This window comes from Caulobacter sp. UNC358MFTsu5.1 (assembly GCF_000712075.1).
In the GTDB taxonomy this organism is placed as follows: Bacteria; Pseudomonadota; Alphaproteobacteria; order Caulobacterales; family Caulobacteraceae; genus Caulobacter.
Map to the genome: position 1 here is coordinate 60,657 of NZ_JONW01000005.1, position 54,911 is coordinate 115,567.

58 protein-coding genes and 1 pseudogene (2 of these 59 cut by a window edge) are annotated in these 54,911 nt (G+C 68.8%); 18 read left to right on the top strand and 41 right to left on the bottom strand.

Annotated features, from left to right (window positions below; all coding sequences use genetic code 11):
- The 4 genes from BR39_RS0102365 to BR39_RS0102380 all read right to left on the bottom strand — a co-directional run.
- Positions 1-134, bottom strand: partial view of a carboxylesterase/lipase family protein gene (locus BR39_RS0102365; RefSeq protein ID WP_029907416.1) — the 5' end (the start) only. It extends 1,519 nt beyond the left edge of the window; 134 of the gene's 1,653 nt are visible here — the first part of the coding sequence; its start codon is at positions 132-134; the stop codon falls past the left edge of the window.
- The gene (locus BR39_RS0102370; RefSeq protein WP_369795604.1) at positions 131-1,468 is read right to left on the bottom strand and encodes a spinster family MFS transporter; all 1,338 of its coding nucleotides are present in this window, start codon (positions 1,466-1,468) and stop codon (positions 131-133) included. Before BR39_RS0102370 ends, BR39_RS0102365 begins: the two co-directional genes overlap by 4 nt.
- A gap of 87 nt (positions 1,469-1,555) precedes the next feature.
- Positions 1,556-2,812, bottom strand: a complete 1,257-nt coding sequence (locus BR39_RS0102375) for a serine hydrolase (protein WP_029907418.1) — start codon at positions 2,810-2,812, stop codon at positions 1,556-1,558.
- Positions 2,813-2,928: 116 nt separating this feature from the next.
- The gene (locus BR39_RS0102380) at positions 2,929-5,562 is read right to left on the bottom strand and encodes a TonB-dependent siderophore receptor (protein WP_029907419.1); all 2,634 of its coding nucleotides are present in this window, start codon (positions 5,560-5,562) and stop codon (positions 2,929-2,931) included.
- Positions 5,563-5,820: 258 nt separating this feature from the next.
- Between BR39_RS0102380 and BR39_RS0102385 the strand changes: the two genes are divergently transcribed.
- On the top strand, positions 5,821-6,453 hold the full coding sequence (locus tag BR39_RS0102385) for a TetR/AcrR family transcriptional regulator (RefSeq protein WP_369795605.1): 633 nt from the start codon (positions 5,821-5,823) through the stop codon (positions 6,451-6,453).
- A gap of 15 nt (positions 6,454-6,468) precedes the next feature.
- Here BR39_RS0102385 and BR39_RS0102390 read toward each other — a convergent pair whose 3' ends face one another.
- The 6 genes and pseudogenes from BR39_RS0102390 to BR39_RS27405 all read right to left on the bottom strand — a co-directional run.
- Entirely contained in the window at positions 6,469-7,929 is a 1,461-nt protein-coding gene (locus BR39_RS0102390) for an AMP-binding protein (RefSeq protein WP_029907421.1), read from the bottom strand.
- 130 nt (positions 7,930-8,059) lie between these two features.
- The gene (locus BR39_RS0102395) at positions 8,060-8,503 is read right to left on the bottom strand and encodes a hypothetical protein (RefSeq protein WP_051695087.1); all 444 of its coding nucleotides are present in this window, start codon (positions 8,501-8,503) and stop codon (positions 8,060-8,062) included.
- A 66-nt stretch (positions 8,504-8,569) separates the two neighbouring features.
- A complete protein-coding gene (locus BR39_RS0102400) occupies positions 8,570-8,914 on the bottom strand; it encodes a hypothetical protein (RefSeq protein WP_029907423.1) in 345 nt (114 codons plus the stop codon).
- Positions 8,915-9,014: 100 nt separating this feature from the next.
- Entirely contained in the window at positions 9,015-9,137 is a 123-nt protein-coding gene (locus tag BR39_RS27210) for a hypothetical protein (RefSeq protein ID WP_255347282.1), read from the bottom strand.
- Entirely contained in the window at positions 9,134-9,511 is a 378-nt protein-coding gene (locus BR39_RS0102410; protein ID WP_051695089.1) for a hypothetical protein, read from the bottom strand. Before BR39_RS0102410 ends, BR39_RS27210 begins: the two co-directional genes overlap by 4 nt.
- Before the next feature lie 133 nt (positions 9,512-9,644).
- Positions 9,645-9,824, bottom strand: a pseudogene (locus BR39_RS27405) (LuxR C-terminal-related transcriptional regulator); the annotation flags it as partial.
- A gap of 117 nt (positions 9,825-9,941) precedes the next feature.
- Here BR39_RS27405 and BR39_RS0102415 point away from each other — a divergent pair.
- Positions 9,942-10,331: a helix-turn-helix domain-containing protein gene (locus BR39_RS0102415; protein WP_029907425.1), complete on the top strand. Its 390-nt coding sequence runs from the start codon at positions 9,942-9,944 to the stop codon at positions 10,329-10,331.
- A 136-nt stretch (positions 10,332-10,467) separates the two neighbouring features.
- On the opposite strand, the gene BR39_RS0102420 is transcribed toward BR39_RS0102415, so the two are convergent.
- Positions 10,468-11,235 (bottom strand): competence/damage-inducible protein A, encoded by a 768-nt coding sequence (locus BR39_RS0102420; RefSeq protein ID WP_029907426.1) that lies wholly within the window; start codon positions 11,233-11,235, stop codon positions 10,468-10,470.
- 51 nt (positions 11,236-11,286) lie between these two features.
- On the opposite strand from BR39_RS0102420, the gene sfsA reads away from it, so the two are divergent.
- Complete coding sequence (gene sfsA / locus BR39_RS0102425; protein WP_029907427.1) at positions 11,287-12,012, top strand: DNA/RNA nuclease SfsA; 726 nt, start codon at positions 11,287-11,289, stop codon at positions 12,010-12,012.
- Here the strand turns inward: sfsA and BR39_RS0102430 are convergent.
- Positions 12,009-13,076 carry a DUF2939 domain-containing protein gene (locus tag BR39_RS0102430; protein ID WP_029907428.1) on the bottom strand — a complete coding sequence of 356 codons (1,068 nt, stop codon included), beginning with the start codon at positions 13,074-13,076 and terminating at the stop codon, positions 12,009-12,011. The two genes, sfsA and BR39_RS0102430, sit on opposite strands and share 4 nt — an antisense overlap.
- A gap of 170 nt (positions 13,077-13,246) precedes the next feature.
- On the opposite strand from BR39_RS0102430, the gene map reads away from it, so the two are divergent.
- The 5 genes from map to BR39_RS0102455 all read left to right on the top strand — a co-directional run bounded on the left by map (position 13,247) and on the right by BR39_RS0102455 (position 17,011).
- Positions 13,247-14,077, top strand: a complete 831-nt coding sequence (map, locus tag BR39_RS0102435) for a type I methionyl aminopeptidase (RefSeq protein WP_029907429.1) — start codon at positions 13,247-13,249, stop codon at positions 14,075-14,077.
- Positions 14,078-14,178: 101 nt separating this feature from the next.
- Positions 14,179-14,802 carry a RadC family protein gene (locus BR39_RS0102440; protein ID WP_029907430.1) on the top strand — a complete coding sequence of 208 codons (624 nt, stop codon included), beginning with the start codon at positions 14,179-14,181 and terminating at the stop codon, positions 14,800-14,802.
- A gap of 168 nt (positions 14,803-14,970) precedes the next feature.
- Positions 14,971-16,212, top strand: a complete 1,242-nt coding sequence (locus BR39_RS0102445; protein ID WP_029907431.1) for a site-specific integrase — start codon at positions 14,971-14,973, stop codon at positions 16,210-16,212.
- Between the two features lie 125 nt (positions 16,213-16,337).
- Positions 16,338-16,700, top strand: a complete 363-nt coding sequence (locus BR39_RS0102450) for a type II toxin-antitoxin system RelE/ParE family toxin (RefSeq protein ID WP_029907432.1) — start codon at positions 16,338-16,340, stop codon at positions 16,698-16,700.
- Positions 16,697-17,011, top strand: a complete 315-nt coding sequence (locus BR39_RS0102455) for a helix-turn-helix domain-containing protein (protein ID WP_029907433.1) — start codon at positions 16,697-16,699, stop codon at positions 17,009-17,011. Before BR39_RS0102450 ends, BR39_RS0102455 begins: the two co-directional genes overlap by 4 nt.
- A gap of 25 nt (positions 17,012-17,036) precedes the next feature.
- On the opposite strand, the gene BR39_RS0102460 is transcribed toward BR39_RS0102455, so the two are convergent.
- The 13 genes from BR39_RS0102460 to BR39_RS0102520 all read right to left on the bottom strand — a co-directional run bounded on the left by BR39_RS0102460 (position 17,037) and on the right by BR39_RS0102520 (position 29,386).
- Entirely contained in the window at positions 17,037-17,408 is a 372-nt protein-coding gene (locus tag BR39_RS0102460) for a DUF736 family protein (RefSeq protein WP_029907434.1), read from the bottom strand.
- Positions 17,405-17,680 carry a DUF2274 domain-containing protein gene (locus BR39_RS0102465; RefSeq protein ID WP_029907435.1) on the bottom strand — a complete coding sequence of 92 codons (276 nt, stop codon included), beginning with the start codon at positions 17,678-17,680 and terminating at the stop codon, positions 17,405-17,407. Before BR39_RS0102465 ends, BR39_RS0102460 begins: the two co-directional genes overlap by 4 nt.
- A 15-nt stretch (positions 17,681-17,695) precedes the next feature.
- The gene (locus BR39_RS0102470; RefSeq protein WP_231499381.1) at positions 17,696-18,793 is read right to left on the bottom strand and encodes a TrbI/VirB10 family protein; all 1,098 of its coding nucleotides are present in this window, start codon (positions 18,791-18,793) and stop codon (positions 17,696-17,698) included.
- 136 nt (positions 18,794-18,929) lie between these two features.
- Positions 18,930-19,916 carry a P-type conjugative transfer protein TrbG gene (trbG, locus tag BR39_RS0102475; protein ID WP_029907437.1) on the bottom strand — a complete coding sequence of 329 codons (987 nt, stop codon included), beginning with the start codon at positions 19,914-19,916 and terminating at the stop codon, positions 18,930-18,932.
- The gene (trbF, locus tag BR39_RS0102480; protein ID WP_029907438.1) at positions 19,913-20,728 is read right to left on the bottom strand and encodes a conjugal transfer protein TrbF; all 816 of its coding nucleotides are present in this window, start codon (positions 20,726-20,728) and stop codon (positions 19,913-19,915) included. Before trbF ends, trbG begins: the two co-directional genes overlap by 4 nt.
- Before the next feature lie 3 nt (positions 20,729-20,731).
- Entirely contained in the window at positions 20,732-22,087 is a 1,356-nt protein-coding gene (gene trbL / locus BR39_RS0102485; protein WP_029907439.1) for a P-type conjugative transfer protein TrbL, read from the bottom strand.
- Between the two features lie 30 nt (positions 22,088-22,117).
- On the bottom strand, positions 22,118-22,846 hold the full coding sequence (trbJ, locus tag BR39_RS0102490) for a P-type conjugative transfer protein TrbJ (RefSeq protein WP_029907440.1): 729 nt from the start codon (positions 22,844-22,846) through the stop codon (positions 22,118-22,120).
- Positions 22,843-25,284: a conjugal transfer protein TrbE gene (gene trbE / locus BR39_RS0102495; protein WP_029907441.1), complete on the bottom strand. Its 2,442-nt coding sequence runs from the start codon at positions 25,282-25,284 to the stop codon at positions 22,843-22,845. The genes trbJ and trbE overlap by 4 nt, the downstream gene beginning before the upstream one ends.
- On the bottom strand, positions 25,278-25,577 hold the full coding sequence (locus BR39_RS25170; RefSeq protein WP_029907442.1) for a VirB3 family type IV secretion system protein: 300 nt from the start codon (positions 25,575-25,577) through the stop codon (positions 25,278-25,280). Before BR39_RS25170 ends, trbE begins: the two co-directional genes overlap by 7 nt.
- A complete protein-coding gene (locus BR39_RS0102505; RefSeq protein WP_051695094.1) occupies positions 25,574-25,912 on the bottom strand; it encodes a TrbC/VirB2 family protein in 339 nt (112 codons plus the stop codon). Before BR39_RS0102505 ends, BR39_RS25170 begins: the two co-directional genes overlap by 4 nt.
- Positions 25,912-26,916, bottom strand: a complete 1,005-nt coding sequence (gene trbB / locus BR39_RS0102510) for a P-type conjugative transfer ATPase TrbB (RefSeq protein ID WP_029907444.1) — start codon at positions 26,914-26,916, stop codon at positions 25,912-25,914. The genes BR39_RS0102505 and trbB overlap by 1 nt, the downstream gene beginning before the upstream one ends.
- Positions 26,913-27,329, bottom strand: a complete 417-nt coding sequence (locus BR39_RS0102515) for a CopG family transcriptional regulator (protein WP_029907445.1) — start codon at positions 27,327-27,329, stop codon at positions 26,913-26,915. Before BR39_RS0102515 ends, trbB begins: the two co-directional genes overlap by 4 nt.
- Positions 27,330-27,340: 11 nt before the next feature.
- Positions 27,341-29,386 carry a conjugal transfer protein TraG gene (locus BR39_RS0102520; protein ID WP_029907446.1) on the bottom strand — a complete coding sequence of 682 codons (2,046 nt, stop codon included), beginning with the start codon at positions 29,384-29,386 and terminating at the stop codon, positions 27,341-27,343.
- A gap of 187 nt (positions 29,387-29,573) precedes the next feature.
- Between BR39_RS0102520 and BR39_RS0102525 the strand changes: the two genes are divergently transcribed.
- Both BR39_RS0102525 and BR39_RS0102530 read left to right on the top strand, forming a co-directional pair.
- Positions 29,574-29,885, top strand: coding sequence for a hypothetical protein (locus tag BR39_RS0102525; protein WP_029907447.1), 312 nt, complete (start codon positions 29,574-29,576; stop codon positions 29,883-29,885).
- Positions 29,886-30,009: 124 nt separating this feature from the next.
- Positions 30,010-30,321 (top strand): hypothetical protein, encoded by a 312-nt coding sequence (locus BR39_RS0102530; protein ID WP_029907448.1) that lies wholly within the window; start codon positions 30,010-30,012, stop codon positions 30,319-30,321.
- 498 nt (positions 30,322-30,819) lie between these two features.
- Here the strand turns inward: BR39_RS0102530 and rlxS are convergent, their stop codons facing one another.
- The 9 genes from rlxS to BR39_RS0102575 all read right to left on the bottom strand — a co-directional run bounded on the left by rlxS (position 30,820) and on the right by BR39_RS0102575 (position 41,198).
- A complete protein-coding gene (gene rlxS, locus BR39_RS0102535; RefSeq protein WP_029907449.1) occupies positions 30,820-32,811 on the bottom strand; it encodes a relaxase/mobilization nuclease RlxS in 1,992 nt (663 codons plus the stop codon).
- 621 nt (positions 32,812-33,432) lie between these two features.
- A complete protein-coding gene (locus BR39_RS0102540; RefSeq protein WP_029907450.1) occupies positions 33,433-34,479 on the bottom strand; it encodes an IS110 family transposase in 1,047 nt (348 codons plus the stop codon).
- Between the two features lie 161 nt (positions 34,480-34,640).
- Complete coding sequence (locus tag BR39_RS0102545; RefSeq protein ID WP_029907451.1) at positions 34,641-35,252, bottom strand: lytic transglycosylase domain-containing protein; 612 nt, start codon at positions 35,250-35,252, stop codon at positions 34,641-34,643.
- Positions 35,240-35,761 carry a S26 family signal peptidase gene (locus BR39_RS0102550; protein WP_029907452.1) on the bottom strand — a complete coding sequence of 174 codons (522 nt, stop codon included), beginning with the start codon at positions 35,759-35,761 and terminating at the stop codon, positions 35,240-35,242. Before BR39_RS0102550 ends, BR39_RS0102545 begins: the two co-directional genes overlap by 13 nt.
- The gene (locus BR39_RS0102555) at positions 35,754-36,005 is read right to left on the bottom strand and encodes a helix-turn-helix domain-containing protein (RefSeq protein WP_029907453.1); all 252 of its coding nucleotides are present in this window, start codon (positions 36,003-36,005) and stop codon (positions 35,754-35,756) included. Before BR39_RS0102555 ends, BR39_RS0102550 begins: the two co-directional genes overlap by 8 nt.
- Before the next feature lie 191 nt (positions 36,006-36,196).
- Positions 36,197-36,523, bottom strand: a complete 327-nt coding sequence (locus BR39_RS0102560) for a DUF736 family protein (protein ID WP_029907454.1) — start codon at positions 36,521-36,523, stop codon at positions 36,197-36,199.
- 735 nt (positions 36,524-37,258) lie between these two features.
- Positions 37,259-39,085, bottom strand: a complete 1,827-nt coding sequence (locus BR39_RS0102565) for a ParB N-terminal domain-containing protein (protein ID WP_029907455.1) — start codon at positions 39,083-39,085, stop codon at positions 37,259-37,261.
- 137 nt (positions 39,086-39,222) lie between these two features.
- Positions 39,223-40,188, bottom strand: a complete 966-nt coding sequence (locus BR39_RS0102570; protein ID WP_051695095.1) for an ArdC family protein — start codon at positions 40,186-40,188, stop codon at positions 39,223-39,225.
- A 284-nt stretch (positions 40,189-40,472) separates the two neighbouring features.
- Complete coding sequence (locus tag BR39_RS0102575; RefSeq protein WP_029907457.1) at positions 40,473-41,198, bottom strand: hypothetical protein; 726 nt, start codon at positions 41,196-41,198, stop codon at positions 40,473-40,475.
- A gap of 357 nt (positions 41,199-41,555) precedes the next feature.
- Between BR39_RS0102575 and BR39_RS0102580 the strand changes: the two genes are divergently transcribed.
- The 6 genes from BR39_RS0102580 (at position 41,556) to BR39_RS0102610 (ending at position 44,301) form a co-directional block, all read left to right on the top strand.
- Complete coding sequence (locus BR39_RS0102580) at positions 41,556-41,789, top strand: hypothetical protein (protein ID WP_029907458.1); 234 nt, start codon at positions 41,556-41,558, stop codon at positions 41,787-41,789.
- A 407-nt stretch (positions 41,790-42,196) separates the two neighbouring features.
- Entirely contained in the window at positions 42,197-42,592 is a 396-nt protein-coding gene (locus BR39_RS0102590; protein ID WP_035018127.1) for a thermonuclease family protein, read from the top strand.
- 99 nt (positions 42,593-42,691) lie between these two features.
- The gene (locus BR39_RS26315; protein WP_156035554.1) at positions 42,692-43,012 is read left to right on the top strand and encodes a hypothetical protein; all 321 of its coding nucleotides are present in this window, start codon (positions 42,692-42,694) and stop codon (positions 43,010-43,012) included.
- A gap of 3 nt (positions 43,013-43,015) precedes the next feature.
- Positions 43,016-43,309, top strand: a complete 294-nt coding sequence (locus BR39_RS25175; RefSeq protein WP_035018128.1) for a hypothetical protein — start codon at positions 43,016-43,018, stop codon at positions 43,307-43,309.
- Positions 43,302-43,685 carry a hypothetical protein gene (locus tag BR39_RS0102605; protein WP_051695097.1) on the top strand — a complete coding sequence of 128 codons (384 nt, stop codon included), beginning with the start codon at positions 43,302-43,304 and terminating at the stop codon, positions 43,683-43,685. Before BR39_RS25175 ends, BR39_RS0102605 begins: the two co-directional genes overlap by 8 nt.
- Before the next feature lie 10 nt (positions 43,686-43,695).
- A complete protein-coding gene (locus tag BR39_RS0102610) occupies positions 43,696-44,301 on the top strand; it encodes an alpha-ketoglutarate-dependent dioxygenase AlkB (protein WP_029907463.1) in 606 nt (201 codons plus the stop codon).
- A 1-nt stretch (position 44,302) separates the two neighbouring features.
- On the opposite strand, the gene BR39_RS0102615 is transcribed toward BR39_RS0102610, so the two are convergent.
- Both BR39_RS0102615 and BR39_RS0102620 read right to left on the bottom strand, forming a co-directional pair.
- Positions 44,303-44,620: a hypothetical protein gene (locus BR39_RS0102615; protein WP_029907464.1), complete on the bottom strand. Its 318-nt coding sequence runs from the start codon at positions 44,618-44,620 to the stop codon at positions 44,303-44,305.
- Positions 44,621-45,172: 552 nt separating this feature from the next.
- On the bottom strand, positions 45,173-46,069 hold the full coding sequence (locus BR39_RS0102620) for a LysR family transcriptional regulator (protein ID WP_029907465.1): 897 nt from the start codon (positions 46,067-46,069) through the stop codon (positions 45,173-45,175).
- 104 nt (positions 46,070-46,173) lie between these two features.
- On the opposite strand from BR39_RS0102620, the gene BR39_RS0102625 reads away from it, so the two are divergent.
- Positions 46,174-47,052, top strand: coding sequence for an SDR family oxidoreductase (locus tag BR39_RS0102625; protein ID WP_029907466.1), 879 nt, complete (start codon positions 46,174-46,176; stop codon positions 47,050-47,052).
- A 284-nt stretch (positions 47,053-47,336) separates the two neighbouring features.
- The gene (locus tag BR39_RS0102630; protein WP_051695099.1) at positions 47,337-47,756 is read left to right on the top strand and encodes a response regulator; all 420 of its coding nucleotides are present in this window, start codon (positions 47,337-47,339) and stop codon (positions 47,754-47,756) included.
- Positions 47,757-47,854: 98 nt separating this feature from the next.
- Here the strand turns inward: BR39_RS0102630 and BR39_RS0102635 are convergent, their stop codons facing one another.
- From BR39_RS0102635 to BR39_RS0102655, 5 genes are all read right to left on the bottom strand, one after another.
- Entirely contained in the window at positions 47,855-48,964 is a 1,110-nt protein-coding gene (locus BR39_RS0102635; RefSeq protein WP_081916472.1) for a pectinesterase family protein, read from the bottom strand.
- 74 nt (positions 48,965-49,038) lie between these two features.
- A complete protein-coding gene (locus BR39_RS0102640) occupies positions 49,039-52,110 on the bottom strand; it encodes a TonB-dependent receptor (protein WP_156035555.1) in 3,072 nt (1,023 codons plus the stop codon).
- A gap of 102 nt (positions 52,111-52,212) precedes the next feature.
- Complete coding sequence (locus BR39_RS0102645) at positions 52,213-53,172, bottom strand: FecR domain-containing protein (protein ID WP_029907470.1); 960 nt, start codon at positions 53,170-53,172, stop codon at positions 52,213-52,215.
- A complete protein-coding gene (locus BR39_RS0102650; protein WP_029907471.1) occupies positions 53,147-53,728 on the bottom strand; it encodes an RNA polymerase sigma factor in 582 nt (193 codons plus the stop codon). The genes BR39_RS0102645 and BR39_RS0102650 overlap by 26 nt, the downstream gene beginning before the upstream one ends.
- 192 nt (positions 53,729-53,920) lie before the next feature.
- On the bottom strand, positions 53,921-54,911 hold the 3' portion of the coding sequence (locus tag BR39_RS0102655) for a PAS domain-containing hybrid sensor histidine kinase/response regulator (protein WP_035018192.1). Its footprint extends 1,037 nt past the window's final position; 991 of the gene's 2,028 nt are visible here — the last part of the coding sequence; its start codon lies beyond the right edge, outside the window; its stop codon occupies positions 53,921-53,923.

Genomic DNA, 54,911 nt, shown 5'->3' on the forward strand with positions numbered 1-54,911 from the left:
TCGACCACGCCTTCCGCCGTTCCGGCCGGGGCGGCGACCACCGGCCGCGCGGACTCGGCGAAGGCCTGGTCGGGACCCGCCAGCAGGGCGACGGCGCCCGCGAGGCCGAGAAGGGGCTTCAAGAAATTCGTCATTGGACGGCTCCGGTCTTGGGGGCCTTGCCCAGCAGCCGCGCCAGCGCCAGGAACAGGCCGATGGCCAGGGCGTAGAACGGGGCCAGGGTGAAGAGCGCCATCTGCAGCGAGTTGGTCGGGTGGTCGGCGCGGAAGAAGTCGCTGGCCGCGCCCACATAGGTCGGGCCCAGGCCCAGGCCGATGAAGTTCATCACCAGCAGCAGCAGGGCGCCCGACATCACTCTTTGATTGGGCCGGACCTCGGTCTGGACCAGGGCCACCGCGGGCGACAGGTAGAAGTGGTTCAGGCACATCGGGAAGATCAGCAGGCCGATCGCCAGCGGCCAGCTCGGCGCCCAGACGAAGGCCAGGAAGAACGGTACGGCCAGGATCAGGCCGATGGCCGGCGCCAGGCCGTAGGCGCGCTTGGACACCCGCGTGAACCGGTCGATCAACCAGCCCGAGCCGAAGATGCCCACGCTCATGCCGACGCCCACGACCAGCGCGTACCAGAGGGCGACCTCCTGCAGGGTCATGCCCTTCTCGCGCATCAGGAACAGGGTGGCGAAGTTGCCCAGGCCGTAGGTGATGAACTGGGTCGCGCCGCCGCCCAGGGCGGCCAGCATCAGGGCGGGATGGCAGACGAACATGCGCAGGGTCTCGCCGAAGCCCGCCTTGGGCGGAGCCGGCGCGTCGGCCGCCCGGTCCAGTCCGCCGCGCTTGGGCTCGCGGACGATGAAGGTCAGGGCCAGGGCCGCGACCAGGCCGACGCCGCCGGTCACCAGGAAGGCGTCGCGCCAGCTGAACGCCGCCGCCACCGAGGCGCCGAACGCGATGCCCAGGGCTGCCCCCACCGGCGGGCCCAGGTTGTAGAGGCCCAGCGCCCTCCCCCGGCGTCCCGGCGGGAAATAGTCGGTGATGATGGCGTAGGACGGCGGCACGCCGCCCGCCTCGCCGAAGCCCACCGTCATCCGCGCCACGGCGAAGCCGCCATAGGTCTTGGCCACGCCGCAGGCCATGGTCGCCGCGCTCCAGATGCCGCAGGCGATGGCCAGCACCGCCACCCGGTTGGTCCGGTCCGCCAGCCAGCCCACCGGGATGGCGATGAAGCAGTAGAAGGCCGCGAAATAGAGCCCGCCCAGCAGGCCCAACTGGCTGTCGGTGATGTGCAGGGTGTCCTGGATCGGCTTGGCCAGGATCGACAGCAGCTGCCGGTCCAGGAAGTTCAGGACGTAGATGAACCACAGGCAGCCGAGGGCGACCCAGGCCCTGGCGTCGGGCGCGCGGGCCTCGGCGGTCCCGCCTTCGACAAGGGGCGGCGCGGTCGCGACGGGGACGGCTTCGGCGTTGCTCATCATCGTTTCCTCGGACCGCGAGCCTTGGGGCTCGTCTATCGTTCAGGATGGGCGTTCAGGATGGGCGTTCAGGATGGGATAGTCGGTTCACGCGTCCCGCAAGGCGGCATAGACGGCCTGCTGGTAGACGGGCAAGGCGCGGCGGCCGGCCGCCCCCTGCCCCGTGGCGATGGTCGCGCCCGAGCCGGCCGAGACCGGCACCTGGTGCTGGATCAGGTAGATCATGACCAGGTCGTTGGCCGGGTCGGCCTGCCACCAGGTGCCGAAGATGCCCGGCCAGGTCATCGCGCCCGGCGCGCCGCAGGCATAGGGATTGTCGACGACGTCCTCGGCCACCGACAGCCCCAGCCCGAAGCCGGACTTGCGCCACAGCGGCATGCCCGCGAACGGGACCTCGCGCTGGGCCTGCGTCAAGCGGTTGGTCCGCATCAGGGCGACGGTCTCGGGCCGCAGCAGGCGGACGCCGTCGAGCGTCCCCTCGCCCAGGATCATCCGCGCGAACCGGTGATAGTCGCCCGCCGTCGAGATCAGCCCGCCGCCGCCCGGCGTATAGGCCGGCGGTTCGTCGTACATCTCGGGCTCGACCTTCGCGAGGCCGCCCGACGCCTCGTCATAGGCGTAGAGGCTGGCCAGGCGACGGCGCTGGTCGCGCGGCAGCCAGAAGTCGGTGTCGTCCATGCCGAGCGGCGCGAAGATGCGCTCCCGCAGGACCTGGCGCAGCGGCTTGCCCTCGACGCGGCCGACCAGGAAGCCCAGCACGTCGGTCGAGTGGCCGTAGTGGAAGCGCTCGCCCGGCTGGTAGGCCAGGGGCAGGCCGCCCAGAGCCGCCAGCCATTCGTCGACGGAGAGGCGGGTCATGGCCGGGTCGCCCAGCGCCCGCTCGTAGGCCGCCTTCAGCGGGCCCTCCGAGAAGAAGCCGTAGGCGATCCCCGCGCGGTGGGTCAGCAGGTCCTCGACGGTGATCGGACGCCGGGCCGGCGTCACGTCGCGCAGCGGCCCCGCCGCGTCGCGCAGCACCAGCGGGTCGGCCAGTTCCGGGATCCAGCGCGCGATCGGATCGTCCGGGGCGATCCGGCCCTCCTCGACCAGCATCAGGGCCGCCGCCGAGGTGATCGGCTTGGTCATCGAGGCGATGCGGAACAGGGTGTCCGACCGCATCGGCGTGCGGGTTTCCAGGTCGCTCCAGCCGACCGCCTCGCTCTGGACGACCTGGCCGCCTTGGGACGTCAGGGTCACCACGCCCGCCAGCTCGCCGCGATCGACGAAGGCCTGGAGCGCCGGTCTAACCAGGGCCAGCCTGGCGAGGTCGAAGCCTCGAACGGGGCCAAAAACGTCACGGGTCATCAAGAGGGGCGCTCCGGCCTCGTAAGGGTCACTGCCGCGCCGCGGGAGGGGACGGGGGAGGTCGTGCTCCCGCCCGCGGCGCGTTCGGCGACCCCACCCGGTCGCCGCTTGGATCGTCAGAAGGACTTGCGCAGGTTGACGGCCACGAAGCGCCCGATCGGGTTGTAGGCGCCGCCGATGCCGTCCGTCGCGGGGAAGAACGGCGGCGTCTCGTCGAACAGGTCGTTGACCTGCAGGGCCAGCACCGTCCCCTTCGTCCAATCCTTGTCGGGCAAGGTCCAGATCACGCGCAGGTCGACCGTCGTGTAGCCGTCGGCCTCGTACGACCCGACCCCGGTCGGCGTCGTGAAGTTGTTCGTGATCCCGTCCCGATGGTTCACGTAGCCGATGACCGAGACCGGGCCCGCCATGGCGCCCAGGGTCGCCCGCGCGGTCCAGCGCGGCACGCCCAGCTTCAGACTGTCGGAGACCGGCGCCCCCGGCGAGAACTGGGTGTCGAAGTTGAGGATATAGTTGCCGGCCAGGTCGGCGAACACCGAACCGAAGCTCGTGGTCCACCGGTAGTTGGTGTCGAAGTCCAGGCCGTCGGTCTTGCGGACCCCGAAGTTGTTGAGCCGCAGGTCCAGCACGTTGCCGATCGCCGGCAGGGGCGAAGGCAGGTTGACCGGCGTGGCCAGCGCCAGCAGCGCGTTGAGCTGGGTCGGCGTCGGGTTGCGATAGACCTGGCCCGCGAAGGTCGGGTCGGTGAAGACGTAGGGCACCGACGGCGTGCCGATCACGCCGGTGTATTCGATGTTGTAGTAGGTCAGGCTGGCGCGCAGGGCCGGCAGGGCCTTGGGGTTCACGTCCACGCCGAACGAATAGGTCTTCGCCTCCTCGGGCTTCAGGTCGCGATTGCCGCCCAGCAGGTAGACGGTGTTGACCTGGGTCGCGCCCCGGGTCGGGTCGTTGGCGAAGGTGACCGCCTGGGCGGCGCTCAGATAATACGAGCCGACGGTCGCGCCGACCTGGCGCAGGCCCGGCGCCCGGAACGAGGTGCCGTAGGAGCCGCGCAGAGTGACGCCCTCGACCGGCTCCCAGTTGACGCCCACCTTCGGGTTGGTCGTCGACCCGAAGTCGCTGTAGTCGTCGTATCGACCCGACAGCGACGCCGAGAGGCTGCGGAACAGCGGCGCCGAATTGCCCGCGCCGATGATCGGCACGAAGAGCTCGCCATAGATCGATTTGACGTCGCGCTTCAGGTCCTCGGGCACCGAGGTCGCGCCGACGAAGCCCCGCTGCTGGAACGTCTCGCGCCGGACCTCGGCGCCGACCGCGAACCGCAGCGTGCCGCCCGGCAAGTCCATCAGCGGCCCGTCCAGCTTGGCGGCCGCCAGCTTGGTGGTCTGCTTGATGTCGACGTCGGTGGACGAGTTGAGGATGGCGGCGCGCACCGTCGGCGACGTGCCGGTTCCGAACGGGTCCAGGGCGGTGGCCGTGGTGGTCCCGGCGGCGGCGGCCGTGATCGCCGCGGTGTTGATCTGCGGGATGAAGGCGTCGTTCTCGGCCCAGTCGTACGAGCCGTAGACCGTCAGGTTCAGGTCGCGCGGCAGCTTGTAGTCGACCCCGACGGAAGAGTTGCCCGCGCGCCGGTCGTCGGTGTTGGTGAAGTGGTCCGAGCCGATCAGGTTGTCGGGACGGAACAGGACATACTCGCTGGTGGCGCCCGCCGGTCCCTGGAAGAAGGGGTTGGCGCTGGTGATGAACACCGTCTGGGCCGGCGCCGCCGCGCGGATCTCGTCGTGGCGGTCGGAGTACAGCAGCTCGCCCCACAGGGTGGCGCGGTCGCTGAGGTCCTGGCGGCCCGACACGAACAGGCTGTGGGTGCGCGACTTCGGCAGCAGGTCGGCCACCGCGCCGCTGTCGCAATAGTTCACCGTGTTCAGGCCGAACGCCGGGGCCGCCTGGTAGATCGACCAGAGGGTCGTGCTGGCCAGCACGTTGGGCGAAGGACACGAGGTCGCGCGGGTGTCGATGCCGCCCTGGGGGCGGAAGTCCTGGACGCGATAGTCGCGGTCGCCGCCGGTGACGTTGCCGTTCTCGGCGTACTGGTAGGCCGCCAGGATCGAGCCGGAGCCCCAGTCCTTGCCGACCAGGGCGCCCACATAACCGGCGACGTAGTCGTCGGCCGCGCCGTAGCTGGCGTTCAGCTCGACGCCCGAGAAGCGCTTGCGGGTGATGAAGTTCACGACGCCGGCGACGGCGTCCGAGCCGTAGATCGACGAGGCGCCGTCCGCGACGATCTCGACGCGCTCGATCGCCAGGCCGGGGATCAGCGGATAGTCGGGGTTGGTCTCGTTGGCCGCCGCGGCGACCAGGCGGTGGCCGTTCATCAGCGGCAGGGTGGCGCTGGCCGGCAGGCCCCGCATGCCCGGCGCGTAGGACCCCATCCCGCCCAGGCTGGCCTGGGGCGCGGTGTTGAAGCTGTTCAGCTGGGGGACGGTGGCCAGGAGGTCGGGCGTGCTGACCGCGCCGATGGCCTGGATGTCCTCGCGGGTGACGCTGATCAGGTTCGAGCCGACCGGCGGCACGCCCCGGATGCTCGAGCCGGTGACGACCAGCTCTTCCAGCACCGTATCGCTGCTGTCGGCGGCGGCTTTCGGCGCCGCGTCCGACGTCTGCGCCAGCCCGTTTCCGGCCGCCAGCAGCATGGCCGCGAGCGATGCGCCCGACAGCGCGATCCGCCGCGCGGCGTTCCAGGTTCTAGCCATTCAACCCTCCCCAATTGTGTTCTTGCTTGACCAACCGGGTAGCCCAGGGAGGCGGCGTCCGTCAAGTTCATTCATTTAGTGCTAAATGAAATATATGCGCGGCGTCGCTTGACCGGGCGGGAGGGTCACCCCATCGTCCCCCTTCTGAGGGATCGGGTGCGTGGCCCGGGCGACGCACCATCGGGAAGGCTGGAGGGCATGGCGGCAGCGACCAAAGTGGAGGGACGCCGAACGCGGGCGGAGCAGCGCGCCTCCACCGTGAAGACGATCCTCGACACCAGCGAGGACCTGTTCGCCCAGCTCGGTTATTTCGGGGTGACCATCAAGGACGTGGCCGACCGGATGGGCATCCATCCGGCGCTGATCCACTACTATTTCGATGGCAAGAAGGCGCTGTTCGACGCGGTGTTCGAGCGTCGCGTGGAGTACGCCGTCGCCGCGCGGACGGCCGGGCTGGACGCCTACGCCGCCGAGGCCGCGGGCCGCCCCACCGTCGAGGGCGCGCTGCGCTGCTATTACGACAGCGCGTTCGACGTCTACATCAACGGCGACGAGGGCTGGCGCAACTTCGGCCGCATCTTCGCCCAGGTGAACAACGCCCCCGGCTACGGGGCCGAGAAGATGGACACCTATTTCGACCCGCTGGTGCTGCGCCTGATCGACCTGCTGCAGCAGGCCCTGCCCGACGCCCAGGCCGAAGACCTGTTCTGGAGCTTCCAGTTCACCTCGGGAGCCTATTCGCTGATCCTGTCGCGCACCGGCCGTATCGATCGCCTGTCGAACAATCTGTGCAGGTCCGACGACTTCGAGGCGGTGCGCGAGCGGTTCGTGACCTTCATGGCCGGCGGTTTCGACGCGCTCTACAAGCGCCGCAAGGCGGAGGCGGGCTGAGCCCGCCGCCGGTCCTCAGGTCGAAGGCGTCAGCCGCGCCTCCCGCAACGCCGCCCGGCGCACCTTGCCGGCCTCGTCCCGCAGCGGCTCGCTGGTGAACTCCACGCTCTTGGGCAGCTTGAAGCGGGCCAGGCGGTCGGCGACGAAGTCCAGCAGCTCGGCGTCCTCCAGCCCGCTGCCCTCGACCGCCTGGACGATGGCGTGGACGCGCGCGCCCCACTCCTCGTCCGGCAGGCCGATCACGGCGCTGGTCCGCACCGCCGGGTGGGCGTCGATCGCCGCCTCGACCTCGGCCGGATAGATGTTGGCGCCGCCCGAGATGATCAGGTCGTTGCGGCGGTCGGCCAGATAAAGATAGCCCTCCTCGTCGACCCGCCCCAGGTCGCCTGGGGTCTCCCACTCGCCCACGCGGCGCGCCGCGCTGCCCAGATAGTGGTAGGTCGATCCCGCCCCGCCCTGGGGGCGGAAGAAGACCTCGCCCACCTCGCCGACCGGACGCTCGTTCCCCGCCTCGTCGAGGATCTTCAGCGCGTAGCCGTCGCGGACCCGGCCGACCGAGCCGCGATGGGCCAGCCAGTCCGCGCCCGAGATCATCGTCGAGCCCGTGCCCTCGGTCGTGCCGTAGTATTCCCAGACCCGCTCGCTCCCCAGCCAGCCGATCCAGGCCTCCTTCAGCCAGGCGGGGCACGGGGCCGCCATGTGCAGCATCATCCGCAGGCTGGGCAGGTCGAAGCGCGAGAGGACGTCGGGGCCCAGGCGCCAGATGCGGTGCATCATGGTCGGCACCATCGTCACCCAGTTCACCCCGTGCGCCTCGATCAGCTCCAGCGACTTCAGCGCGTCGAACTTGCCCATCTCGATGATCGTGGCGCCGACGAACAGGCCCATGTGGATGCAGTGGAACGGGGCGTTGTGATAGAGCGGACCCGGATTGAGGATCACGTCGCCGGGCCTCTGGCCCAGGAAGCCCTCCTGCGGATTCCATCGCGCCGGCATGGCGTCGACGATCACCTTGGGCCGGCCTGTCGAGCCGCCGCTGGTCATCGCCTTCCAGTGCGGCGACACCGCCTCGGGCAGAGCTTCGGTGGAGTAACCCTCCAGCCCCTCCGGCTGGGCGGCCAAGGCGGGGACGCCGGGGCCGGGCGGCGCGCCGACGAACAGCTTGGGCCGCACGATGTCGAGGATCGCCTCCATCTCCAGACGCGGCAGCTTGGCGGCGACGACGTTGGGGATCGCGCCCAGCTTCCACAGGGCGAAGGTGGTCTCGTAGAACGCCTGGCCGTTGGGCAGGGCCACGGTGACGAAGTCGCCCTGGCCCACGCCCCGCGCGGCCAACATCCGCGCCCGCTGGTTCGAACGCGCGTCCAGCTCGTCGTAGGTGACGGCGACGTCGTCGACGATCAGCGCCGCCCGGGCGGGCGACCGCCGCGCGTGATGGGCGAGGATGGAACCGAGTGCGACACCGTCATGCGACATAACCAAACGCCTCCCTGGCGGCCCTCGACACCTTCTCTGGGGTCAGTCCGAACGGGGCCGCGACCTGCGATGCGCTTTCATTAATTTAGTCGTGAATGAATGAAAAGTCAGATTCGACAGATCGTCGAGATCAGGCCTTCCGGGCCTTCCAACGCCCCCACCCCGCCTGGATCACGCCGACCGCGAAGGCGATCAGCTCGGCGTCGCTCCAGAGGTAGTAGGTGGAGAAGAAGCTCCACTGCATCAGGCTGCGGTCGATCATGAAGGCCACGTGGGTCAGCACGACCAGCAGCTGGAAGGCGGTCATGAACAGGATCCAGACCCGCCGCTCGACCGTGCACAGGCCGACCAGGATCGCCAGGTAGACGAGGTCGACCGCGAAGATCCCCCACTGCACGCCGACGGGATCGGGCGACTGGACGGCGGCCGACAGGACCCAGGCCGCGACGGTGGCCACGGCCAGCCAGCGCTCCAGGCGTCGCCCCACAAGCAGGGCCAGGACGCAGACCGCCAACATGGCCAAGGCCGCGATCTGCGTCGGCAGGATCGAGAAAAGCTCCGAGAAGAAAGACATGCCGCCCCCGCGTCAGGAGCGGCATGTTTCCCCGGAAACGACGCCGCGCCAAGCGCCTCGCGCGGCCTAGGCGCTACGCAGCTCGTGCAGACGGCCGGTCGGCGCGGGAGGGTCGCCGGGCTTGTCGCCGCCGCCCACCAGCGTGACGCGCCGCAGCCCGACCTGGTCCTTGGCCTGCGCCAGGGCCTCGTGGACGGCGATCAGCGAGCGGCGGGCGTGGGCCATGCCCGAGGCGGCCTCCAGCACCCGATCGACGGCCTGCTGCCCCACCCCGGCGCCCAGACCCGCCTCCAGCCGCGCGCGCGGCATGGCGGCGATCAGGTCGCCCATCAGGGCCAGGGTGGAGTCCACGGCCTCCTCGGTGGTGAACAGGCGGCTGGCCAGCTGCTCGGCGACGATGCGACGTTTCATGCGGGGTCTCCCGTTTGCGCCCGCGGGCGCGTTGCTGAACCGATGACGGGCGCCCGGCGCCCGCCACGAGGTCCAGCCCCTCGGGGCGACCTTGGAGGCCTCAGCCGTAGCGCAGGTGTTGGAAGAAGTGGGCCACTTGCCGCGTGCCCAGCAGCGCGCCGATCAGCAGGCTGCACGCGGCGGCGATGGCGAGCACGACCAGCACCCGCACGGCGGGGCTCACGACTGGGCCGTACTCTCCGCCCATTTCTCTTGGAAGGTCTCGTCCAGGACCGTCGCCGCGACGATCAGGACCTCGCGCAGAACCATCTCCGGCGGCTTGGGACCGGACTCCTTGCGGATCGCCGAGACCAGGTCGCGGACCATCGGCGCCAGGTCCTCCGGCGCCAGGCTCAGCAACTGCCGCTCCAATTCCGTCCAGGCGAAGACCGGCATCGGCGGCCGGTTCGGCAAGGACGGCCAGTCCTGCTCGAAGGCTGTCGCGGCCTCGCGGATCTGCAGCACCTTGCGGACCACCTTGCCCAGCCGCGCGCCGCTCAGATGGGTCTCCTGGTTGTCGTTCGTCGCGCCCGGGCTGGGGGTCGTGGTCACGGTCATCGTCCGCCTCGTGGAATGTCGAGACGGCAGCAGACGGCCGCGACGGCGCGGGCGACAGGCCCATTGAGTCGCTGTGGGATCGGGTCCCATAGCCCGAAGCATGCTGTTCATGGGCGGTCAGCACCCGGGCCGCGGCCCGCCGCCCGCTGACGCCCAGCTTGCGGCAGGCGCTCTCGACCAGGGCGTCGGCGCGCGACTTGGACACCCCCATCAAGGGGCCGATTTCCTTGGACAGCCTGTGCTCGGCGACCCAGCGCAGGGCTTCCCGCTCCCGCTGGGTGAGCAGCTCGATATTGGCCGAAGACCTGTCCATCACGCCCGACGCCGATCACGCCCGCGCCCGACGCGCCGCGTACGGTGCAAGAATGCATTGCAGCCGGCCAAGGCCAAGCCGATAGTTCCGCATCCTCATCTCTGTGTGGGACGCGCCTTGAACACGCCGACCAGCCCGGACCCCATCGACGTCGCGGTAGGCACCCGCATCCGGGTCCAGCGGCGGCACATGAAGATCAGCCAGGACGACCTGGCCCAGGTCCTCGGCCTCACCTTCCAGCAGGTCCAGAAGTACGAGCGGGGCACCAATCGGGTCTCGGCCTCGATGCTGGTGCGGATCGCCGCCAAGCTCCAGACCACGGTCGGCAGCCTGGTGGGCGAGGACGTCCTGGCCGAGCAGGACGTGGCCATGCTGACGGCGCTTTCGACGCCCGGCGCGATCGACCTGCTGCGGGCCTACAGCCAGGCCACGCCGAAGGGCCGCAAGACCATCCTGACCGTGGCCAAGACCCTGGTCGAGCCGGACGAGACGGCGGACGTGGCCTAGAAAAGATTCCGATCATCCCGGCGAATGCCGGGACCCAGATCCTAAAGCCGGGAAGCTGATTGGAAGAACTCAGCGCCTTTGGCGTCGGCCACGTCGCCATTCCATCCGGGTCCCGGCATTCGCCGGGATGAGCGGGTTATTGAGCGCCGGCCTCCAGCCGCTCGATGCCCCTCACGCCCGCCTCGGTCAGGGCCGCCACCAGCTCTTCCACCGCCGCGTCGACCTCGGCCGGGTCGCGGCCGCGGATCACCAGGCTGGCGCCGTAGACGTCCGGCGGGGCGAAGAACGGATAGCTGCCGATCGACAGGTCCGGATGGGCCTTGGCCACGGCCTCCAGCGGCGCGGCGATCGTGCCCTCGCCGGTGCCGGTGACCCGCACGGTCTTGCTGATCACCACCGCCCCGGTGCGCAGGCGCGGGCCGACGTCGTCGAGCATGCCGCGCATGATCGCCGGCACACCGGCCAGGACGAAGACGTTCTCCTTCTGGAAGCCGGGCGGGCCCTGGACAGGGTTCTTCACCAGCACGCCGCCTTCCGGCACGTGGGCCATGCGGCGGCGGGCGGCGTTGGGCTCGCCCCAGCGCTCGCGCAGCATGGCCATGATCTCGGGATGTTCGGGCGCCGTGACCCCGAAGGCCTTGGCCACAGAATCGGCGGTGATGTCGTCGTGGGTGGGGCCGATGCCGCCGGTGGTGACCACGTAGTCGTACTTGGTCCGCAGGGCGTTGACCGCGTCGACGATCTCCTGCTCGACGTCGGGCACCACGCGGGCCTCGCACAGGTCGACGCCGTAGGTGGCCAGGTACTTGGCGATGGCGTTGAGGTTCACGTCCTGGGTGCGGCCCGACAGGATCTCGTCGCCGATGATCAGAACCGCCGCCGTCACGCGCTCGCTGGTCGTCATCGTCTCGATCCCCTACATGCGAACATCTTCGCCGTTCGACTTAAGGCCCCCATGCTCCTCCCGCAACCGATGACGCGCGGCGTTCTTGTCCAGCGCTACAAGCGCTTCTTCGCCGACCTGGTGTTGGACGACGGGCGCGAGATCACCGCCCATTGCCCCAACTCCGGCGCCATGCTGGGCGTGAACCTGCCGGGCCAGGGGGCGTGGGTGTCGTGGTCGGACGACCCCAAACGCAAGCTGGCCGCGACGCTGCAGCTGGTCGAGGCCGCCGGTCCCGACGGCAAGGGCTTGGTGGGCGTCAACACCCACCTGCCCAACAAGCTGGTCGCCGAGGCCCTGGTCGGCGGGGTGATCCCGGAACTGACCGGCTACGCCTCGATCCGCCCGGAGGTGAAGTACGCCGCCGCCAGCCGCGTCGACTTCCTGCTGACCGATCCCGACCGCCCGCCGTGCTGGCTGGAGGTCAAGAACGTCCACCTGTCGCGCACGCCGGGCCTGGCCGAGTTCCCCGACTGCAAGGCCGCCCGCTCGACCCGCCACCTCGAGGACTTGGCCGCCCAGGTGAAGGAAGGCCACCGCGCCGTGGCCCTGTTCGTGGTCCAGCGCGAGGACTGCGAGGGCTTCAGGGCCTGCGCCGAGCTGGACCCGGCCTTCGCCGCCGGGCTGACCCGGGCGGCCGAGGCGGGGGTCGAGGTGCTGGTCTATGCGTGCGAGATGGGGACCGACGCCATCCGCGTCGCCCGCCGCATCCCCTGGCTGGATCAGCCGGGCGCCTAGAAGCCGGCGTCAACCACGGTCAGGTTGGGCTTGAGCCGCACGGCGCTTTCGGACACCGCCTCCAGCCTCAGGGACGACACGCCCTGGTGGACGCCTCCGTTCTTCACCAGGAAGAAGCCGTCGACCACATAGCGACCGTGCTCCCATCGCCAGGCGCCCTTGGGCGCCAGGAGCTCGTAGGTCTCGTTCGAGATCACCAGGCGGTCGTCGTCCTGGCCGACCTGGTAGGTCGCCTCGGGTCCCTCGCTCGGCTCGATCCACACCTGCACGCCGACGATCCCGTCGAGATGATCGGCCACCTTGGAGAGGAAGGCCTCGGCGTGGGCCGCGTCCACCTCGCCGGAGAGGCGGGTCATCTGCTCGGCGGCCGGCGCGGCGTCGGCCGGCGGCGGGGCCGCGTCCGCCGCCAGGGCGGTCTCGTCGTCGTGCTGCCCCACCAGGTCCAGGAGGTCCATGCGGGGCGTCACCCGCACCGCGCGCCAGCCGAACAGGCCCTGGCGGCGCAGGTCGATGTCGATGCGGCTTTTGCGGGCGTCGTTGACCAGGGTGTAGCGGAAGCGGTCGACCGCCAGATAGCGCGTCTCCACGCGGAACCGCCGCCCCTGGCCGTCCTTGGGAAAGGCCGAGGCGACCGGATCGGTGGACGCGCCGATCGCCTCGACCAGGACCGGCTTGCCGGTCGCCGCCTTCTCCAGCCCCGCCGGGGTCACGACCTGGTCGATCAGGGCGGTGATGAACAGATCGAGAAACGATCCGGCCACCGCCTCGAACCCGCCGCCCTCGTAGTCTTCCGACTCGGCCGGCGTGGGCTTCAGTAGCGTGGCCTTGAAATCGGTGGCCATGTGGTCCCGCACCGCCGGGAAGTCGACCAGGGCCTCCAGCCGCTGGCGATCGCCGGCCTGGGCGGCGTCCCGCACGGCGTCGCCGTAGCGATAGGGCGAGGCCGCCGCCCAGCCGAGCAGGACCAACACCAGCAGCGCCAGCAGCACGCCGCCGGCCACGAGCGGCCTGGACGGCCCGCGCCGCCGACCGGCCGCGCCGCCCGAAGTTTCGAACTCGCCCATCACGATCTCCAGGGAATAATGAAACCCAAGATAGCATGAAACGCGAGATCGCTCTTCTCCCGGAAGCGAACGTTGAAGTTCTGTGCTATCGTTGCGACATAAGCCCGAACCGATCCGTGATTTCGGCGCCCCAACGCGTGGGCGGCGCCGCCAGTTTTGAGACCGCCGCCATGACCCTCGAAGACACCGTCGAGATCGCCGCCGAAACCCGCACCGGCGCGATCAAGATCCACCAGCCCGCCGACTTCGAAGGCATGCGCAAGGCCGGCAAGCTGGCGGCCGAGTGCCTGGACATGCTGGTCCCGCACGTGAAGCCGGGCGTTTCGTCCGACTACCTGGACACCCTGGCCCGCGAGTTCATCCTCGACCACGGCGCCCTGCCCGCCTGCCTGTTCTATCGCGGCTATCCCAAGACGGTCTGCATCTCGCGCAACCACGTGGTCTGCCACGGCATCCCCGGCGAGTGGGCGCTGCGCGAAGGCGACATCGTCAACATCGACGTCACCGTGATCGTCGACGGCTGGCACGGCGACACCTCGCGGATGTACGGCGTCGGCGAAGTGGGCCCCCGCGCCCGCCGCTTGGTCGAGATCACCTACGAAGGCATGAAGCGCGGCCTGGACGCGGTGAAGCCCGGCGCCACGCTCGGCGACATCGGCTACGCCATCCAGTCGTACGTGGAAGCCCAGCGCTGCAGCGTCGTGCGCGACTTCTGCGGCCACGGCCTGGGCAAGGTGTTCCACGACGCCCCGAACATCCTGCACTTCGGCCGTCCCGGCCAGGGCGCGGTGCTGAAGCCGGGCATGTTCTTCACCGTCGAGCCGATGGTGAACCTGGGCAAGCCGGCCGTGAAGGTGCTGGGCGACGGCTGGACGGCCGTGACCCGCGACAAGTCGCTGTCGGCCCAGTGCGAGCACTCGATCGGCGTGACGGAAGACGGCTACGAGGTGTTCACCGCCTCGCCCGCCGGTCTGTTCCAGCCGGCGATCCTGGGCGGCTGATCCCGCCGGGCTCGCGCCTGGAGCACACCGAAGGCGCGAACCTCGGCCATGGACAATCCTGAGATGTTGCGGCCTACTGCCTGTTCGCAGGCGGGGGCGCGATGGTCAGCGGCAAGTCACTCAGGGCAAGCGAACCCGCGTCGCCGGCGACGGGCGTGGCCGAGCGCGCCGCCCCGGCCGCCCATCAGCTGGGCCACCGCGAACGCCTTCGCGAACGCGCCAAGGCCGGCGGCCTGTCGGCCCTGCCCGACTACGAACTGCTGGAGCTCTATCTCTTCCGCACCTTCGCGCGCGGCGACGTGAAGCCCAGGGCCAAGGCTCTGCTGGCGCGGTTCGGTTCGTTCGGGGCGACGATCTCGGCCTCGATCGAGGAGCTGAAGACCGTGCCCGGCGTCGGCGAGTCGGCGGCGATCGACATCAAGCTGCTGCACGAGGCCGCCCTGCGGGCCGGCCGCGACAAGATCGCCAAGCGGCCGGTGATCTCGTCCTGGACGGCCCTCTTGGGCTATGTCCGCGTCGCCCTGGCCAACGAGCCGCGCGAGCAGTTCCGCGTGCTGTTCCTCGACAACAAGAACCAGCTGATCGCCGACGAGGTGATGAACCGCGGCACGGTCGACCACGCCCCGGTCTATCCGCGCGAGGTGATGCGCCGGGCGCTGGAGCTGTCGAGCAGCAACATCATCCTGCTGCACAACCATCCGACTACCCCATTTTCACCCACGTAAACTCACGCATTACCACATTGATTTTATGCACTTTTTTGGCTTTTCAGGCAACCGGCAGTTCGGCATGCTGGGGCTGTTAATTGGGGCTGTTTCAGCCGCTTACAGCATCAATTACCGGACCCAGTAAGCGGCTTTGACATCCCACTCGCCAGCCCTCGGGAGTGTCTTATGCCCAGCCTCACGGACGGCGCGATCCGTCGCGCCATCAAAGAAGTCGAAGTCAGCCAGAAGCCAATCGCCCTCGCCGATGGCGAAGGACACGGCACAGGTCGGCTCATCCTAGTGATCCGGCCCATGCCCACACGTGTGACAGCCGATTGGATGGCGCAGCAGTGGCGCGACGGCGGACGCAGCCGAAAGAAGTTCGGCGCTTATCCATCGATGGGCCTCAGCCGCGCCCGGGAGATCTACGAGCGGGACTTCGCCGACGGGATCCAGAAAGGTCGCAGCATCAAGACCCTGGGCGACTCCCGCACCGGCACGGTCGGAGACCTCTTCGAGGGATACGTCGCCCACCTGAAAGCGTCAGGAAAGAAATCCTGGCGGGAGACCGAAAAGGGCCTCAATAAGATCGCCGGCCCCCTAGGCCGGGACAGAGCCGCTCGAGATATTGAACCTCAGGAAATCGTCGATCTGATCCGGCCGATCTATGAGCGTGGCACCCGCTCCATGGCCGATCACGTGCGGGGCTACATCCGGTCGGCCTTCAGCTGGGGCCTCAAGTCCGAGCACGATTACCGCAGCACCGCGCCCCGTCGCTTTGGCCTGGTCCTCAATCCGGCTGCAGGCATCCCGACCGAACCCTATGTGCCGAGCAACCGCTGGCTGGATGAAGACGAATTTCTGCGCCTCTACCGTTGGCTCGAATGTCCAGACACGCCGGTCCACCCTCCTTACACGCGGGCCGTTCGCCTCCTCATGCTGACGGGTCAGCGCGTCGAGGAAATCGCTCGATTGCATGTCGATCAATGGGACGCCAAAGAGCGGATTATCGACTGGTCGACGACCAAAAACGGCAAACCCCACGCCATCCCTATCCCCGACCTTGCGGCCGAACTGTTGGAGTCGATCCGGCCCAACGCTTACGGCTGGTTCTTTCCTTCCGCGCACGATCCCCGCAGGCCGGTGAGCCACGCCACGCTTTACGCGTTCATGTGGCGCCAACGGGGACGAGGAGTCATTCCCGTCGTGACCAACAGGGATCTGCGCAGAACTTGGAAGACGCTGGCTGGCAAGGCCGGGCTTTCGAAGGAAATCCGCGACCGGATCCAGAACCATACGCTGCAGGACATCAGTTCCAAGGCCTACGATCGCTGGAACTACATGCCCGAGAAGCGGGCGGCGATGAAGAAGTGGAACACCTTCGTCAGAGGCGTGCTCAGCCGCAGACCCCTTCGATCGGCGGCCTGAAAGCCCGAGCCCTCGTCGCTGCGTCCGGTTGATTATCGCCCCGCCTGAGGCCTCCGAAACGGTCGGTAGGGCAAACCTTCGGGAGAGCAGCGCCACAGTCCAGCCCTTGACGAATGTTGTCAAATATGACTACAAAAACCAACACCAGAGACACGAGACCGGTAAGCTGGATCAAGGCGGCGCAGAAGGACTTCCTCGCCTTTCCGACGGGCGCGCAAACCCAGGCGCTGGATGCGTTGACCATCATCGCCGACGGAGCGACGCCCGACATCGCCAAGCCGCTTTCGGGGCTCGGCTCTGGTGTTTGGGAATTGGCGATCAAGGAGCGGGGCGACGCCTATCGCGTCGTCTTCGCGCTGCAGATCGACGACGATATCTGGGTGATCCATGCCTTTCAGAAGAAGTCCAAGAAAGGCATCGCCACCCCCAAACATGAGATCGATCTGGTGAGGGATCGGATCAAACGGTTGAAGGAGGCCCTCGCGTGAACGACGACATCGAGGTGATCCGCGGAAGCGGCAACGTCTACCGCGACCTCGGCGTCATCGACGCCGACCTTCGACAGCTGAAGGCGCTCCTGGCCGCGGAGGTCGCCAAGGCGCTGGACGAGCGCTCAATGACCGTCCGCGCCGCTGCGTCTCATACCGGGATCGCGGCCGCAGACTTCTCGCGGATCAGATTGGCAAAGCTCGATCGGTTCACCGTCGATAGGCTGATGATCATTCTCGCGCGCCTCGATCGCGCCGTTGAGGTGACCGTCGCTGTCTGGCCGCGCAAACTTCACCCGGCCGTCGCCTAGCCATCAGTTCGGGCCCACCGGGCTCTTAGGACACCACATCACTGTTCTCGACGGGCTCGGCGCTATCGCGTCTCTCGGGGTTCGGTCGGGTCCAAACCAGCTGAGCGGCTTCCCCGTCTTCGCGCGGGAAGAGCGCGGCTGACAGCGGGCCAGGCAGGAAAGGATCGTCCAGGCTCACGCGGTAAAAGGTCCGATCACGCTGCGCGCGCCAGCGCGCTTCCCAGGCTTCGCCGAGACGAACCGCTCCCGTCATGACGTGAAAGGCCGGCGCGTTGGGTCCTGTGCGGTCGTCATTCGGCGCGAACCGCACTTTGAGGTTCATGAGCAGGCTGCGAATTTCGCCCTCCCAGCCGCCGTCCTTGGCGAGCCTGAAGGCGCCGATGATCAGCCGGCTCATGAAGCGCCCTCCGGGGACCTGGGCTTGGACTTCGAGGCCTCTGCGTTGTCGCCAGACGATGGTTGTCCCAGCGTCTTGCGCGCCTTGGCGAAGTCGCGGTCGCTATCGAGATAGCCCCTGAGCATTTCAGGAATGAGGTCCGCCAGGCTGGCGGCCTCGCCATAGGTGGCCCTGTAAGCCTCGGCATAGGCCAACAGGTCCGCATTGAGGTCGGGCATGACGGCGATGGTCAGCCGCACTGGATTGCGGTCGGGAAGCTTCGCGAGTTTCATGAAGGCGCTCCGAGTTCATCCGCGCCAGGGGCGCAGGATCAGATCCTTGTGGACGACGATCCGCAGCGGCCAGCCGGGCCGAACCTTGAGGGTCGGCTGGACGTCGAGCTGCTTGGACACGATCTGCTGGCCGGCCTGGGCTGTGCTTTGCTGTGTGGACTGCCGAACGGCCCGGACCAGATCGCTCTCACCGCTGCCCAGGCTCAGTTCGGTCCCGACGCCGAGCAAGGTTGAAAGCCCGACACCTTTGAGCAATTGCCAGGTGTGGAAGTCGATCTGGTCGGACAGACCGGCATAGCCCGCTGCGTCGGTAGCCGGCAGGTTGTCGAGCTGGATGGAAGACCCGTCGGGCAAGATCAGCCGCTGCCAGACGACCAGGGCCCGACGCTGTCCGAAGGCCACGACGCTGTCGTAGCTGCCGATCAGACGCGCCCCCTGCGGGATCAGCAGATAGCGCCCGGTCACGGTGTCGAAGACGTTCTCGGTCACCTGGGCGATGATCAGCCCGGGCAGATCGGAATCCAGCCCCGTGATCAGGCTGGCGGCGATGACGCAACCGGCCATCACCGTATAGGGCGAACGGGGCGCCTCAAGGCTGTGGGCGCTGACGACGTCGCCTTGGGCCGGACGCTCCAGAAAGGCGGTCTTCTGCTGTTGCCGGTTGGGATCATCCTGCGCGGTCGCAACGCTGGCGGCGGGACTTCCGATCGCAGCCCCTGCGGTAGACACGACACCGGGCGCCGTCGCCGGCGCGGAAGTCTGGACCAGGACACCAGACGCCCGCGCTTGATGGGCTTCGGCCGCAAGGCGTTGACGCTCGGCCTCGGCCGCCTGCTGCGCCGGCGTCGATGCGGCCGAAGCCGCGATACCCCCTGCCCCGACCTGCAGGCGCCGCCGTTCCTGATCGACCACGGCATGTCCAAGATCACCCGGAAGAGGCGGACCAAGCTGTGCCGGCGGGGCCTTCGCCGAATAGTCCCGCGGCATGGCGGCCATCACATCGGCGGGAGCGTGGCGATCACTGACGGCGGGCTCATCGGGCGCAACCGCCCGATGCTCCGCTTTCGGACTGAGCGCGAGCCAGGCAAAGCCCGTCACGCCCAAGGCGCCCACGGCCGCGACGCCGATTAAGAGCCCCCGCCGAAACCGAACGACGGGCCGCGGCTTAGCCCGCAGGCCCAGGGCCTCGGGCTGCGCCTTGGCCGCAGGCTCCGCGCCAGACGGCGGCGGCGCCCCCGAACCTGGAGCCTCACTCATGGCCGCCACCAGCGCTGTCTCCGTCGGTCCGCGTGATCCGCACGACCTGCTGCGGCGCTTGGCCCAAACGCAGTTCGGCGGCCGCGAACAGGCGATCAACGATGTAGCGGTTGCCCCGGACCCGGTAGTTGACCAGCTGATGATCGCCCAACGGCCCGACGACGAACAGCGGCGGCGCCTCGCCTTGGTCCACGCGTCCCGGGAATTCGATATAGACCTTGGCGCCGTCGTCCCAGGCCCGGAGCGGCCGCCAGGGCGGGCTGTCTCCGCTGATGGCGTAGCGGAACTTGATCGCCTCGACCGCCACGCCTTCGGCGGCCGGTGCGGCGGCCTCGGCAGCGACGTTCTGGCGCTTGAGCGCCACCAGCCGATCGGCAGGATAGGTCCAGGAGACCGCGGCCATGGCCGTGGCGTCGGTGCTGGCCAGCGTCAGGTGGTAGGCCCGGCGGTCGGTAGTGATGACCATGTTGGTGGTCAGCCCGGCCGCGAAGGGCTTGATCAGGACATGGACCTGCCGCGCTTCGCCCACGCCGCTGGTCGTGTCGCCGATCACCCAGCGCACGGTGTCGCCGGCCGAGACGGCTGTGAGCTGTTCCCCCGGCTCCAGGGCGACGTCGCTGACCCGCTCAGGCGCGGTGTAGAGCCGATAGAGCGCACCGTCGCTCCATGGGTAGACTTGGACGGCGTTGATGTAGCCGGCGCTGCTCGGCTCCAAGGTCGCGGCCCGATTGGCCGCCTCGACCCGCGCCCAGGGCGGTCTCGCCTCTGCGCGGACGCTCGGCGGCGGCAAGAGTTGGCCTGGGAGCGGCAGCGGCTTGGGCACCTCGACGATCTGTACGGGACGCGGCGGCTCGGCCTCGATCTTCGCGGGCGTGAAGCTGGCTTGATCGTAGTGGATCGCCGGCGTCGGGCTCTTGGCGTGAGCGCAGGCGGCCAGCGCCGTCGAACAGGCCAGCAGCGCGAGCATCTTGACGGTCATGACTGGGGTTCTCCTTGGATCACGGACACAGGAGGCGCCGCCGGGGCGGCGATGGGCGCGGCCGTCTCAGGCGCGGACGGAAGCGATGTTGGCGGGAAGACCTGATCGGGCCTTGGCGGGGCTTGCGCCCCATCGGTGTCCTGGGACCAGTCGACGCCATCGACGTAGAGGCCCAGCGGGTTGCGATCGAGTTGGGCCTTGGTCTTGGGCTTGATGCGCTTGAGCGTCAGCATCGCGGTCCAGCGCTCGGTCTTGGCCAAGGCGCCGCGCTCGAAGGTCTGTTCCGACCAGCGGACCTGAAACGAAGACGGGGAGGCGCGCACCACACTGGTGGGCTGCACCAGGATGGTCTTTTCGCCGAAGCCCTCGAGCGGCTTGGAGGCCCGGCCATAGCTGTCGAAAAAGGCCCGGCCTTTCTGGGTCAGATGATCGTAGGCCGCGTCCCAGCGTTGGCGCACCACGACGCCGTCGGAAGACAGCGAACGAACGTCGATGATGAACGCGCGCAGGTCGCTAGCGATCTCGGCGTCAGCCGGCTGGTAGTCCTGCTCGGCCGGCCCGACGGCCCGGACCTCGCCCAGCCGGTCGACCTCGACGACATAGGGCGTGATCTTGCTCTGCAGCCCCTGCAGGATATTGCCCGTCGCCAGGCCGCAGGTCAGGGCGAAGAGGCCGAAGAAGGCGCGTCGCCAGTTGTAGGCTTGGACCCGGGCCGAACCGATCCGCTCGTCCCAGAGCTGGCCGGCCGCCTGATAAGGGGTCTCGGGCGGCGGGGTCAGCCCATACCGTTGAGAGGGTCGCTTGAAGAACACCGCTTAGTCCTCCTGCTCGAGATCGGGATTGGCGCCGGCGCCGGGACGGTCGCCCTCCCTGAGGGTCTGGACCGCGGCGTGCTGGCCCATGCCTGCCGAGCGCTTGGTCTTGAGATCCTTGGCCCAGGCCGGCGGCGCGCTGCTGGCCGACGCACTGCTGGCCGATGCACTGGGCGCGGAATTGTCTTCGGTGGCGCCGGCCACGGGGCTCGTGCCGCCGGTCGCGCGCCAAGCGGCGGCGCGTCCTTTCTGGGCGTCGCCTTTCAAAGTGTCTCCAGCCCGGCCGGCCATGCCGCGCAGGCCATTCATCGCCGCGCCGCCCGCCGCGCGGGCGACGCCGCCGAGACCGGTCGCCACGTCGTTCGATCCGGTGGTGGCCTGACGAAGCTGATAAGCCGCGCTCGCGCCCGCGCCCATCGCCGTGCCGGCTCGAACCGCGGCGATGCCGCCCGCCCCGGCCATGCCGAGCGCCTTGGCGCCGAGCATCGCGGCCCCACCGCCGAGCATGGCGGCGCCGACGGCGGTACCGACCGCCGCGCCCGCGCCTAGTTGCGGCGCGCCCGAAACCAGGCCCGCGGCGATGCCCGGACCGAAGATCGACAACCCCGCCAACGTTAGGGCGCTGAGCATCAGGGTCGTGGCGGCGGCCAGATCCGGATCGGTTCCGAGAGTCGCCAGAAAGATGTCGAAGAAGGTTTGGCCAATGCCGACGATGAGGGCGAGCACCATCACCTTCACGCCACTCGAGATGACGTTGCCCAGCACCCGCTCGGCCAGGAAGCTCGACTTGTTCCAGAAGGCGAACGGCACGAGCGTGAAGCCCGCCAGGCTCGTCAGCTTGAACTCCAGCACTGTCACCAGCATCTGGATCGACATGACGAAGAAGGCCAGGATCACCAGCACCCAGGCCAGCAGTAGGATGAAGATGGTCAGGGCGTTGGCGAAGAACTCCGGAAAGCCCATCAGCTGACTGGCCTTGTCGAGCAGCGGGTGGGCGGCGGTGAAGCCGACGCCGGCCAGCTTGCCGGGACGCAGCAAGTCGTCGGTCGAGATGGTCCCGCCGCCCGCCGTCACCCCCAGCTCGGCGAACGAGTTGAAAACGGCGCCGGCCAGCGAGTTGAAGTTTTCGAGGATGAAGACGAAGGCCCCGACATAGAGGACCTTCTTGATCAGCTTGCCCAGGACATTGTCGTCACCCTCCAACGCCCACCACAGCGCCGCCAGGGTCACGTCCAACGCGATCAGGATCGAGGAGACGTGGTGGACCTTCGGACCCAGCAGGCCAAAGCCGCTGTCTATCAGGGTGGCGTACGCGGCCATCATGCGGTCGATGACATTGAGATCCGGCGCGACGTCCATGGGGTGACCCTTGACTGGTGCGGACTGGCGCTATTGGCCGGTGTAGGCGCTGGACGAGCCGAGGAACTGGCGCGTCGCCAACTGCCCCGCCTCCAGCACCTGGGCCTGGCGGGCGCGCTCCAGAGCGTCAGCCCGGGCCTGCGCTGCGATCAGGGCCTGCAGTTGCTGGTCCTGCTTGATCGCCAGGGCCTGCATCTGATTGGCCGCCTGCTGCGCCTGGAGCTGGCCGGTCGCGCCCTGGCTCTGGCCGACCAGGGCGCTGATCAGGGCGGCGTCGGATTGGAGGCTCTGGACGACCTGGGCCTGGACCTGCAGCGACTGGCGATAGCCGTCGATCGCCAGGCCAGCCTGGGATCGCGCCAGGTCGAGGCGCTGCTGGGTGGTGGCGTCAGCCGCCAGGGTCGATGGGAAAATCTTGGCCAGGACGGTCTGGGTTGAGGCCAGGTCGAAGGCCATGCCCTGGGCCTGCCCCATCAGGGTGTTGATGCGCTGAAGGTCGCTGGTGATGGCGCTCAGCGAGCTGTAGTCGAGCGACTTCAACTGTCGGGCCATGTTCTGCAGCATGGTCGCCTGGTTCTGCAGGGCCTGGATCTGGTTGTTGATCTGCTGCAGCGTCCGCGCCGCCGTCAGGGCGCTCTGAAGGTAGTTGCTGGGATCGAAGACCGTGATCTGGGCGCTGGCCGGCGGCGCCCAGGACGCCAGGGGCGCGGCGATCAGCGCGACAATGCTGACGCAGGTCGAGACAAGACGCCGAGTCATGGCGTGGACTCCTTTGGGGTTTGGGGCGGGACGAAGTCGGCGATCAGGGCGGCGGCCCAAGGCAGCCCGCGGACGGTCAGGAAGGCGGCCGCGAACTCGGCCTCGCCATGCTGAGCCAGCACCTGATCGATCAGAGCCTGGACCGAAGGCTCGGAAGCGGCGCACAGCGCCAGGGCCACAGGGCCCAGGCCCAGCTCGAACAGACGATTGCCCAGGCGCGATTGCAGGTAGTAGTGCCGCTTGGGCGTGGCGCGGGCGATCAGCTCGATCTGGCGTTCATTCAACCCCAAGCCCGCATAGGCCTTGGCCGACAGGGGCTCGATCGCCCGGTCGTTGGGCAGGAAGATGCGCTGAGGACAGCTGTCGACGATCGCCGGCATGATGGCGCTGTCGACGATGTCGGCCAGGGACTGGGTGGCGAAGACGACCGCGACGTTGCGCTTGCGCAGGTCCTTGAGCCATTCACGGATGCGAGCGGCAAACAGCGGCGTATCGAGGAACTTCCAGGCCTCGTCGAGCACCATCAGGGTGGGCCGGCCGTCGAACCGCGCTTCAAGCCGGTGGAAGAGGTAGGTCAGGACCGGCGCGACCACTGACGGCGTCTTGATCAGGGCGTCGGTCTCGAAACATTGGACGTCGCTCAGATCCAGACCGTCCTGCGCCGCGTCGAGCAGCCGGCCGAACGGACCGTCGAGGGTGTAGGGCGCCAGGGCCGCCTTCAGCGGATTCGACTGCAGCAGCATCGACAGGCCCGTGAGGGTCCGCTCGGCCGGCGGCGCGCTGGCCAGACTTCCCAGCGCCGACCACAGCGTCTCCTTGATCTCTGGGGTGACCACGACGTTCTCGTTGGCCAAGAGGTCGCCGAGCCAGTCGATGGCCCAGGCCCGCTCGCCGGCCTGGTCGATGTCGCGCAGGGGCTGGAACGCCAGCCCAGCGTCGGCCGCCAGGCCGTGGTGGCGCCCGCCCATGGCCAGCACGGCCGCCCGCGAGGAGAAGCGCTTATCGAAGACGTAGATCTGGGCGTCGGGGTAGCGCCGAAACTGCAGCTCCAGGATCGCCAGGAGGACCGATTTGCCGGCGCCGGTGGGGCCGGCATGGAGCTGGTGGCCCACGTCCTCGACGTGGGTCGAGTAGCGGAACGGTGTCGAACCGCTGGTGACGGCGTAGAAGGTCGCCGGTCCCTTCAGGTGACCATTGCCCGACTGTCCTGCCCAGACCGAGGACAGCGGCATCAGGTGAGCCAGGTTCAGGGTGTGGACCAGCGGCTGGCGGATATTGGCGTAGACCTGCCCGGGCAGCGATCCGAGCCACGCCTCCACCGCGTTGGCCTGCTCGCGGATGCAGGTGAAGCCCAGCCCACCGAGGATGCGCTCGACCTGGCGCACCTTGTCCTCGGCCGCCTCGCGATCGACATCCGACACGGTGATGGTGGTCGTCAGGTACCCGAAGGCCACGTGGTCGCCGCCCAGGGCCTGCATGGCCAGGTCCGCGTCGGCCAGCTGGTTGTCTGCGTCGCTGTCGGTCAGCGGCACGGGCTCGTTGCTGACCACCTCGCGCAGGATCTGAACGACGGACTTGCGCTTGTTGAACCACTGGCGGCGGATGCGCCCCAACGCCTTGGTGGCGGCGGGCTTATCCAGGGCGATGAAGCGCGTGGACCAGCGATAGGCGAAGCCCTCGTGGTTGAGGGCGTCCAGGAGGCCGGGCCGCGTGGTGTTGGGAAAGCCCAGCACCGTCAGGGTCCGCAGGTGCTGATCACCGAGCCGAGGCTCGATGCCGCCATTGAGCGGCGTGTCGACCAGCAGGCCGTCCAGGTACATCGGAATCTCGGGAACCGCGACGCGGTGGCGCCGGGTCGAGATCGTCCCGTGCAGGAAGGTCAGGGTTTCGCCGTCATCGAGGGGCTCGATCAGCGGCATGAAGCCGGCCAGCAGGTCGAGGATGCGATCGGTCTGGGCGACGAAAGCGGCCAGCTCCTGGCGCCAGTCGCGCCCCTGCCCGCCCACCTCGCGTTCGATCAGCGCCCGCTCGGCCCGGCTGACCTGATCGGCCGGCGGCAGGTAGAAGATCGTCAGATGGCAGCGGCTTTCGAAGAGCTCGCCCCGCCGGCCGTCGAAGCCGCCGCGCCGCTCCTCGTCGACCAGCCAGGAGGCCGCATCCGGAAAGGCGCTGTCGGGATAGCCCAGGGCTGGGGCGCGCTCGGCGTCGAAGAACAACGCCCAGCCGGAGCCGAGCCGGCGCAGGGCATTGTTGGCCCGGGCGCAGACGCCGACCAGTTCGGCGTCGGTGGCGCTCTCCAGGTCCGGGCCGCGGAACCGGAAGGTCCGCTGAAATCCGCCGTCCTTGTTGAGCACGACGCCCGGGGCGACAAGGGCGGCCCACGGGATATGGTCGGCGAGACGATCGGCGCTGTCGCGGTATTCGCGCAGGTTCAGCATCGCAGCCACCCCTTCTGCCGCAGATGACGCATCAGGACCGGGGCGAAGTCCGGGTCCCGCTTGGCGGCGAACACCGCCAGGCTGTGGCCAATCACCCAGACCAGCAGCCCCGGGATCCATTGCTGAAGGCCCAGCCCCAGGGCGCCGGCGAGGGTGCCGTTGAGGATGGCGATCGACCGGGGCGCGCCGCCCAGCAGGATCGGCGCGGTCAGCGAGCGGTGCAGCGGGACCTCGAAGCCCGCGACACTTGAGGCCGATGCGCCGGTGAGCGAAGGGGTGGCTGGACTCGTCACGCGATCAGCGCTCCGCCGCCGAACGAGAAGAACGACAGGAAGAAGCTGGAGGCGGCGAACGCGATGCTGAGGCCGAAGACGATCTGGATCAGCTTGCGAAAGCCGCCAGAGGTTTCGCCGAACGCCAGGCCCAGCCCCGTGGTGATGATCACCAGCACCGCGACGATCTTGGCAACCGGTCCCTGGACCGACTCCAGCACCTGCTGCAGCGGCTCTTCCCAGGGCATGCCCGAGCCGGCCGCCTGGGCCTGGGCGCTGACCAGCAGGGTCAGGGTGGTGGTCAGAAACAGCGGTCGCGGGTCACGAGACGCGCGTGAACGGACGCGGTAAAGCATCAGGTGTCTCCGTGTCTGAGGGCTTTGAGCTGAGGCGGGTCGAGATCGGTGACGAGGTAGTCGCCGGCGGAGTCGAGGCCCGTGACCCGGGCGAGGCTCTCGACACGTCGACCGGTTCCCCGGCCACGTATGAAGACGAGGAGGTCGATCGCTTCGGCGATCAGTCGGCGCGGCACGGCGACCACGCTCTCCTGGACCAGCTGCTCCAGCCTGTAGAGCGCCGAGCGCGCGGAGTTGGCGTGGACGGTGGAGAGACCGCCGGGGTGCCCGGTGTTCCAGGCCTTCAGAAGATCGAGCGCCTCACCGCCGCGGACCTCCCCGACGACGATGCGGTCGGGCCGCAGACGCAGGGTCGAGCGGACGAGGTCGGTCATGCTGACCACGCCCGGCCGGGTGCGCAGGGCCACGCAATCGGGCGCGGCGCACTGCAGTTCGGGCACGTCCTGCAGGATGACGACTCGCTCGTCGTGCCGAGCGACCTCGGCCAGCAGGGCGTTGGCCAGGGTCGTCTTGCCCGCCGAGGTGGCGCCGACGATCAGGATGTTGAGCCGATCGGCCACGGCCTGGCGCAGCAGGTCGGCCTGCAACGGCGCCAGGACGCCGTCGGCGACGTAGTCATCCAGGGTGTGGATGCGACCGGCCGGCTTGCGGATGGAGAAACACGGTCCAGGCGCGACGGGCGGCAAGACGCCCTCGAACCGCTCGCCGGTGAGGGCCACGCCGCGTGGCGGCAGGTCGCCGCTGATGATCGGGGCGCCGGCGTGGACCTCGGCGCGGACGTGGCTGGCGACCAGGCGGATGATCCGCTCGACCTCGGCCGGCGCCATCACCACGCCGGTGTTGATGCGCCCCTCACCCAACCGGTCCAGGCGCAGCACCCCGTCGGGATTGACCATCACCTCGACGACGGCCGGGTCGGCCAGGGCCGCCTCGATGGCCGGGCCCATGGCCGTGCGCAGCATGGTGCGGCGGCGCTCGAAGGTTTCGGGTTGCACGAGGCTCATCGCGCCCCCTCCCCGGCCAGGCCGTCGGGGTCGTCGACGCCGAGGGTGGCGCGGCCGCTGGCGAGCTGGCGGCCGACCTGATCGACGAAGCGCCGGAAACGCTCGCGGCCGATGGCCTGGGCGGCCTTGTCGGCCTCGGGCAACGGCGCGGTGACGGTCAGCTGGTAGCGGACGAACAGCGCCAGGCTTTCGAGCAGGATCTTCTGATCGCGCTCGAGCCGGCCCAGCTGCCGGCTCATTCGGTCCAGCCGCAGCCGGAATTGGGCGTCCAGCTCGCTGGCCGCGCGGCGATCGAGGTAGGCGCGCAAGGCGTCGGCGACGATCGCCGACTTGGAGGTCCCGGGCTTGCCGCCGAGCCGGTCGAGCTGCTCGGTCAGGGCGTCGTCGAGATAGAGGTGATGACGGGGCTTCATGACGCCGCCCCTCAGAAGGCCGGGAGGAGATCGTCGTCGCCGCGATCGCCCCCTTCGTTCATGGCGTGGGCGCGGGCGATCGATTGCCCGGCGCCGGCGCGATCAAGCGCCTGGCGATCGGCGACCACATCGCCGTCGTCCTCGGCCAAGCCCAAGCCCAGCTCGGCCTCGTCGGCGGCCGGACGCGCGGCGATCTCGTCGAACAGGCCCGGATGGCGCTCCTGCTGCAGGCCGCCTTCGGCGCCGGCGTCCAGGTCGTCGTCGGCTTCGGCTTCGGCGGCCAGCCCGGCATGAAAACCGCGCACTTGACCGCCCCAGTCATCGCCTCGACGGGGAGGGCAGTCGCCATAGGGCCCATCGCGGAGGACCGGCGGCGGCGCGACGCGGCCGGTGAAGTTGCGATCCTCGTAGTAGCGAAGCTTCTTGGCCCGGATCGGCGCGAGACCTGAGACCAGCACCAGGGCGTCGTCAGCCGGCAGTTGCATCACCTCGCCGGGCGTCAGCAGCGGGCGAGCCGTCTCCTGGCGGCTGACCATGACGTGGCTGAGCCAGGGCGACAGACGGTGGCCGGCGTAGTTGCGCTGGGCGCGCTGCTCGGTGGCCGTGCCCAGGGCGTCGGAGATGCGCTTGGCGGTGCGTTCGTCGTTGGAGGAGAACGCGATCCGGACGTGGCAATTGTCCAGGATGGTGTTGTTCTCGCCGTAGGCCTTGGAGATCTGGTTGAGGGATTGGGCGATCAGGTAGGCGCGGATGCCGTAGCCGGCCATGAACGCCAGGGCCGTCTCGAAGAAGTCCAGCCGCCCTAGGGCCGGGAACTCGTCGAGCATCATCAGGAGCTGATGCTTGCGGCTTTTGCGCGGATCGCCCTCCAGGCGCTCGGTCAGGCGACGGCCGATCTGGTTGAGCACCAGGCGTACCAAAGGCTTGGTACGGGAGATGTCGGACGGCGGAATGACCAGGTAGAGGGTGACGGGCGATGGGGCGTCGACCAGGTCGGCGATGCGCCAGTCGCAGGCGCTGGTCGTCAGGGCCACGGTCGGGTCGCGGTAGAGCCCCAGGAACGACATGGCTGTGGAGAGCACGCCGCTGCGTTCGTTCTCCGACTTGTTGAGGACCTCACGGGCCGCGCTGGCCACCACCGGGTGGACCTGGGGCGCGTCAGGCGTCCCCAGATGGTTGGTGGCCATCATCCGCCGCAGGGTGTGGGCGAACGAGCGCTGGGGATCGGAGAGGAAGGTGGCGACCCGCGCGAGGGTCTTTTCCTCCTCGGCGTAGAGGACGTGGAGGATCGCGCCGACCAGCAGGCTGTGGCTGGTTTTTTCCCAGTGCGACCGGCGCTCCAGAGCCCCTTCCGGGTCTACGAGCACGTCGGCGATATTCTGAACGTCGCGGACCTCGTCGGGTCCCTTGCGCACTTCCAGCAGCGGATTGTAGCGCGCCGAGCGAGCGTCGGTCGGATTGAACAGCAGGCAGTGGGAGAACCGCGAGCGCCAGCCGGCGGTCAGGGTCCAGTTCTCACCCTTGATGTCGTGGACGACCGCGCTGCCGGTCCAGGAGAGCAGACTCGGCACCACAAGGCCCACGCCCTTGCCCGACCGGGTCGGGGCGAAGGCCATGACGTGCTCGGGACCGGCATGACGCAGGTAGTCGCCGTCCAGGCGTCCCAGGAAGACGCCGTCGTCCTTGAACAGGCCGGCCGCCGCCGCCTCGGAGCGCGTGGCCCACCGCGAAGAGCCGTAGGTGGTGACCCGGCCGCCCTGACGGGCTCGCCACAAGGAGCCGACGATGGCGCAGCCGCAGCCGAGGAAGCCGCTGGCGCCGGCCAGCAGACCGGCCTTGTCGAAGACGGCCGGCGCGTAGGCCTCGTAGTAGTACCACCAGTCGAAGAGCTGCCAGGGGCGATAGATCGGCCGGCCAAGCGGCGCGATCCAGGGCGCGCCGAGCTGGGCCTGGTAACCGAGCATGGCGGCGGCCCATTGGGTGGCCGACCAAACGCCCAGGATCATGATCGCGAAAACCGCGAAGATCTGGCCGATCAGGAGCTTGGTGGGCGTCATGGGCCGGGTCCCAGCGCCTGCTCGCCCCATGCGAGGAAGGCCCAGGAAGACTCGAGGCGGATCGGAAAATCCCTTACGGCGGCCACGCCCGCCCAAGACGCGGTTCGGCCGCGGTTGGCCGGACCCAGGACGTCCACCGCCAGGTCGGGCCGTTGACCAAGCAGCGTTCGCGAGCTGTCGGGCGCTCATGACGCAGGGCGGCCGCCTTCCGACTCAGGCTATCGCCGCCGCCATGACCCCTGCTGAAATCGACCAGATCATCGACGCCATGGCCGCCGAGGCCGAAAAGACCGGCGACGACAACCAACTGCCCGGAGCGATCTTCCTGCACCCGGACCACTGGGTGGGCTCAAAACTGGCGACGGAGATGACGACGATCGGTCGAGGCATCCGCTACAGGGGCGTGCGGGTCCTGGTTTCGCGCGAATGGGAGAGTCACGTCGTGGCGCGGGCGGACCTCAAGCGCGATGTCGGCGAGTTAGAACCGCTGACGGTTTGAGCGGCGCGCGCCAGGCCCGGGTCGGAGACCTTCGGTCGCAAAGGATTAACCGCGCTTGTTAGCCGTTCCTTGGCGCGCGCCTGTCACAAGGCCCGCCTCGAACAAGGGCTCAAGGGAACGCGCCATGAAATATCCGATCGCCATCGCCGCCGGCCTCGCCGCCAGCCTGATCGTCGCTCAAGCCGCCTCGGCCGCCGGCGGCTTCGAAGACCAGATGGGCCGTTGCCTGCAGCAGTTCGCCAACACCCGCGATCCGGCCCAGGTCATGCTGGAATGCAACGCCGACGGCGGCAAGCTGACCGACTGCAAGGTCGTGGACAACAGCGCCGCGGGCAAGGGTTTCGACAAGGCCGCCATGTGCATCGCCGAGAAGCTGCCGATGGGCGCCAAGACCGGCTCGGTGAAGGTTCCGTTCCGCTTCCCGGGCGGCGCGTAAGACCTTTCCCCTTCGGGGATTTCAAGACGCCTCCGCGGGCCTGCGCCGGACGGTTCCTAACGGGACCGCGGCGCGGGCCGGCGGGGGCCGGCGGGGGCCGGCGGGGGCGTTTTTGCGTCGCTCGCCCCTGGTCCCTGCGGTGTCAATCGCGCAAGGGCGGCCACTGCCGCGCGGCGTGGACCAGGGTCAGGAAGCAAACGCACTCGGCCGGCATGAAGACGCTCGGATCTTGATCCCCCTCTACACCTTCAAGGCGTCTACAGCCCCGCGATCGGCGTCGCGGCCGGTTGTCTGGCGACCAACGAGGAAAAATCGACCTGTTGGGCCCTGCCGATCAGCCAGCTGGAACAGATCGTCTCGCTCGATCCGTTTCCCAGCCTCGGCCCGGCGACGAAGCGGGCCTTCAAGGCCGTGCCCAAAGCGCCGAAAAAGTGTCCTGAAGGCGGGTGGGCCCGCCCCTGATCCTATCCCTGAGCGGCGCGTCCCGTCGCCCGCCCCTCAAGAGACCGAAGGTCCGCTCCTGCCGCGCCCAAGCGTCCAATTGACGCCCGTTTCGCGCAGGACGCCGGCCACCGCTCTCCCCTCCTGTCCCTCCAGCACCGGCTTCCACGGGACCAGCGTGAAATCCCGGCTCCGCTCGATCAGCGCGAACCGGCCGGCGGCCAGCTCGACGGGCCGCCGATAGACGCCTTCGATGCGCTGTCCGGGCCGGGCTTCCGAAAAATCCCGTCCCGTCTCCCGCGCCAGGCCTTCGGCCGCGGCGATCAGGTCCCGGCGATGAAGGCGAGCCAGCAGCCCGGCGCGATAGACCACCGTGTCCTGCTCCTGGCGCGCCAGGTCCTGGTCGATGAGCCGCTGGCGACGCAACGCCAGGGCTTGGCGAACCTCGCGCCCGAACCCCGCGTCCCGAAGCGGCGCGGGATCCTGCGCGAGGAGTTGGCGGTCAAGCCAGGTCGCGCCGACCGCACCGACCTGCCGGTCCACCGGCAGGGCGCTCAAGGTCGTGACAACGACCGGCGTCGCCTCGGCCTGACGCTTTTCGAAGGCCGCGGCCTGTTCGACATGGTCGGCGCCGATCATCCAGGTCCCGTCCTCGCGACGCTCGACGAGGGCGCGACCGCGCCGCATCGCCTCAAGGCGGCGAACGTGCGCTTCGGCGAAGGCGGCCGAGGCCGTCGGGTCGGCGGCGAGATGCAGATCAACACTGTAGCGTCCGGCGTTGGCGGCGGCGATGCGCGCGACGGTATGGTCGACGGCCCGGGCCCGCGTGGCGCGCGGCTCGATCCGCACCACAGCGCCGATCGGGATCGCCGCCGTCGCCGGGCCCCGGCCGATCTCGACATAGTGGGCCCGGCCGTCGACCCCGTCGATCACCAGGTAGTGGCGATCCTTCAGTTCGTCGGAAAGGCCGCGCGCGACCAGCCGGCCGACCAGCGGCCGCGCGTCGGGGGTCGTCGATTCGTGGATGACCTGGTCGGCTTGGTCCCGCGCGACACCACCTTCGCTGAGCGCCCGATGGAGCGTCTTCTGGATGTCGCCGCGCTCGCCCATGCGCCGCAAGGTGTCCTCCAGGCCGTCGGCCAGTCGCCAGGTCGTCGGCGGCGCCTCGCGGGCCAGGCCCAGGCGGGCCAAGGTCCGCAAGCGCCCGGCGCGCAACGCATGAAGCCGGGGGTCGACATGGCGCGGCGAGACCAGGCCGTCCTCCCCGACATCGCGCAGCAGGCTTCGGTCCAGGCTGGTCAGGCGCTGCTGGTCGACCTCGCGCCGCAACCGGCCCTCGATCGCCTGGTCCGTGCGCGGCCCCAGGTCCAATGACACCAGTTCAGCGGCGCGTTCACGCAGGCCCAGGGTCAGGTAGTCCTTGGCGATGACCAGCTCGCGGCCCCGGTCGTCGCGCCCCCGCACGATGATGTGGGTGTGGGGATGGCCGGTGTCGTGGTGGTCGACGGCGATCCAGTCGAGCTTGGTGTCGAGGTCCTTCTCCACCTGCGCCATCAGGCGCCGGGTCAGGGGCTTGAGGTCCTCGTACTCGGCGCCGTCCTCGGGCGAGACGATGAACCGGAACTGCCGCACGTCGCCGCCGGCCTCCGCCCGGTCGACGAACGCGCGCCCGTCGGCCTTGTCGGCCTGGGCGTCATAGAGCCGGCCGGGCGCGCCCTCGCGGGTAACGCCGTCGCGCTGCACATAGCGCATGTGGGCGCGGGCCGCGGCGATCCCCTTGCCCGCCAGCCTCGAGATCGAGACCTTCACGATCACGCGGCGGGCGCGGTAGGCGGCGAAGCGATCCCGCGACGTCAGCACTCGGGCGACCCCAGCGGCCTTGCCGATCCGCGCGCCGGTGAAACCCGCCTTGCGCCACGCCTTGCCGAAGGTTCCGCCGCCGGCCAGCATCGCCGAGCGCAGCACCCGCGACAGATAGCTCTTGCCCCGGCGGGCGCCGAGGGCGCGAAGCTTGCCCAGGCGCGGTTCGAAATCGTCGTTCTGGACCATGGCGCATCTCCCGCCACCGATATGGCCCGCCCCGCCGCGCCATTAAATTGGCGCCACGAATCTCCGTTCCCGCTCAAGGACTTAGCGCGGCATCAGCGCCAACCGAACCCGCATGGCGCCACGGCCTCCGCCAAGAAAACGATGTGCAGACAAGGCCTTGAGGCGACAGGACCGCAGGGATGGCGCCGGTGCTTTATCTTGCCTTAGTATTCGTTCTCGTGCGTGGGCCCTTCTTGGCTCCAGACATCGTGCTCTCCTCTTGCAGGAACTTCGCCACCCTAACCTAAAAACGCTGCATCGCCGCCAGCTATCCTGGCGAGATCTCGGATCGTCTGGACGGACTGCGGAGGGGTGAAGTCGGGATGCGCCGTGCATTAGTCCGCGCTCAGCCTGGCCCGTTTGGAGAGCCGACGGAGCGGCTGCGGGGGCCTGGCGGCGCACCTGGCGATCGGATGGGCGGGGCATCGTCACAGGCATTCGCGCGCGGTGTCGGAGGGCTCCGTCCGCAGGCAAGATATCGTGCTTCCCGCTGTCCTTGGTCATGCATCCTTCCTTCTCCGCCGCAGCGGAGTCCGTGCGATCAGAGGGTCCGGGACGGGCCGCCGATCGAAGCTTTCGGGGTCATGAGACGGGCCTGGCGGCCACGGCCGAGAGCGGCGCGTCCTCGTAGACCGTGCCGTCGCGCCACATGGCGTGCATGATCACCGCCAGCTTGCGGGCGACGGCCACCACGGCCTTCTTGTGACAGCGCTTGGCCAGCTTCTGGCCCCAGGCTTTCAGCCGCGTCTGGCCCTTGAAGCGGGTCAGCATCGCGCTGGCGGCCTCGTAGAGACTGCGCCGCACCTCGGCGTCGCCGGCCTTGCTGATGCGGCCCTGGATGTCGATCGAGGCGCCCGACTGCCAACGTTTGGAGGTCAGGCCGAAGTAGGCGCCGACATCGCGCGAGCGCCGGAAGCGGGCCGGATCGTCGATCGCCGTGACGAAGGTCAGGGCGGTGATCGGCCCGACGCCAGGGATCTCCATCAGCCGCCGACAGACCTCGTCGCCGGCCACCAAGCGCAGCACCATGGCGTGGAGTTTGAGGTACTGACGCCACAGCGCCGCGCGGGCTTCGAGCATGGCGTCCATCAGCTCGGCGGTCAGCGGATCGTCGGCGCAGGCTTCGCGCACCGCCGCCTCGAAGCCGACGCGGCCGACCTTGTTGAGCCGCACGCCGAAGCTCTTCAGCGAGTGGCGGATGGTGTTCTCCAGGTCGAGGAACTTGCGCTTCAGGGCGCGGCGCTGGGTCAGGACCTGGCGCAGGCGGTAGCAGGCGTCGGTCTTGACGTAGGCGGTCTTGAACCACCCCGTGCGCATCAGATGCGCCAGGCCGAGCGCGTCGGTGGCGTCGGTCTTGTTGCGCTGGGCGGCCATCGCCGCGCGCACGTGACGGGTCTCCAGGCACACCGCCGGCAGGCCCAGCGCCTTCAGGCCCGGTTGCAGCCACGGCGACAGGGCGCAGGCCTCGTGCCCGACCCGCCGCAGGCTGGCCGCGAACGGCGCCAGCGCCTGGGCGATGACCTGCGGATCGGTGGCCACGCTGGCGCGCATCACCACTTCCCCAGCCGCATCGACGACGCATACCGCCGTCTCGTCGATCGACACGTCCAATCCCGCGAAAAGCTCCATGACCGCGCGCCTTCTGCCTCGCGCCGGCCCAGCGCCGGCGGCGGGCAGTGTGCGCTGGGACGGCGGTTTCGGCAGCGCAGCCACCTCGGGCGATGGCCGGCCGAATACCGCGGCATTACGCGCCCCTCTTCCCCCTCCCCTTCCAGCCTCGATCTTCCCCATCAGGGCCCTTCCATCCCTTGCGTCGACCGAGGGACGAAGAGCCCGGCCGAAGGCGCGGGCGCAGCGCCCGGCGTGGGCGGCGGGCCGTGGGGATCGAGCCGAAAGAACAATCGCATTCCCGACAACACAGCGGGCGGCAAGGCGGCCTCACCCGGCGTGCGCGATAGGCCTCTGATGTAGGCTTGCGTCTCGGCCGGAAGCGGCTGGCCGGTCCTCAGATGGGCCGCGTACCGCTCGGGTCCGGCGTTGTAGGCGGCCAGCAGGCCGGGGTAGCCGAACCGCGCGCGCAGGACCGAAAGATACGCCGCGCCCGCCAGGATGTTGTCGCGCGGATCGTAGGGATCAGGACCAAGACCATGGGTCCTGGCCATCTCCCGATAGGTCCCGGGCATCAGTTGCATCAGACCCATGGCCCCCGCGCGCGAGGTGATCGGGACGCCGCCGAGGTGGGTTCGCCCGCCGCTTTCTGCGCGCATCACCGCCACGATCCAGGCCTGGGGAACGTCGAACCGCTGGGCCGCCAGGGCGATCCATGGACGCCATTGTTCGATACGCGCGGACGTCGCCGGGCTCGCCGCGACGAGCGCCACGACGGCGATCAGGGCAGCCATAGCGGTGTCGCCCGGCCGATCACCGCGCCCTTGCCCACCGGCCCGAAATACCGCCCGTCGAAGGAGTCCGGCGCGGGGTTGAGCAGCAGGACCGCGCCGTCCGACAGCCGCCCGCACCCCGACCACCATGGCAGCTGGCGGCCCCGGCGATCGGCCGCGCGCCGCACGGCGACGGGCCGGTCGTTGACCCGGATCCTCGGCCCGACCGCGCAGACCTCGTCGCCCGAGACGGCGGCCACGGCCTTGATCATCGGCACGTTGGCCGGGAGATAATGGCGCTGGGCGGCCAGTCGCCGCGCGGCGGGCGGCGCGTGCGCCAGCACGTGATCGCCCACGCGGATCGGCGCGCCCGGCCTGACCCGCCACAGGCCCACCGGGGCGCTGGCGCTGGCGTTCCAGACCAGGCGCGGGGCGGGATCGAAGACCAGCGGCGCGGCCAGGGCGACCAGGGCGGCGGCGGCCACGGCGGCCAGGGCGTGGCCGCGCGGGATGGGCAGACGGCTAGACATGGCGGCCTTCCCCGGCCGCGTCGCGGCGTGAACCGTTGCGGCGCGACCAGGCGTCCAGGTCGTCGATGTGGTAGCGGATGAACCGCCCATGGCGCCGGAAGGCCGGCCCCTGGCCCTGGCCGCGCATGGTCTCCAGCGTGCGTTCGGCCAGGCCCACATAGTGGGCGGCCTGGGCGGTGTTGAGGAACGGGCTGCCCTTTCGCGCGCGGGCGGCCCGTTTGATCGCGTCGTCTTCGTCCATCATCGCCGTGCTCCCAATCCCGTGGTGGGGCGCGGCGGTTGAAGGGGGGTCTGGCCGCGCACGGGCGAGCACACAGGGGCGAGCGCGCGGGCGGGACGTACGCAAACGCGCCTTGGAAAATCGTTCCTCCCGCGGTCTTGGCGGCCTTGGGCGGGCGGTGGCCCCCGCGCCGGGCGGCGCGGGGGCGGGTCCGGTCAGTCCTCGGCGTTCCAGATCAGGGCAAAGACGTCGTCGTCGTCCTGGCCGGCGGCGCGGCCGAGTTTGACCTTGTAGGTGCGCGGGCCGATGTCGGGATGGGCCAGGTTCAGGCCGACATAGTCCTGGCCCTTGACCAGGCCGACGTTGTTCCAGCCGGCGCCGATCTCGATCCCGGACGCCACGACCCGGTAGTCCGGATGGGCGGGCGAGGGCTTGTCGCGGACGGGCACGATCTCGATGTCGGCGCGGATGTTGAGCGTGCGGAGCTGGCCCTTGAAGGCGCCGGTTTCCGAGCGGGTGACGTGGCCGAGGGTGGCGGTCATGGCGGTGGTCCTTTCAGTGTTGCGTCGGGGCCGATCCCCGGCGACAGGCGCCCCGTCATGGGCGCTCCGTCCCGCCTTGACCCGCAGGACCGCTGGTCCGGAGGGCCGCAGCGCAGCGCAGGACCCGAGCGACGGGCTTTTTTGGAGCCAAGCGGGCGCGAGGAGCCGCCCCCGCTTTGGGGGCGGCGGGGAAAAAAGGTCGACGCGACGGTTCACGGCGGGACGGGGCGCCCATAGGGTCCAAGCCATCGTCTGGGGTTCGTCCAGGGCGGGTCGCGCCAAGGACCACCGCCATGACCGCCCGCGCGGCCTCGACGCCCGCGACGCAAGCCGGCGTCTTCAAGAGCCGGCGCCCTCACCCCGCCACCTTCGCCGGTCTCCAGATCGCCCGTCGGCGACGAGCCCTCGCCGCCTGTCCGGACCACCGGATCGTGGCGGCCGGGATCGAGATCGGCGCCGGCTGGAACAACGTCGGCCTGGTCAAGGGCCAGGACCATGTCGGCCTGAACCTGGCCCGTCCCGACATCGGCCCGCGCGCCTCCGACATAAAATCCGCCTCGCCCGTCGCGCCAGGACGGCGACGTCTTCGCCCTGACCTGGAGCCTTCGAGGACTGACCGGACCGTCCCCGCGCCGCCCGCCCAATGCCGCCAAGGCCGCAAGAAAAAGCCCCCGCATCCGAAGGACGCGGGGGCGAGGAAACGAAAAGGGGGCGGGCCGTGGCCCGCCCCTCCCCTCATTCGGCCGCGAGGATGGCCAGGTTCGGATCGGCCGCCAACGCCGTGGCCGGAGATGGAGCCTCGGCGGGCTTGGGCAGGCGCACGCCGCGCAACATCGGGGCGACCGCCTTGCTCCGCCGCGCCGTCGCGAACGGGCGGCGCGTATAGGCCTGGGCCGGGAAGGTCAGCCATCTGGGGATCCAATTGGCGACCTTGGGCCGGTCGTTCGTCCCCTCCAGGAAGTCGCGAAGGATCGCCTTCTGGGTCTTGACCTTCTCAGCGAGATTGCCGTCCGCGACCTTCTTGCCACCGACCTCCTTGAGCATGGCGTTGACGGCCTCGCGGTCACGGATCAGGTCGAAGAAGGCCTGATCCGGGCTCCAGAACGCGGCCATGTCGACCTTCAGGTGAAGCCCCGCCGCCTCGACCTCCGCGCTCCCGGCGGCCAGGGTCTCGCCCATGACCACGGCGGCGACCGCCAGGACGTCGGCGTCGGACAAGGACAGGAGCTTGGCGAAGATCGCCGCCGCGCCGCCCTGGCGTCGCCGCCCGGCCAGATCGCCATCGGCCTCCAGGCCCAGCAGCGCGGCGGCGGCGTCGCGCATGGCCCGAAAGGTCGTTTCGGCGGGAGCCGCTTGGAGACTGGCCGACACCGCCTCGTTGCCCGCGCGCCGGGGATCGGCCTCGACGCGCCAGAGCGGCGATCCGGCCACGGCGTGAGCGACGAGCAGACGCAAGGCCACGCCCGCATGATCGATCAGCACCGCGCGCACGGCGGCGTGGCGATGCAGGTCGATATAGCTTTGCTGCGCGCTGGTGACCTCCGCGCGGTCGGTGGTCGGCAAGGCTTCGCCGCCCTCGCCGCGCGCCGCTTTGGCGGCGGCGGCCTGGGCGCGCGGGGCCTCCTTGGCGCTCAGCCATCCCTCGTGCGCCGTGACCTCGCCGCGCGAACTGACGGCCAGGAAGACCTTGCCGCCCTTGGCCTTGGAGACCCGTTCGTGCTTCCAGGACTCGAACGAGCGGCCCGTCTCCAACACCTCCACCGCGTTCCAGCCCTCGGCGAGCAGGGCCTCGCGCTTGGCGGCGATGGCCTGGTTCTGGTGGGTCCAGAACAGGTCCGGGTCGGTGAAATAGCTGTCCTCGCCGAAGAGGTCGGCGATGATCTGACCGGGGTAGTCGTCCAGCGAGAACAGGGCGTTGGCGCTCGGGATCGAGGCCCCGCCAAACAGCCAGGTCTTGAGTTGGGCGCCGGTCGGGGCGCGGCGCTCGGGATCGTCCAGCATGGCCAGCCATTCCTTCTGCTGGCTCCTGGTGGCCAGGGTCAGGGAACGGACGGTGGCCAGCTCGATGGCCTCGCGCCGATAGAGGTCGCGCACGCGCGGCAGAAGGTTACCCAGGGCCAGGGTGCGTTTGACCACCGCGTCGGTCATGTGGAAGGTCGCGGCGATCTGCTCGGGGCTGCGGCCCTTCTTGATCAGCTTGGCGAAGGTCTCCCAGCACGAGACCTCGTCGGGCGGCAGGCGTCCGAGGTTCTCGATCAGCGAGGCCTCGATGGCGGCCGCGTCGTCGCCCGCCTCCAGGATGGCGATGGGAACCGGGTCGATCTCGATCCCGGCGGCGATCTCGTCCATGGCGCCGTACCAGCGGCGCGCCCCGGCCACGACCTCGAAATGACCGGGGACGACGGCGCCGTCCCTGATCGTTTCCAGGACCAGCATGGTCAGCAGGACTCCGTGCTGGCGGATCGACGGCCGGATGTCCGACACGTCGGGCTTGGGTCGTCCGTAGTGCATGTTGAGCGGCGAGATCGTCATGTTGCGGGGGTCGGCGAAAGCGAGTTTCATAACGGCTGCTCCTGTCTTCCAGGGGTGGAACCGGCCCCGTCCGTGATGCTGTCCAGGCCAGGGCGGCGCCGGGGATGCGCCGGGATTGGCGCGGTCGACCGGCGCCGGAAATGATCCCGGCGCACGGAAGGACGGGATCAGGCGGCCATGGCGGCCTGCGGCCCGGCGACGGGCTCGGGCGAAGGCCCGCCCGCGGACGACAGCAGCAGGTCGGCGGCCTTGGAGGCCTGCGAGGCCGCGCGGAAGATGGCGCGGTTGTCCTCGGCCAAGACCTCCAGCCAAGCGCCGATGTAGTCGGCGTGGCGAACGGTGGGGACGACGCCGAGGCTGGCGCAGACGAAGGCGCCGCCCATTTCGGCGACCAGTTCCTCGCGCGCGTAGGCCTTGCCGCCCCGGTGGCCCGACTGGTCGCGGTCCAGGCGCGAGCGGTGGCCCGTCCAGTGCGACAGCTCGTGGAAGGCGGTGCGGTAGTAGTTGATCTGGTCGGTGAAGGCCGGTTGCGGCGGCACCTGCACGTAGTCGAACAAAGGATCATAGAAGGCGCGCGGCCCGCCGACGCGGAAGTCCGCGCCCGTGGCGGCGATCAGCGCCTCGGCATGGGGGATCGCCTGCCGCTCGGGCGGCGGCGCGGGTTCGGGATCGACGCCCGACAGGCCTTCGCACTGGACCAGGTTGAAGACGGTGAAGCGCTTGAGAAACGAGACCTTGCCGGGCTCGTCGCCGTCGCGCGCGGCCCGCTCCTGCTCGGCCTTGGGCGTGAAGCGATCGGCGAAGACCACGGTGGTCCCACGCTCGCCACGCCGCACGCAGCCCCCGGCGGCCAGGGCCTGCTTGAAGGTCAGCCAGCCTTGCGAGGGAAAGCCGTGCTCGATGACGGCGCCCCATAGGAGCAGGATGTTGACCCCCGAATAGCGCCGCCCGGTGATCCCGTTGCGCGGCAGGGACAGGGCCGCGCCGCCGACCGTGCCCCAGGGTTGGACCCAGGGCAGGCGCCCGGCCTCCAGTTGGTCGATGATCCGGTGCGTGACCTCGTCGTAGAGGCTGACGTCCCCCCGCCGGGAGGGCGTGGCGGCGGGCCTAGAGCGTTGGCCGGTGGGGCGCATGAGCGGGCTCCTTCCCCGCCCCAAACCCGCATCCTTTCACCGGAAAGGGGGGTGGGCGGCGAAGAGCGGCCGAAGAGGCCCGCCGGCGGGAGACGGCACCCGAAGGGCCGAAACGAAAGTGGAGGAGCCGGCCGCTTGGCCGGCTTGCCGTCGCCTAAGGCGGGCCTAGAAGGGCGCGCCGCCCACCCCCGTTTCAGGGGAAAGGAAAACAAGGAAAGTCATCGCGCGCGAGCGCGATGGCCGCGCCCGGCCGAAGGCCGGCAGCCACCGAGCGCTCTAGGGCTTCAGGCCGCCGCGGCGCTGGAGAAGTCGTGGTGGGAGATGAAATTGCCGCTGTCGAGCCAGAGGCTGCGGGTGGATTGGCCCTGGCGCGGCCCCACGCCCGCCTCATCGCTGAACAGCAATTTGAACGAGGTCCCGGCCGCCTTGCGCGCGAGCGCCAGGTCCTGCAGGACGCGGTGCAGGAACTCGGCGGCGGCGCGGGTGATCTTGCAGGCTCCGCGCATCTCGCCGCTGCCGTCGTAGCCCTCCAGGAGCCCGGTCAGCAGGCCAAAGGCCTTATCATAGACCTCGCCGCGCTCGGAATCGGCGGCCAGGCAGACGCCCTCGATGTCGCCTCGCTCGAAGCCCAGACGCTCCAGCACGGTCGGCAGGGCGATCATGCGCTGGCTGCTACGGCGCCGACAGGCCTCGACGACCTCGACATAGTAGTTGGAGGCCGTCGCCACCGCGTGGGCCTGTCCGGTGATCCCCACATGGCTCACGAAGTCGTGGCGCACCTTCGCGTAGCCATCCGGGGCGGTGCGCATATCCCCACCCAGGTCCAGGAAGTCCTCGATGATCGCGAACATCGCGTCAACGACGTCCAGGGTCAGACCCTTCAGGGCGTTGGAGGCGTTGATGCGAAAGTACTGGGCCGACAGATCGACGTTCAGGTCAGCGATCCGCGAGCCCATCACCTTGTAGATGTCGTTGGCCAGACCCCGGCACTTGGCGATCGGATAAAGCACAGGGACCAGGTGATGAGCGCACGCCGGCGCGGCCATCAACTTGGGCAGCAGGACGCTATCGCGCGTTGCCCCGAACAGGCGCGCAATCCGGTCCCTTCGCGTGTTGTCATTGACTTCGCCCATGGTCCCGCTCAGCCGCAGGGTCAATTTGGCAAATTCTATTGTTTTTTGGAAGACTTAATAGAAAACGCGAGAACTTAAACGATATTTATAATACTTCGTCTCCACCAGATAGATTTATACAGAAAGATGAAAAGTCTTCTTAACCATACCAAGTGCCTTTCCGAATGCTTGATGAGATGAGCGCCGAAAGTCTTAAGAAAGGATTACCAACGACCTTTCAGCCCAGGTGACGCCATGACGCTCGAAATCTTCCAACTGCCGCTCCTGCCACTTGTTGTCATCCATGCGACGCACACGCTGCGCAAGGATTTGTCCGAGCGCCCCCGTTTCGGCCCCGAGGCCGAAGCCAGCCGCCGGGACCGTCTGGCGGCCCAGGCCCTAGTGGCGATGTGGTTCGCCATCAACCTGGCCCCGGTCGCCTACTACGCGCTGGAGTGCCTGAGCCACTGGCTGGACCTGCTCGCCTGACCCAACCAGGAGCGGCGGACTCAATGGGCGGCCTAACAAGGCCGCCCTTTTCGTATGCCCAAGCAGACAGGTCACAGCGCCCGCTAAAGGGAGAACCTGAGCCGTCCCAAAACGCATAACCGTGAACGATGGCGGCGTCGGACAAGAGCGCCAGACCATCCCGCGCCACCGCGACGCCGTCCGCGGCGGCCTGCGGCCTGAGAACCAGGAACTCCTCGTCGCCGAAGGACAGCTTGTTCCGCCCTGCCCCCTCCGCAACCAGACCGGCTGGCCGCCCGGGATCGCCCCGGCGATCGTGACCAAGCGATAGCGGTCCCGCAGATGATCCCCGCTGTCGACCAAAATCCGTCGGGACGGTTGGGGTGCTCTCTTCCCCCTTGCCGGCGACTTCGCCTACAAGGCGCGCCATGCTCCCCGCCGCCGCCCTCGCCTCCATCATCGCCTGCACCGCGCCGGCCGTTCACGATGGCGACACCCTGCGCTGCGGCTCCGAACGCGTGCGCCTTTTCGGCGTCGACGCGCCCGAGGTCCGGCGGGGCAAGACCCCCGCCGAGCCGCTGGCCTACGAGGCCCGCGACGAACTCATCCGCCTGACGCGAGGACGGGTCGGATGCCGCTTCGTCGATCGCGACCGCTATGGCCGGTTCGTGGGCCGCTGCTGGTCGGACGCCAGCCCCGACGTCAACGCCGCCCTGATCCGCTCGGGCTTGGCCACCGAATATCGACGCTACAGCAAGGGCGCCTACGCCGCGGCCGAAGACGAGGCGCGCCGCGCCGGCCGCGGCGCCTGGAAGCATCCCTAGTCATCCACACGCCGCCCACAGGTGCGAGGTCGACGCGCCGACGAGCCGATTGACTCTCACGTCACCAAGGAGAACATATAAGCAACATCGGAGTTCGCTATGCCCACCCCAAACGCAAATCCGCGTGCGACGCCGCGCGCCTGCGCATCGGTCCACATCCCGTTCGAAGCCGATATCGAAACCCTAGCCGAGTGCGTCGGCCCCGACCGTCACCTCCGGATGCTCTGCGACTGCGGCGAGACGGCCGAGTTCGACGCGACGGCCTGGCTCGAGCGCCGGCTGGGCGACATCTCCATCGTCAACTTCACCGACCGCCTGCGCTGCCCCTGCGGTCGCCGCCAGGGCCGGTTCGAAGTCTGGCCGGGCCCCGCAGGCTGTTCGGGGCTGAAGACCCGGTTCGCCGCCTCGCTCTACGACTGAGCGATGGCCCAGCAACAACCCTTCCCGTCCCTGGCGCTCGCGGCGACGCGCCACGGCCGCCGGGTCATGAAGCTGACGCGCGTGCGCGCCTACGCCCAGGACAAGACTTCCAGGACTCTGCATTTCCTTCATCCCGGCGGTACGGGTCGCGGCAATTCGCGGGTCGGCTTCGTCTCGCCCGAGCACGTGCCGGCGTTCGAAGGCGAGGAAGGCTGGTTCGAGATGGAGCGGATCAGGGCCAAGCCCTGGTCGTATTGGCGCGCCATCCGGCGCGTGGATCCGCCGCCCCATGCCTGAGCCCAGCGACGCCGATCGCCGCAAGGCCGCGCAGCTCGATCCGGCCTTCGCCGGCGCCCGGCTGATCGACGCGCTCGAACGCGGCTGGGAGATCGGCTTTCGCTGCCAGTACTGCGGGACGGGCAAGACCTGGCGTCGGGACACGATGCTGGGCCGGGCGCGGCGTTATCTTAATTGCACCATGACCGAGATCCAGGCCCGTCTGCCCTGCCCACGATGTCCCGGCCGCATGCCGATCATGACGATGTCGGGAGTAATAGACCCCGGTGACGCCGAACGCCGCCGTTGGGCCACCATCTCCCTGCTGCTCGATACAGGCTTGAACCCCACCGACTACGGCTACGGCTGGACGCCGGCCGCACAACCCACCCGCTGACGGAACGCCCATGGACCTGCAGCCCGCACTATTCGACCTGCCGCTGGCCCCGCGTCGCCCCCTTCCAGACGGGTTCCGCTATCAGCCACACCTGATCACGGCCGACGAGGAGAGCGCCCTGGTTCGCCAGTTCGAACACCTCGACTTCGAACCCTACGAACACCTGGGTTATCTGGGCAATCGCCGCGTGGCCGCGTTTGGCTGGCGACGCGGCGCCGACGGCGCCATGGTCGAGACCGGCGAAGGCGTTCCGGATTTCCTCACGCCTCTGCTGGACAAGGTCGCGGCGTTCACGGGCCTGTCCGCTGGAAGCTTCCGCCACGCCCTGGTCACCGAATACGCGCCCGGCGCCGGCATCGGCTGGCATCGCGACCGCCCGCCCGCCGTGGCCATCGCCGGCGTCTCGCTACTGTCTCCCTGCACCTTCCGCCTGCGCCGCAAGGCCGGCGACAAGTGGGACCGCGCCTCGATCATCGCCGCGCCCCGCTCGGCCTACCTGATGAGCGGACCTTCGCGCAGCGACTGGCAGCACAGCATCCCCGAGGTCGAGGCGCTGCGTTATTCGGTGACGTTCCGCACCGTGCCTTCTCAACCGCGTTCCGGCCCGCGACGCTGACCTAGGCCTCAGCGCGCGAGACCATGGGCGGCCGGTGCTTCTCGAAAAGGTCGGCATGCTCCTCGTCACGGACCGCGCGCGCCACGTTCAGCCGGACATAGAGGCCCGACGCCCCGTGGGCGCGAACCGCTTCGTCCCAATCGCGGCCGGCTGAACCGAGGTTGTTGACCGCGCCGAGGCAAAACACCTGGGGCGTCGCGCCGCGCCAGCGTACGTAGGCGAAATTCCCCGAGGTTGCCGGCAGTTGGCCCGGCTCAGGGATGAGCCGGAAGCGGTAGGTCGCGCCGGACGCGCCTTGTAGGTCGAGATGGTCTTGCACCGGACGATGATACGCGCCGTCGATGGCCAGGGCGAGCGTCCACCGTCGTCGTCCACGGAATCCTTTCTCGGTCCGAGGCGTTGGAGCCCAGGCGGGATTGGGAGGGCACGTCATGGAACATCGGCGCGGGCGCGCGCAGCACCAAGTCGGGTGAGCCGTCGGTGGCGGCGATGCTAGCTGTCACCTCAGCGCCGATGTCGACGGTAATCAGCGTCAGCCACTTGGGCGGCTGGTAGCCTTGGATGCCGCGCACCCGAGCGATATCAGTGGTGACCGAGCGCTTCGCCCGCGACATCGTCCATTTTCTAGCGACGGCTAAGCTTGCGGCTGTCGCCCATTCCCCTCACAGCCGAGCCGCCTTTTCCTGCTCACCGCCACGGCCGCTGCGGCCCTGGAGCAAGCCTGATGGTCGCCTCGCACGGACCCAAGATGAGGACCTCGCTGAACCATCTGCCGGCCGGCAAGGTGCCACGAGCGGACATTGCGCTCCGCTCTAAAAGCCGACCTGCTACTCGGCGCCAGAGTGATTGGTTGATCCTCTTCCCGCAAGCTTCAGCCTATCTCGACGTACCTCGCGAGCTCTTCAGGCGCGCCGGTTGGAAACGCGGCCTTGAGATGATCCAGAAAGGCGGAGACACGCGCACTGAGCAGTCGACGGGACGGATAGAGCGCCCACAGCGCGATCTCCGATCCAACGACGCCACCCCAGGTGACCAGTCGGCCGGCGTCCAGGTCGTGACTGACCAGCGAAATCGGCAGGCGGGCGATCCCGACGCCGGCCCGCACCGCGTCGCGGACCATGATCAGCGACGACAGGCGCAAGACGGGCTCGACCGCGATCCTGGAAGGACCGTCCGAGGTCGTTACATCCCAGGTCTCGGCGTCAGCTCCCGCGCCACGGACGACGGCCCGTACGGATGAACCGTCCACCGGTCGCGCCATGTCCGGGCTAGCCACAACGACCAGGCGATCGCGCAGGAAGAAGCGGCCGATCAGGCCCGCGTCCGGGTTCGGGTTCACCCGGATCACCAAGTCATAGCCCTCCTCGACCATATCCACCGCGCGGTCGTCGGTCGTCACTTCCAGTCGCACCTCGGGGAACGCCAGGGCGAACGCGGCGGCCAGGCGGCCCATGGCTGTTTGAGAGAACAGCAGCGGCGCGCTGATCCGCAGGCGGCCGCGCGGCGTCCCGCCGCCGAAAGCGATCGCGGCGGCGGCTTCGTCCAACTCGGCCAGCAGAGCGCCCGTACGAGCGAAGAGCGCTCGGCCTTCCTCGGTGAGCTTCAACGTCCGCCCGCCGCGCTCCAACAGGCGCAGGTCCAGCCTGGCTTCCAGCTCGGAGACCCGCCGTGACAGCGTGGCCTTGGGGCGGCCTGTTTCGCGGGCAGCGCGGCCGAAGCCGCCATGCCTAGCGACCAAGTTGAAATCAGCGAGGGCGAGCAGGTCCATGTGTTCCACCAGTGAGACGGTTTGTCCAAATCTAGCGACTATTGGCTTCCGGGTGGATCGATCATTTTCCGGGTGTCCACCCACCCCAACCCGGAGATTTCCCCATGACCATCCTCGTTACGGGCGCCACCGGCCGTGTCGGCCGACAAGTCGTTCAGCAACTGATCCAGCGCGACGCCAAGGTCCGCGTCCTGGTCCGCGATCCCGCTAAGGCCGACTTCGACACCCGCGTAGAGATCGCCAAGGGCGATCTGCTCGACATCGACGCCCTGCGGTCCGCCTTCAAGGGCGTACGCACCCTGTTCCTGCTCAACGCCGTGGCGGGCGACGAATTCACCCAGGCGCTGATCACCCTGAACATCGCTCGCGAGTGCGGCGTCGAGCGGGTCGTCTACCTGTCGGTGCTGCACGCCGACCGGTTCGTGGACGTGCCGCACTTCGCCGTGAAGTTCGGCGCCGAGCGGATGATCCAGCAGATGGGCTTTTCCGCCACGATCCTGCGGCCGGCCTACTTCATCGACAACGACCTGACGATCAAGGACGTGGTCCTGAACCACGGCGTCTATCCGATGCCGATCGGGGCCAAGGGCGTCGCCATGGCCGACGCGCGAGACATCGCCGAGGTCGCCGCGATCGAGCTGATCCGCCACGACCAGTCGCCGAGCAGGCTGCCGGTCGAAACCCTGAACCTCGTCGGGCCCGACACGCTGACGGGGGCGGCCGTGGCGGCGATCTGGTCGGACGTACTGGGCCGGCCGGTCGTCTACGGCGGTGACGATCCCAGCGGCTTCGAGCAGAACGCGGCGGCCTTCATGCCCAAGTGGATGGCCTACGAGATGCGCCTGATGGCCGAACGCTTCGTCAGCGACGGCATGATCCCGGAGAACGGCGACATCGAGCGCCTGACCGCGATCCTGGGCCGCCCGCTGTACAGCTATCGCGATTTCGCCCTCGAATTGGCGGCTGAGATGAAGCAGGCTTAGGTGCAGCTGGGAATTGGGGGCGGCCAGCGCTGGCCGCCCTCTGCTCGCTTGGCGCCAGTTGCTGACGTTGATGCACCTCCAGCAACCGGACATTCAGCGCCCCAGACGCATGGGCGAGATCGACCCATTGCGGGCGTCCGCATCGCTGGTTAGTTGCGCGTTGGCCCAGCGACGTCTCGCCCGACCATTTGAAATCCGCCGCAACCAAAAGCCAATACGGGAGTTTGTCGGGTATCCGACTCTTTGCGTTTGGAATTCCAAGTCATTGTCGGCGGGGCGCTATCATGACAACCGATGCAGTCGGCCCGGCCAGGGCGACGGTCTCCGTCCTCGTTGTAGAAGACGAGGCGCTCGCACGCCTGCTTGCTTGCGACTTTCTTGAGGTTGGCGGCTTCTCCAGCCTGGAGGCCGCAAATGCACAGGAAGCCTTGGAGCTTCTAATGGCCAAGCCGGATATCGGCGCCATCCTCACCGACGTCGACATGCCCGGGACGCTCAACGGCCTAGGCTTGGCGCGTCAGGTCGCCAATCGCAGGCCTGAGGTTAAGATCGTGGTCACCAGCGGCGGATACACGCCGCGCTCGAGCGATCTTCCGCCCGGAGTGCGCTTCCTATGCAAGCCCTACTCTCCATTGAAACTGCTTAGCGTCATGAGCGAGTTGCTGACGCCCGACGTTCATGGGCCGCATGGCAGGCAAATGTGAACTTCCGCTAGCCACCCATCTCCGCCGATCCGGAGGTCTGCATTGCCGACCGCGCAGCGCCAATAGCGGACCCTAATATCCGGCCGCAATCCTGCCGTTCACCTCCAGCCCGAAAGCACCGTATCGACCCGATAGGCGCGAGCCTCGCCGCGGGACAGCCAGCGCCCCCGACCGAGCGCGGCGGCGCCGGGGCCATGGGCGGCGAACTGCGAGAACCGAACGCTCTCGGGCTGCAGCATCGTACGCGGATTGCCGTCCCGGCCCGTGTACCACATCTCGGTCCAGCCTTCCGGCGCGATGTGGTCGTCCATCCAGCAGTCGAGGTACGCCGTCGCGCCCACGAAGCGGGGGTCGCCGTAGCGGCCGTCCGGGAAGACGCCGGAGGGACGCCAGGGCCGGCCCAGATAGACACTGTGGCGCTTCACGCCCGGGTCCGCCGTCAACCGGCAGCGATGGAAGACGAAGCCGAAGGGTTGCTCGATCGGCGTACTGGGCGCGACGATGTAGCCGTCGACAGGATCGACCGGCCGAGGGCGCGAGCGGATCTCGCATTGCTCGAACCAGGCCCGGCCCGCGCCGAAGATGAAGTCGTAGCTGCCGGCGATCAGGCAGCGCTCGAACAGGCTGCGGCCAGCGTCGGGGAACAAGGTGTCCTGATAGCCGAGGATGTCGACCTCGGTCAGGCGTGCCCGGTCGCTGCCCTTGTCCAGCATCAGCGCCACGGCCTGCGGCCCCGCGCCGTCGTGCGAATGCAGACCGCCCGGCTTGCTCATCTCGGCCAGGCCGTCGAAGGTGTTCTGGATGGTCAGACTACGCGCCACGAAGTCCGGCGCGCGCACGAACAGGGTCGGCGTCCGGAAGGTGCCCCAGCGCTTGCCGTCGGGCGCGGTCAGGCCGGACGCGGCCAGGTGGCTGATGACGGAGCCCTTGCGGTCCTCGCCGATCAGATGGACGAACGGCTTGTCGATCACGACCTGCTCGTCCCAAAGCCCGCGCGTGACCAGGATCTGGAAGGGCCGCGTCCCGTCGGCCGGCGCCGCGGCGACCGCCTCCGAGAGCTTGGCGAAGGTCGGAGTTGAAAACCGGCGGGGATCGTCGGCGCGCTTGAGCACCGCGTCATAGCGCGGCCCAGCCAGGGCCAGGCTCGGCGTGACGGCCAGGGCCGCCCCCGCCAGAAGCCCGCGTCGCGTCACAGGAACAGTTCGCATTAGAGCCTCAAAGGTAAAAAGGCGGGCGCCGACCGGGACAAGCGGCCGACGCCCATTCCTCGGGAGGAGGAAGCCTAGAACGCGTATCGCAGGCCGAAATTGTACTGCCGACCGGTGTGCGAGTAGACGTAGACACTGTCCCGCTGGCTGTCGGTGTACTGGTCGTTGAACGCGTCGGTCAGGTTCAGCCCCTCGAACGTCAGCTTCAGGCGCTTGTTGATCGCGTAGCTGACCGAGGCGTCGACGGTGAACGTGTCGCGCACCCCGTCGACGTCGTTGGTGCTGGTCCCGCTGGGCACCGCCGTCAGATACTTGTCGCGATAGGCGCCAGACACCCGCGCGCTGAACCGATCATCCTCGTAGTAGATCGTCGCGTTGAAGGCGTTCTTCGACAGGCCGACCAGGTCGTCCTGCACGAAGCCCGTCGGCGAGCGCGACGAGATGTAGTCGATCTTGGAATCGACCACGGTGACATTGAAGATCGCCCCGGTGTGGGTCAGGAAGCCCGGCAGGAAGGTGAAGGGCTGCTGGTAGCTGATCTCGATCCCCTTCAGCGGGCCGCCCTTGGTGTTGACCGGCTGGCTGAACAGGAAGGTGTCGTTGACCGAGACGCCCAGGCCGTCGAGCAGGCTGGCCGGCAGCCCCGAAGCGCTGAACGGCTGCGATATCCGCGACGTCTGGATGTAGGTGTCGATGTCCTTGTAGAACAGGCCGACCGACAGCAGGGCGTCCTTGGCGAAATACCATTCGGCCGACAGGTCGTAGGTCGTAGCCCGGATCGGCTCGAGGTTCGGATTGCCCGAGCTTACGCTGAACACACCCACCGTGCTGAGGCTGCCGCCCGGCGTCAGGCTGCCCAGGTTCGGACGGGTCATCACCTTGGCCGCGCCGAAGCGCAGCAGGAAGTCGGGCGTGACCTCGGCCGTGACGTTCAGGGCCGGCAGCCAGTCGTCGTACTCGCGATCGACGGTGGCCTGCTGGGCCGCGCCAGCCACCAGCTGGTAACCGGTCGAGCTCTGCTCGGTCTTGACGTAGCGCACGCCGACGTCGCCGCGGATCGGCCAGGCGAAGCGGTCGCTGTTGAAGTCCAGCTGCGCGTAGGCCGCGGAGTCCTTCTCCTCGACGCTGCGGATGTTGCCGCGAGCGTTGGCGTTGCTGGCGCCGCTCAGCTCGAACAGGCCCTGGCCGTTATAGATGTTGAACAGCTTGGCGAACGCGTTCAGGTCCGGGGCGGACCACGAGGTCGGCACGCCAGACGGCGCGCCCAGGTTCTTGCCGAAGCCCGAGACCGTCTTGGTCAGGCTGGCCAGGGTGACGCCGGCCGGCAGGGTCGGGACCATCGACTCGTTGACCCGGGCCATGGCCCAGGAATCGAAGTTGTAGTCCTTGAAGTTGACGCCGACCTTCAGGTGCAGGCTGTCGTTCAGGCGATAGTCGCCGTCGAGCTGGGCGGTGCCGATCTTGTTGACCACGCCTTGCGGGCGCAGGCGGATTTCCGAGCGCGCCGCGCCGAAGTTGTAGGCCAGCGGATCGTTGACGTCGAAGCCGTAGTTGATCAGCGGCAGGTTGGAATCGGGACGGTAGTCGTACGAGAACCCATCGGAGTTCTCGCGGTTCATGATCACCGTGGTCTGGACGGGATTGTCCATGTCGGACTTGGAGAACCCGACCAGGCCGGTGACTTTCAGCCGTTCGCCGAACTGATGTTCGACGTTGAAAGTGGCCTGGGTGTACTTAGTGTCCAGCTTGTCGAAACGGCTTTCGCTCTCGATGTCGACGTCGTCGAACAGGCCGTAGACCATGTCGCCCTTGGCGTTGACGGCGCCGTCGCGGACGATGATCTCGGGCCGGCCGCCCTGTGAAGCGTTACGGGCGAAGGACAGCGCCTCCAGCCAGTTCTCCTCGCGCGTCGCCTTGAAGTCCGAATAAAGGAAGTCGGCGCTGATCAGGGTGTTCTCGTCGGGGCGGAACTGCACCGAGGTGGTCACGCCCAGGCGCTTCTGGTCATGGGTCAGGCGTCCGTAGCGCGGGAAGCGCGGCGAGAAGACGTTGGCCTGGCTGGCCTGGGTGAAGGTCGAGGCGGGGCTGTAGCCGCCCACTTCCGTGCCGTTCAGCCAGCCGCCCGATCCGTGGCCTTCCTCAAGCAGGTTGCGCTCGGTGTAGGCCACCGAGACCAGCGCGCCCAGCTTGCCGTCGAACCAGGTGTCGGACGCCAGGACCGCCAGACGCGGGTCCCAGGACTTGGACAGGTCGTTGTAGCCCTCCTGGGCCGAGACCACGAAAGTCCTGCCCTTGTAGTCGAACGGGCGACCGGTCTGCAGGTCGACCGTCGCGCCCAGCGAGCCTTCCTCGGTCTGGGCCGAGGCGGTCTTGCGCACGGTGATGCTGTTGAACAGCTCCGAGGCAAAGACGTTGAAGTCGAACGAGCGGTTACGGTTCGCGCCGCCCGAGCTGTCGGTGCCGCTGGTCGTGCTCTGCCCCTCGACGCCGTTGATGCGCACACGGGTGAACTGGGGGCCCAGGCCGCGGACGGTGATCTGACGCCCTTCGCCGGCGTCGCGGGCGATCGAGACGCCCGGCACGCGCTGGATGGACTCGGCCAGGTTGGCGTCGGGGAAATCGGCGATGTCCTCGGCCTTGATGACGTCGACGACGCCGTTGGCGTGGCGCTTGACGCTGAGGGCGCTGCCCAGGCTGGCGCGGAAGCCGGTGACCACCACTTCCTCGACCTCGGAGCTCTGGTCGTCGGCGACCGGGGCCGACGCGGGAGCGGCGTCCTGCGGCAGCGCGACGGGAGCCGTCGAGGCCAGTTGGACGCTGGCTTTCTGCCCCAGCACCGCGGTGCGGCCGTCATTGGAGACCACGACGAGATCGCCGCCTTGCAGCAGACGGGTCAGGCCGTCCGGCACTGAATAGGCGCCCCGCACGGCGTTCACGCGCTTGCCCTGGACCACGGCCTGCGGCGCCAGAATCTGCAGGTCCGCCTGCTTGCCGAACTGGGGAATGCCGGTGGCCGCCGATTGGGCCGGCACGTCGAACTTGCGCGCTTGCGCTTGCGCCTGCGCCTGGCTGGCGACCAGCAGGGCAGTCGCGCCCGCGGCCAGCATCAAGGATGTTCTGGTGTACTCGTACCGCGAATGACCCATGCGGCGCCCTCCCTATGATCTGTTTTTCCGACGGCGCCTCTTGGAGCACCTGTCTTGAGCGATGCGGCGGAAACCGGTTTCCGTCAGACACCGGCAAAAAAATTATTCGCCGGCCTCGACCAGGATCACGTCGCCGCGCACCGTCACCTTGCCGCCGAAGCTGCTGGCGGCCGCCCGGGCGAAGCTTTCCGGCTCGTTGGTGCGGAACCAGCCGACCAGCTTTTCGTCGGCCATCGAGTCATCGGCGATGACGATCTTGCGCGCGTTGTAGCGGTTGAATTCGGCGGCGGCGGTGGCGAAGGCTTCGCCGTCCAGCACGATCTGCCCTTCCCGCCAGGCCAGGTTGCGGGTGATGTCGATCGGCGCGACGGCGGGGTTGGCGGGCCCGACCTCGTCGCTGACGAAGATCCGCTCGCCGGCCCCGACGCGGCGGGGCGCGCCGCCGACGTCCTGCGACCAGGCCTCGACCACGCCTTCGGTCACGAGGACATCGCATCCGCCTTCGCGGCGGCGCACCGAAAAGGCCGTGCCCACGGCCCGCACCCGCACCGGCCCGCTCTCGACCACGAAGGGACGCTGCGGGTCCTTGGCGACCTGGAACCAGGCCTCGCCCTTGTCCAGCTTCACCTGCCGCAGCCGAGGCCGCATGGTCACGTCCAGGACGGTGTCGGTGTTGATCGCGGCCATCGAGCCGTCCGACAGCGGCACCCGGCGGATTTCGCCCAGCGCGGTGCCGTAGCGCGCCGACAGCAGTCGAGGCGCGATGACGATCGCCGCGCAGGCCGCCGCCGCCACGCCCAGTCCGGCCAGCAGGCGACGGCGCCCCATCCGTCCGCGTTCGGACAACGAGCGTTCCGCCGGGGCGCCGCCCAGCGCCTTCGCCCGGTCCAGCATCAACCAGGCGGCCTCGGCCCGCGCATGGGCGCCCTGGCGGCGAGGATCGCCCGTCAGCCAGGCGTCCAGTTCGGTTCGCTCCGCCAGGGTCAGCTCGCCCTGATCGGCGCGAACCACCCATCGGACGGCTTGCGCCTCGATGTCAGCGGCGCTTTCGCGTTCGATCATGAGAGCTCGACCTCCTTGGGACAGCGTCTTGGTTGGTTTCGCCCTCGGCGAGGGCGGCGAGGATGGCGCGCAGCCCCCTCACGGATTCATTCTCGACCACGTGCTCGGTCACGCCCATGCGGCGGGCGATCTCGCGCTGCGGCAAGCCTTCGATCTTGCGCATCTCGAAGATGCGTCGGCACCGTTCGGGCAAGGCCGCGATCAGGCGCTGCACCCGGGCCAGTTCCCGCCGCCCACCGGCGATCCGCTCGGGCGAAGGCTCATCCAGTTCGACGTTCAGCGCGTCGATTTGCGTCACCGTCTCGATGCGGACCACCCGCGCCCGCCGGATCTGCTCCAGGGCGACGCTCCGCGCGGCCTGGAAGAAATAGGCCCGCGGATTCTCGATGTGGTCGATCGAGGCGAGGTTGGCCAGCCGACAATAGGCTTCCTGGATCACGTCGTCGGCGTCGCCCGCCGCGGCCAGGGATCGCCGAAGCCATGCGCGCACGTCGGCTTCATGGGGCAGAATCTCCCGCCCCAGCCACGCAACAATGCGCCCACGTCCATCCTGCAACCGGTTTCCTCGCCTGGCTTTGGGTCTTTTCTGAAGCGATGCACGGCGAGCAGGTTTCCGTCAAACAAAGTGGGCAACGCAACGCAGCCGCCGCTTGTGAAGGTAACATGGCGCCAACAGCGGACTCCCGACCCACTGCTGAGACCTGACATTCCAAAGGCGCTAGACGAGCCTGGCGATCGAGCAAATGACCTATGCGGAATGGCGCTCGCTTTCCTCGAGCGTGCGTCGAACGGCGAGCGCCAGGTCGCTGACCTTGAACGGCTTGCGAAGCACCGCCTCAGAACGAACCAAGTCCTTGATCGCCTGCGCATCCGCGTAGCCGGTGACCAGGAGGACGGCGAGCGCGGGAAGGACCTGACGCGCCTGGACCGCAACCTGGGCGCCGTTGACGCCCGGCATCGCGAAATCCACCACCATCAGGTCGGGGCGGTCCTCGGCGATGCGATCCAGACCGGCCTGGCCGCCGGACGCTTCGGTGACGTGGTAGCCGAGCGATTTGAGGCATTGAACGATGAACCGCCGCACACCGGGATCATCATCCACCACCAAGACTCGCTCGCCCTGGCTGAGCGGCGTCTCCGCGGCGGGGATTTCACTAGGCTTAAGGCGCTCGGCCGCGTCACTGACCGGCAGCCAGATCTCGATGGTCGTGCCCATGCCCACGGTGCTGTCGATCCGCACAGTGCCCCCAGACTGGGTGGCGATGCCGTAGACCTGGCTGAGGCCAAGGCCCGTGCCCTTGCCCACGCTCTTTGTGGTGAAGAAGGGGTCGAAGACCTTGGCCAAAAGCTCGGCCGGAATGCCATGCCCCGTGTCCTTGACGGCGATAACCACATGATGGCCCGGCTGCAGGCCCTCGTGCCAGTCGTCGGCCAAGCGGGTGGACACCGTCACCGTTCCGCCCTCCCCCATCGCGTCGCGGGCGTTGATCGCCAAGTTGAGGATCGCCAGTTCCAACTGATTGGGGTCGGCGTTGGCGCGCGTCATTCCAGCGTGCAGGTTCGTTCTAACCTCGACCGTATGCCCTAGGGTGCGGGTGAGAAGGTCGTCCATCCCCACGATGAGCGCATCCACCTCGACGGGCTGCAGATCCAACTGCTGACTACGGGAGAACGCCAGGAGTTGGGCCGTCAGCTTGGTGGCCCGTTCCACGCCCTCGCGGGCGTTGGCGGCCATACGC

Excerpts from the sequence above, each read along its gene's own strand:
- trbJ (WP_029907440.1), bottom strand. The coding sequence starts at position 22,846 with ATGACTCGGCGTCTTGTCTCGACCTGCGTCAGCATTGTCGCGCTGATC.
- BR39_RS0102525 (WP_029907447.1), top strand. The coding sequence starts at position 29,574 with ATGACGCAGGGCGGCCGCCTTCCGACTCAGGCTATCGCCGCCGCCATG.
- trbL (WP_029907439.1), bottom strand. The coding sequence starts at position 22,087 with ATGGACGTCGCGCCGGATCTCAATGTCATCGACCGCATGATGGCCGCG.
- BR39_RS0102395 (WP_051695087.1), bottom strand. The coding sequence starts at position 8,503 with ATGTCTTTCTTCTCGGAGCTTTTCTCGATCCTGCCGACGCAGATCGCG.
- trbB (WP_029907444.1), bottom strand. The coding sequence starts at position 26,916 with ATGAGCCTCGTGCAACCCGAAACCTTCGAGCGCCGCCGCACCATGCTG.
- BR39_RS0102370 (WP_369795604.1), bottom strand. The coding sequence starts at position 1,468 with ATGAGCAACGCCGAAGCCGTCCCCGTCGCGACCGCGCCGCCCCTTGTC.
- BR39_RS0102580 (WP_029907458.1), top strand. The coding sequence starts at position 41,556 with ATGACGCTCGAAATCTTCCAACTGCCGCTCCTGCCACTTGTTGTCATC.
- BR39_RS0102420 (WP_029907426.1), bottom strand. The coding sequence starts at position 11,235 with ATGACGACCAGCGAGCGCGTGACGGCGGCGGTTCTGATCATCGGCGAC.
- BR39_RS0102465 (WP_029907435.1), bottom strand. The coding sequence starts at position 17,680 with ATGAAACTCGCGAAGCTTCCCGACCGCAATCCAGTGCGGCTGACCATC.
- BR39_RS0102625 (WP_029907466.1), top strand. The coding sequence starts at position 46,174 with ATGACCATCCTCGTTACGGGCGCCACCGGCCGTGTCGGCCGACAAGTC.
- BR39_RS25175 (WP_035018128.1), top strand. The coding sequence starts at position 43,016 with ATGGCCCAGCAACAACCCTTCCCGTCCCTGGCGCTCGCGGCGACGCGC.
- BR39_RS0102400 (WP_029907423.1), bottom strand. The coding sequence starts at position 8,914 with ATGAAACGTCGCATCGTCGCCGAGCAGCTGGCCAGCCGCCTGTTCACC.
- BR39_RS0102555 (WP_029907453.1), bottom strand. The coding sequence starts at position 36,005 with ATGATGGACGAAGACGACGCGATCAAACGGGCCGCCCGCGCGCGAAAG.
- BR39_RS0102565 (WP_029907455.1), bottom strand. The coding sequence starts at position 39,085 with ATGAAACTCGCTTTCGCCGACCCCCGCAACATGACGATCTCGCCGCTC.
- trbE (WP_029907441.1), bottom strand. The coding sequence starts at position 25,284 with ATGCTGAACCTGCGCGAATACCGCGACAGCGCCGATCGTCTCGCCGAC.
- BR39_RS0102520 (WP_029907446.1), bottom strand. The coding sequence starts at position 29,386 with ATGACGCCCACCAAGCTCCTGATCGGCCAGATCTTCGCGGTTTTCGCG.
- trbG (WP_029907437.1), bottom strand. The coding sequence starts at position 19,916 with ATGACCGTCAAGATGCTCGCGCTGCTGGCCTGTTCGACGGCGCTGGCC.
- BR39_RS26315 (WP_156035554.1), top strand. The coding sequence starts at position 42,692 with ATGCCCACCCCAAACGCAAATCCGCGTGCGACGCCGCGCGCCTGCGCA.
- BR39_RS0102550 (WP_029907452.1), bottom strand. The coding sequence starts at position 35,761 with ATGTCTAGCCGTCTGCCCATCCCGCGCGGCCACGCCCTGGCCGCCGTG.
- BR39_RS0102460 (WP_029907434.1), bottom strand. The coding sequence starts at position 17,408 with ATGAGCCGGCTGATCATCGGCGCCTTCAGGCTCGCCAAGGACGGCGGC.
- BR39_RS0102445 (WP_029907431.1), top strand. The coding sequence starts at position 14,971 with ATGCCCAGCCTCACGGACGGCGCGATCCGTCGCGCCATCAAAGAAGTC.
- BR39_RS0102450 (WP_029907432.1), top strand. The coding sequence starts at position 16,338 with ATGACTACAAAAACCAACACCAGAGACACGAGACCGGTAAGCTGGATC.
- BR39_RS0102515 (WP_029907445.1), bottom strand. The coding sequence starts at position 27,329 with ATGAAGCCCCGTCATCACCTCTATCTCGACGACGCCCTGACCGAGCAG.
- rlxS (WP_029907449.1), bottom strand. The coding sequence starts at position 32,811 with ATGGTCCAGAACGACGATTTCGAACCGCGCCTGGGCAAGCTTCGCGCC.
- BR39_RS0102410 (WP_051695089.1), bottom strand. The coding sequence starts at position 9,511 with ATGACCGTGACCACGACCCCCAGCCCGGGCGCGACGAACGACAACCAG.
- BR39_RS0102645 (WP_029907470.1), bottom strand. The coding sequence starts at position 53,172 with ATGATCGAACGCGAAAGCGCCGCTGACATCGAGGCGCAAGCCGTCCGA.
- BR39_RS0102560 (WP_029907454.1), bottom strand. The coding sequence starts at position 36,523 with ATGACCGCCACCCTCGGCCACGTCACCCGCTCGGAAACCGGCGCCTTC.
- BR39_RS0102390 (WP_029907421.1), bottom strand. The coding sequence starts at position 7,929 with ATGTCGCATGACGGTGTCGCACTCGGTTCCATCCTCGCCCATCACGCG.
- sfsA (WP_029907427.1), top strand. The coding sequence starts at position 11,287 with ATGCTCCTCCCGCAACCGATGACGCGCGGCGTTCTTGTCCAGCGCTAC.
- BR39_RS0102610 (WP_029907463.1), top strand. The coding sequence starts at position 43,696 with ATGGACCTGCAGCCCGCACTATTCGACCTGCCGCTGGCCCCGCGTCGC.
- BR39_RS0102380 (WP_029907419.1), bottom strand. The coding sequence starts at position 5,562 with ATGGCTAGAACCTGGAACGCCGCGCGGCGGATCGCGCTGTCGGGCGCA.
- BR39_RS0102540 (WP_029907450.1), bottom strand. The coding sequence starts at position 34,479 with ATGGAGCTTTTCGCGGGATTGGACGTGTCGATCGACGAGACGGCGGTA.
- BR39_RS0102430 (WP_029907428.1), bottom strand. The coding sequence starts at position 13,076 with ATGGGCGAGTTCGAAACTTCGGGCGGCGCGGCCGGTCGGCGGCGCGGG.
- BR39_RS0102590 (WP_035018127.1), top strand. The coding sequence starts at position 42,197 with ATGCTCCCCGCCGCCGCCCTCGCCTCCATCATCGCCTGCACCGCGCCG.
- BR39_RS0102630 (WP_051695099.1), top strand. The coding sequence starts at position 47,337 with ATGACAACCGATGCAGTCGGCCCGGCCAGGGCGACGGTCTCCGTCCTC.
- BR39_RS0102505 (WP_051695094.1), bottom strand. The coding sequence starts at position 25,912 with ATGCTTTACCGCGTCCGTTCACGCGCGTCTCGTGACCCGCGACCGCTG.
- BR39_RS0102570 (WP_051695095.1), bottom strand. The coding sequence starts at position 40,188 with ATGCGCCCCACCGGCCAACGCTCTAGGCCCGCCGCCACGCCCTCCCGG.
- BR39_RS0102440 (WP_029907430.1), top strand. The coding sequence starts at position 14,179 with ATGGTCAGCGGCAAGTCACTCAGGGCAAGCGAACCCGCGTCGCCGGCG.
- BR39_RS0102545 (WP_029907451.1), bottom strand. The coding sequence starts at position 35,252 with ATGGCTGCCCTGATCGCCGTCGTGGCGCTCGTCGCGGCGAGCCCGGCG.
- BR39_RS0102530 (WP_029907448.1), top strand. The coding sequence starts at position 30,010 with ATGAAATATCCGATCGCCATCGCCGCCGGCCTCGCCGCCAGCCTGATC.
- BR39_RS0102620 (WP_029907465.1), bottom strand. The coding sequence starts at position 46,069 with ATGGACCTGCTCGCCCTCGCTGATTTCAACTTGGTCGCTAGGCATGGC.
- BR39_RS0102640 (WP_156035555.1), bottom strand. The coding sequence starts at position 52,110 with ATGGGTCATTCGCGGTACGAGTACACCAGAACATCCTTGATGCTGGCC.
- BR39_RS0102375 (WP_029907418.1), bottom strand. The coding sequence starts at position 2,812 with ATGACCCGTGACGTTTTTGGCCCCGTTCGAGGCTTCGACCTCGCCAGG.
- BR39_RS0102605 (WP_051695097.1), top strand. The coding sequence starts at position 43,302 with ATGCCTGAGCCCAGCGACGCCGATCGCCGCAAGGCCGCGCAGCTCGAT.
- map (WP_029907429.1), top strand. The coding sequence starts at position 13,247 with ATGACCCTCGAAGACACCGTCGAGATCGCCGCCGAAACCCGCACCGGC.
- BR39_RS0102635 (WP_081916472.1), bottom strand. The coding sequence starts at position 48,964 with ATGCGAACTGTTCCTGTGACGCGACGCGGGCTTCTGGCGGGGGCGGCC.